Below are 57,671 nucleotides of genomic sequence, written 5' to 3'. Positions count from 1 at the left end.
ATCAGGAAAGAATTCAAAAAGAATATCTAAATATCCAACGTGAACTGGCGACTTCATGATCCATGGACGCCCTTTTTCACCGCCGTCTTGCCACTGCAAATACTGCATCATTTCGAACAATATTTTATAAGTCGGGCGCGGATCACATTTCACCGAAAACTCTCTAAAGGTAGGCGCTCTAGCCAACATGGCAGACACCGCAGACTCAAAAGACATTTCCATAATGAAAAGCTCTTCATCTGGTTCTTGCGCTTCCATTGGATGACGCGCCATCCAACCCGGAAATTGCGTTCGGAATGTATCTTCTACTATTTTGCCAAATTCAATACGCTCCGCAGGGTTGCCGGGCTCCTCACCAGGGAATGGCGCGGGATTTAAAAGCCGCCACACCTCTAGGCGCTGAACATCCGGATCGCCCGACATTACACGCTGGAGTTTAGACGTACCTGTTCTAGGCAACCCCACTACCACTATCGGCGCGACAATTTTTTCTTCACGTATTTCGGGGTGCCGCTTTACATCCTCGATATAACGCAGACGATTAACTAGCAAACGCAGTAGTTCTTGCCCTTGTCCTATCACACCACCTTCATGGAGGTTTGCTTCGTTCCGAAGGGAATTACATAAAATTTCCAATCCCGTGGTAAAGCCCATATCGCCAAAATCAGAAAGACCAGTGGCATTCTTAGCTGCAGCCAACATATCTTCAACATAAAATGGGATTGGCTCTGGCATAGCCGGAGCTTCGGCACTTACTGCTTGATTCGTCATTACATCACCTTAAGTTATTATTGATAATTTAGTTAAAACTCATCCGAGTTTCGCGACAAAACCTCGAGCTAGCCAATACCGAAACACAATTAAGCAAAAAATTATGAATACAAATAGAAGTACAAATTCTAAAACTATTTATAATTTTTAAAAAAATATAAGTGACGACCTAACGAAGCCCGAGTTATTTTTATTTCGAGAACCAATATAGCAACGTCAAGGAGAGCGGAACAAGGAAATGCAGGTCAGCTTTTAAGAATGCAAATAACCACCGCAAGCCATTGAATAATAATGACTTTATTTATATAGCCGGCAGTCATTTTGATTTAAGCGCAAATTTTAGGGCGCTTTCAAGCAATCGCAGCGTGCGAGCAACCCACAATATGTGGCTTTCATTTACAAATTTAGGTAAGTTATTTTTAAATTATTTAAGATAATAAATTTTATATGACGCACTTAAGGCTAATCTGCAAATATTGCATAACACATTTTAGCCAAGGTGTTACGAAACTCCGGATCGTCAATAAAATCAATATTATCGCTAATTAAAGAATAAACCATGAGCTGGACTGCGCGACCGAGAGCATGAACACGCAGCATATCGTTACTGGAAGGCTTAAAGTCGGAGCACGATTTTAACTGTTCATATATAAAGGACTCTGTGGAACTTTCAGGGGCAATATTTGCATCTAGCTCCTGCCAGGCATCCCAAAAGCCTTTGTGCTCCACGAGTAGGGTTTTATCTACCTCCAGTACTTTACGGTGAATTTCTATAGACCAGTCCAGCAACCAATAAATAAATGATAGTACGGTGTGGATTTTATCCCGCGGAAACTCTTGATAGCCCTTTAAATGCTGCTTGCGTATGACTAAGCGATACACCTCGAAAACGATGGTATCTAGATTAGGAAAATATTGATAAATGGACGATTTTGGCACACCCGAAACCACTTCCAGCGTTGTTGTAGATAAAGCGCCACGACCGTGTTCTAACAAAATGCTATGCGCTGCCTCGACAATGGCGTTAACGACCTTGATAGATCGATCTTGTTTCGGCTGGCGACGCATTGCGTCATTGGGGCGAATAAGCTGATACGTGTCTTTTTCCATTTTATTAGTCAACACCAGAGTCAGGAAATTTAAAACCCATTAACAGGACTGGAAATACTAACATGAAAACTTCAAACATCTCGCCGCGCATTGCAGTATATGGTCTCGGCTTTGTCGGTCAGCAACTTGCTGGCTTCGCCTTAGACAAAGGCTGGGAAATTGTCGGCGCTTACAATCGCGCCGGCGACAAGGTCGGCCGGGATCTCGGCACACTCATTGGCAGGGAGCCTATTGGTCTTTTGGTAGAAGATTGCGAGACAGCTGATTACTCACAACTAAATGCGGACTTAGCCTTTGTTGCGGTCTCTGATCGCCTAGAAGAAAACTTTCCCTCCTACGAACGCCTAATGTCAGCGGGTGCAAACATCCTTTGTCACGGTGCAGAATCCTGCAATCCGCGCCGCCTAAATCCTGCTATTGCAGAACGAATCCAATCGCTAGCCCTCAAGCACGGTGTTACTTTTACTGGCAGCGGCATATGGGATATGACGCGTATTTGGGCCGGCATTCTATCGGTAGGGCCAAATACAGAAATCGAATCTATGACCCACACCTCGTTTACCGACATCGCTCGCCAAGGCGTGCATTTACTTCGATTTTGCGGCGCCGGTTTGACGGTACAAGAGTTTGAAGAAAAAAGCGTGGCCGGAAACGGTGGCCTAGGTGGCATCGCCATCATCCCACCGCTTTGCGTAGCAGATGCCCTTGGGCTTGATGTCATCGACGTAAAAGAAAAGGTTGAACCCATCATTTGGGATGAAGACCACCAAAGCCACTGGCTTAATGAAACCATACCCGCCGGCCATGTGGTAGGCACCAGAATGCATGTAGATATTTCTACCCAAGAGGGAATCACTCTTCACAATTGCTTCGAATACAGGGACTTTAAACCCGATGAAGTAGAACAATTAATCTGGAAAGTGAAAGGCAAACCCAGCATGGAGGTGCGGATAGTGCGGGAGGCTTCGCATATGGCGTCTGCCAGCAGCTTATTTAATCGCGCTCCTGATGTACTGACAGCAGAACCTGGCATCCGCGAAATCTGGACTTATCATCCACTACGCTCCAGCGCGCTAAATTAAATCAAGAATAGGTATACAATAATGACGCTTTCCCAATCTGATATTTCCGCCGCTCTCGACCCCGACGCGTTGATAAATCAAGCAATCGAAATCAGCGGTCTACGTAGCTTTGGCGATATGGGCTTTATCGAGCCCATGAAAGTTTTGCTGAAATGCATCCCTTTGCATATCACGCTACACCAAGAGGGGCTTGAAAGTATTCAAGCAGATTTTGTGCGCTGCCTAGTCAATCGCCTGCGATTTCAACAAGACCTGAGTGCCCACCCAGACATTCTGCAAGAGCAGGTTGATGATCCCATCATTGTTTTAGGCCTAGGTCGCTCCGGCACGACTAAAATGCAAAAAATTCTGTCGGCACCGAACAATGTGCAAAAAATGGCGTTCTGGCGCTTATGGAATCCCGCCCCCTTTCCCGACGCAATCCCCGGTCAGCCAGATCCGCGCATTGCTCAAGCGGGCAGTGCCAATTTGGTAGCAACAGACAACTCTGCAGTTCACGCTGCCCATCATATGGAAGAGCAAGAAGTAGACGAAGACTGGCTACTGGGCATGTTTACCTTTGACGACTGGATTTGGAATCAAATGGTATTCTCTCCCAGCTATTTAGACTGGGTTATGGCCCGCTCCAGCGCTGTACCATTTGCCTACATGAAATCACTGGTGCAATACCTGCAATGGCAGGACGGCGGCAGAAAAGATCGGCCATGGGTGATGAAAGGTGTGGGTTATATCGCCCATATGGAATCGCTGCTTGCCAACTTCCCCAAGGCCACAATTTTGCACACCCATCGCGACCCACTGCAAACCATTCCCTCGTGGGCTAAATTTGTCAGCGCGATGTGGACACTACGATCGGCACCTGTCGATAAACATGAGATTGGCCGCGAAGTTATGCGCTACTGGGGTATGGCAATGGATCGCTATCTCGCCTCTCGGGACAAATTGGGCTTGGATCGCTGCATCGTCGATGCCCGCTACGGAGATGTGCGAGAAAATCCCATGAGTATTGTTGAACGAGTTTACAAGCGCGCTGGACGCAAAATAACTGAGCCCGCCTATCAATCAATGGCAGCTTGGCACAGCAATAATGAACAACACCGCTTTGGTAAACACGAATACTCCCTCGACGAATTTGGTCTGAGTGAAGCGATGATTAACGAGCGCTTCGGCGATTACATTAAACGATTTATTGAACGCTGATTCGGAATGATTCCTTGCCTGCTTGGCGTCATTTAACAACGGTAAGATCGCGCCGTTTTTATATGGCCAATATAAAAAAGGCCCGGAAAATCCGGGCCAAGCCTCACTGACAGGAAACTGTTACAAGACGCGGGTTTTGTTAAAACTTAGCCCGCGTGCTTGGCTTTGTATTCAATACGACGGCTATGCAACACCGGCTCGGTATAGCCGCTTGGCTGTTCGCAACCCTTAAGCACTAATTCCAACGCCGCTTGGAAGGCCACGCTGTCGTCAAAATTATCGGCCATTGGCGTGTAGTCAGCGTCACTCGCGTTTTGGCGATCAACCACCGCCGCCATACGCTTCAAGGTTTCTAGCACCTGTGCCTCAGTACAAACACCATGACGCAACCAGTTAGCGATGTGCTGGCTTGAAATCCGCAGTGTCGCGCGGTCTTCCATCAAACCAACATCGTTAATGTCTGGCACTTTTGAACAACCTACACCGTTATCAATCCAGCGCACCACATAACCCAACATGCCCTGAGCGTTGTTATCCAACTCTTGCTGAATTTCCTCTGCGCTCCAATTTGGATTTTGTGCCACAGGGATAGTCAAAATATCATCCAGTGCAGCGCGCTGACGGCTAGCCAATTGCTCTTGTACCGACAACACATTGACTTGGTGGTAATGCATTACGTGCAAGGTTGCCGCCGTTGGCGAAGGCACCCATGCGCAGTTAGCGCCAGCTTGCGGATGGCCAATTTTGGCATCCATCATTGCCGCCATTTCATCTGGCATGGCCCACATCCCTTTACCAATTTGCGCATGACCACTTAAACCACAGGTCAAACCAATATCGACGTTCCAATCTTCATAGGCTTTGATCCAAGCCTGCTGTTTCATATCGGCTTTGCGAACAAACGGACCCGCTTCCATGCTGGTGTGGATCTCATCACCAGTGCGATCAAGGAAGCCGGTGTTAATAAAAATAACTCGCTCAGGTACTGCCGCAATACAGGCCTTCAAGTTCACCGTGGTGCGGCGCTCTTCATCCATAATGCCAATTTTTAAGGTATTGCGTGCCAAACCGAACGCATCTTCAACCCGCGAGAACAGCTCCGCAGCAAAGGCCACTTCTTCAGGGCCATGCATTTTGGGTTTAACAATATATACGCTACCCGCGCGTGAATTGCGCAATGCACCGGTCTGCTTTAAATCGTGCATGGCGGCAAGCACGGTCACCATGGCATCCATGATGCCCTCTGGCACCTCAAAACCGTCGGCGTCGATGATTGCGCCGTTTGTCATCAAGTGACCAACATTGCGCACCAACAATAAACTGCGGCCGTGTAATACTGTTTCGCCACCGCCAGCGGCAGTGAATACGCGGTCAGCCGCGAGTGTGCGAACTAGCTCTTTACCGCCTTTTACAAAGGCTTCTTGAAGATCGCCCTTCATGAGGCCCAACCAATTGCGGTAAACCTCAACTTTGTCATCGGCGTCTACGGCAGCAACCGAATCTTCACAGTCTTGAATAGTCGTCAGCGCAGATTCCAACACCACGTCTTTAACACGGGCAGCATCGTCTTTACCAATAGGGTGCTGATCATCAATTTGGATATCGATATGCAGACCATTATTGATCAGTAAAATATTGGTCGGCGCAGCAGCGTCGCCCAAATAGCCCACAAATTGCGAGGGGTCTGCCAATCCCGTTTCGCTGCCATTCGCTAAAGTTACAGCCAATGCACCATCAACAACGCTGTACAAGGTCGCGTCGGCATGACTGCCATCGCTCAAGCTAGTGTGTTGATCAAGGAACTGACGAGCATAAGCAATAACCTTTGCACCGCGAACAGGGTTGTAGCCTTTGCCTTTGTCAGCGCCATCGGCCTCGGAAATAACATCGGTGCCGTAAAGCGCATCATACAAACTGCCCCAACGCGCATTAGCTGCGTTAAGTGCGTAGCGCGCGTTCATTACCGGTACAACCAACTGCGGGCCTGCCAAGGCCGCAATTTCTTCGTCGACATTTTCAGTAGCGACATTAAAATCTGCAGGTTCTGGCAGTAAATAGTTTATTTCTTGCAGAAACGCTTTGTAGGCAACCGCGTCGAACTTGCCCGCATTAGCGCGGTGCCAGTCGTCAATCTGCGCCTGAATAGTTTCGCGTTTTTGCAGCAATTCACGATTTTTAGGTGCTAAGTCCTTTAATATGTCTGCAAATGCAGCCCAAAAATCGTCAGGGCTAATGCCTGTACCAGGAGCGACTTCATCATTGACCAAACGATAAAGTACATCGGCAATTTGAAGTCCGCTGTGCTGTACTCTGGAAATGGCCGAAGACATAAACACTCCTTTTTGAAATCGAAATTTGGCAATAATTAGGGGACTATCCTAGCAGCTGAGGATAATTCTGCAAATTTATCCATATTATCACTGTTATTTTCAATATGAATAACGCGGCCGAAATTAAAGACTATACTAAGACGAACGAGTACTTCTATTCATCTGCAGCTAATGTCTTTGTAGCTATATAGATCCTTAGGGGCGAAGACGCAAACCACATTTTCAAAGTGAATACTCGAAATAATAAGTATAAATTAGAAAAATTAAAGCACCCCGCGTAAACTGGCCGCCATTACACCACCAAACCCGCAACAAAATAGGGACCACATATGTCAACTTTAGACTCAGACATTCAGGCAGTTGCCTCACTTAAAGAACAAGCTGGCAGCAGCTGGGACGCCATCAACCCAGAATCTGCAGCACGCATGCGTGCCCAGAACAAATTCAAAACTGGTCTAGACATCGCCAAATACACTGCCGACATCATGCGTGCAGACATGGCGGCCTTTGACAAAGACAAGACCAAATACACCCAGTCTTTGGGTTGCTGGCACGGCTTTATCGGCCAACAGAAGATGATTTCTATCAAGAAACACTTCAATGGCAAAACAGATCGCCGCTACTTGTACCTGTCTGGCTGGATGGTTGCAGCACTGCGCTCTGAGTTCGGTCCTCTGCCCGACCAGTCAATGCACGAAAAAACAGCGGTTGCTGACTTAGTACGTGAGCTTTACACCTTCCTTCGTCAAGCTGATGCCCGCGAACTGGGTGGCTTATTCCGCGCATTAGACGCCGCTCGTGAAGCTGGCGACGCTGCTGAAGAAGCTAAAATCCAAGACCAAATCGACAACCATGTTACTCACGTAGTACCTATTGTTGCCGATATCGACGCTGGTTTCGGTAATGCAGAAGCAACCTACCTGATGGCCAAGCAAATGATCGAAGCTGGCGCTTGCTGCTTGCAGATCGAAAACCAAGTTGCTGATGAAAAGCAGTGTGGCCACCAGGACGGCAAAGTAACCGTACCTCACGCTGACTTCCACACTAAATTGCGCGCATTGCGTTACGCTTTCTTGGAACTGGGCGTTGATAACGGCGTTATCGTTGCACGTACTGACTCTGAAGGTGCTGGCCTGACCAAAGAAATCGCCGTTGTTAAAGAGCCCGGCGATCAAGGTGACGTATACAACTCATTCCTAGACGTTGAAGAAATCGACGTAGCGGATATGGCTGAAGGCGATGTGTGCTTCAACCGTAACGGCAAACTGGTTCGTCCTAAGCGTCTGCCTTCTGGCTTGTACCAGTTCCGTGAAGGTACTGGCCATGAGCGTTGCGTATTCGACTGTATCGAAGCCATTAACGCAGGTGCCGACCTGTTGTGGATTGAAACCGCCGTTCCAACAGTTCATGAAATCAAAGGCATGATGGACGAAGTTCGTAAAGTTCACCCAGACGCGAAGTTGGTTTACAACAACTCGCCCTCTTTCAACTGGACACTGAACTTCCGTCAGCAAACCTACGACACGTGGGTAGAAGAAGGTAAAGACGTATCTGCCTACGATCGTTCAAACCTGATGTCTGCTGAATACGACGAGTCTGAATTGGCGGCAGTTGCTGATGCGCGCATCAAGACTTTCCAAGCAGATACCGCTCGTGAAGCAAACGTATTCCACCACCTGATCACTCTGCCGACTTACCACACTGCGGCGCTGTCTACTGACAACCTCGCAAAAGAGTACTTCGGTGAGCAAGGTATGCTGGGCTATGTTGCCGGCGTACAGCGCAAAGAAATCCGTCAGGGTATCGCCTGTGTTAAGCACCAAAACATGTCTGGTTCAGACATGGGTGACGACCACAAAGAATACTACGCTGGCGAGCTTGCACTGAAAGCAGGTGGCGCGAAAAACACGTCGAACCAGTTCAACTAAGTTCGACCTGTTAGTACCTTGCTGATTGCTCTGCAACATCAAGGTACAAGCTTCGCTAAAAATAAAAGGCGGCCCCTAATTGCAGGTGCCGCCTTTTTTATAGCTAAAATTTGCTTAACGCCCGTTAGCGCAGACCTTAGTAGCATCACAAAAGAATCAAACAGCGTTTTACGTTAGTATTCCAATGTCTGCTTTAATCTGATCAAACAAACAAGTGATTATCTATATGGCCAACACACCTGATTTTCTACAAGACGCAAAGAATTTATTGAGTGAACAAGGCTTTGCCTCAAGTAAAGTCTGGTATCACGGCACCTCATCAGCACTCGTGGACTCAATCAAAGCACAGGGCTTAAAGCGCTCTGGCGACAAAGCACTAAAAGAAGCCGCTAAAAAAACGATGGCAACAATCGGTAACGACTATACCGAGTCAGTGGAACCGGTGTTTTTAACACAAAGCAAGGAATTGGCATTTTACTGGGCAGAGCAAACCGTACGAAACCGCAGTGTTCGTATTGAAGGTAGCGAGCATCCCGTGGTGCTTGCCGTAGAGCTGCCAGAAGATCTAAACGCCAAAGTAAAACCTGACGTCGGCGCCGCAAGCTTGCTGCTGTTAAAAGAAGGCGAAGAGTTTATGGCCTACTTGGCCAACATTTATGAGCAAAATGGTTTAGGCGCGCCAGACATAGATTTAATGAAAGCTGAGCGCATGGAATATTTAAACAAACTCGGAATGGCGTATTACGATGCAGACATCGACAGCGCCTACCTAAGCCTGATTAACGCGTAGATTTAAGCGCACAACGAGAGACTAAAGAAAGCATGCTTAGCCTCATTATTCATCACCACTATTAGCAGGAGCCAGTATGAGTATTATTTCTACCCCAGACCTCTGTGACGAGCATGGCGACAAAGTACGAGTAATAGAAGGCGCTTTTCGTCACTACGGTGGAAGTCAAAATTTTAGCGGTCAAATTGCGACGATTAAATGCTTTGAAGACAATTCCAAAGTTGCCGAGCGCGTAAAAGAAGCAGGAAATGGCCGCGTACTCGTCGTTGATGGCGGCGGCTCACCACGACGCTCACTACTGGGCGACAATCTTGCAAAAGCCGCCGTCGACAACGGCTGGGCTGGCATAGTGATTTACGGCTACCTTCGCGACGTAGAAGAAATTGCCCCTATGCCCATCGGCATCATGGCCCTTGGCAGCGTGCCCCGCAAAACGGAAAAACTAGGTGATGGCCGCTGCGATGTGCAACTCGAATTTGGTGGCACCAGCATTAAGCCCGGCGAATACCTCTACGCAGATCTAAGCGGTATCATCGTATCTGCGGATGCCTTATAAGTCGGCAAATGAGCTATTCTGTCATCTTGAAACTCTAGCTTAACTAAAATAAAACCTAATGCGGGAGACGCATATGAAACTCGGACTATTACTCGGCTACTCTGGCGCAAAACTGTCGCTGCCAATGGACACCGTAAAACAAGCTGAATCGCTAGGCTTCGACTCAGTGTGGACAGCCGAAGCTTACGGCTCCGACGCCGTGACTCCCGCAGCTTGGATATTGGCGCAAACCAGCACGATCAAAGTCGGCACCGCCATAATGCAAATGCCAGCGCGGACCCCCGCGATGTGTGCAATGACCGCCATGAGTTTAGATCAACTCTCTGGCGGACGTTTTATCGTTGGCCTCGGCGCCTCCGGCCCTCAGGTGGTCGAAGGCTGGCACGGCGTTCCCTATGGCAAGCCCGTCACACGTACCCGCGAATATATTCAAATCATGAAAAAGATTTTTGAACGCGAAGGCCCTGTAGAGTTTGACGGCGGCATGTACCAAATGCCCTATAAAGGCCCCGGCGCAACCGGTCTTGGCAAACCCTTAAAATCAATTTTGCATGGCGACCCAAGCATCCCCATTTACACCGCCTCCATTACACCGGCGGGCGTGTCTGCCTCTGCAGAAGTTGCTGACGGTGTCTTCCCAGTATGGATGAGCCCAGAAAAATACTCCGTTCTTGAACCCAGCATTAGCAAAGGCCTAGAAAAATCTGGACGCAGCAAAGCAGACTTCGACGTTGCGCCCTTTGTCGGCGTAATCATGGACGACAATATCGACGGCTGCCGCTACTTCATCAAAGACTTTCTTGCGCTTTATATTGGCGGCATGGGCGCTAAGGGTAAAAACTTTTATACCGACTATGCTTCGCGTATGGGCTACGGCGACGCCGCAGAGCAGGTTCAGGACTTATATTTAGCCGGTAAAAAAGACGAGGCTCGCAATGCAGTACCCGATGCATTGGTAGATGAAATTGCCTTAGTCGGACCAGAAGCACGCATACGTGAACGCGCCGCCGACTGGAAAGCCGCATCAAAGCGTGGCGAAGTAAACTCTATGCTGCTTAACTGCGCACAAGCAGAAGCGATGGAAGTCATGGCGGATTGCTTCCTTTAAGGGGAGAAGCTTGACGGAAGTCGGAAGTCGGAAGTCGGAAGTCGGAAGTCGGAAGTCGGAAGTCGGAAGTCGGAAGTCGGAAGTCGGAAGTCGGAAGTCGGAAGTCGGAAGTCGGAAGTCGGAAGTCGGAAGTCGGAAGTCGGAAGTCGGAAGTCGGAAGTCGGAAGTCGGAAGTCGGAAGTCGGAAGTCGGAAGTCGGAAGTCGGAAAATGATTAATCACAAGGGTGATGAGAGCAAGCGATGCGCGCTTCTTTTTCGTCAGACATCCGACTTCAGACGTCAGACTGCCTAGCGCAATAAACTAACAGTAGCCTCAAGGACAACACAACAACGTGACCACTAATACTCGCCGGCTGGCCATGGCCATTTTAAATGGCTTTGATGCGTTTTTTGCGGAATACAAAAACATTACCCTAGGCGCCCAAGCTCGCTTTGAAGCGGCAGATTGGCACGGCGCGCAGAAGGCTATTCGCGACCGCTTGGCGCTGTGGAAACAAAAGCGTTCCATCGTTGCAGAAGCTGCTTACACCATCACCGGCGGTAGTGTAGAGAATCGCGACAACTGGGAAATCGCCAAGCAAGAATACGCCGAACTAATTCAAAATCACGACAACTATGAAATTGCGCAGTCGTTTTTTAATTCCATTTACTGCTATGTTTTTGACCACGAAAAAATCCGCGACATACACACCTTTGCATTAACATCGAACCAAGAACGGCCACCCATCGCCAGCGAATCCATATTAAAACGCTACCGCTTTGACGGTGAAAACGCAGCCGATATCGTTCGCTCAATGCTAGACGACTGTGAGTTCAACATTCCCTGGGAAGACCAACAACGCGATGTTGGCTTTATCATGGAAGTGGTTAATCGTGTTCTAATTCCAAAAATTCGCGATAAAGACAAAGAAGTTTATGTAGAAACACTGGAGTCATTATTCTTCCGAAACAAAGCCGCATATTTAGTAGGCCGCATTGTTAGCGGCGACTTCAATATGCCCTTTGTATTACCTATTTTACATAGCGAAAACAAATCTATTTTTGTCGACACCGTACTACACGATCCCGACGATATTTCTATATTATTTAGTTTTAGCCGCAGCTATTTCATGGTCGACACATCCATCCCATCGGAATATATCGCCTTCTTACACAGGCTAATGCCCCATAAGGAAATCTTCGAACTCTATAGTGCCATCGGCATGCCCAAACACGGCAAAACGGAGTTTTACCGTTTCGCCGTCGGCGACACCAGCAAAAGTGAAGAGCCTTATATTATCGCCCCGGGTATAAAGGGTATGGTGATGCTGGTGTTCACCCGCCCCGATTTTGGCTATGTATACAAAGTTATTAAAGACCGCTTCACACCACCCAAAGACATGAGCCAAGAACACGTTCGCCAATGCTATAGCTTAGTAAAGCGCTGGGATCGCGGTGGCCGCATGGCTGACACCCAAGAATTTAATAACTTAGCATTTGATCGCCGGCGCTTTTCTGACGAACTCATTGCCGAATTAGAAAAAGAAGCGCCCTCAAAAATTAGTGTTAGTGGTAATGCCCTGCTACTCAAACACGTTTATATCGAACGTAAAATGACGCCGCTAAACCTATACCTAAAAGACTGCAACGAACAGCAATTAGAAAGCGTGATGGGGGAATATGGCAACGCAATAAAGCAGCTCGCTGCGGGTAATATATTCCCTGGTGATATGCTACTGAAAAACTTTGGCGTTACCCGTCACGGCCGTGTGGTTTTCTACGACTATGACGAAATTTGCCCACTTACCGACTGCAACTTTCGCAAACTACCCGAGCCCAAAAATGACGAGCAGGCAATGGCAACCCAGCCCTGGTATGAGGTAAAACCCGAGGATGTTTTCCCAGAGGAATTTAGATTATTTTTCTCGGGAAATCAGCGCGCCAAAAAAGTCTTCGACGCTTTGCACAGCGATCTATACGACCCCGCATACTGGCAAGGATTACAGGAAACCATTCGCAACGGCTATGTCGCAGATGTATTCCCCTACCGGAAAAAGCAGCGCTTCCAACAGCGACCATCATTCTAAATTGCGGGCACAAAAAAAGGGCGCACAGCGCCCTTTTCATTTTTTAAACTTTAAAAATTAGAACTGCAAACGCGCATTAATACCCACTGAATCAGTATCGTAATCGCCTACAAAGCTGCGACTAATTTTACCGGCCACCGAAAACTGCGGAACAATATAAACCCGCAAACCCGCGCCTAATACTGCACCGGCATCAGAATCTCCATCAACATCTTGGTAAGCCAAGCCAGCACTCAAATTACCTTCAATATTATTGGTAAGCCAAGTACGTGACATTACGCCACCTGTTAAGGTGTCGATATCAATATCATCCAATGCGGAGTTGGTGCTTTCAGACTCAGCAAAACTGTAATCTAAAGATGCAACCAAGTCGGTACGATCAGACATCTTCATTGGATGGCCAACACCAATACTAACGGTGTCAAATTCTTGGTTTCGATTGAAATCAAGATTACCGAGTGATCCGCGAACAAAAATATTTCTATCTAAAGCTAAGGAACCGCCAGCATAAAATTCGTCGGCGTCGTTGTTGTCGACCTCAACATCTGCAAAGCCAGCTTCAACATAGGTATAACTAAAATCTTTCGCGAATAATGGTCCTGCTGACATTGCGCTGGCGAAGCCTGTGGCAAGTAATAGCATTTTTTTGTTTAACATAATTTTCGCTCTCCATAGTGTAGACAGCGATTTAGACTGCGTTTAAGCAAACAGTTCCTGAAAACTCTAGGACGGTGTATTAATACCAATGGTAAAAAAATAATGAACTATTTTAAAAATCCCACATCGTCACGCTTCTAATAAAAAGGTAACGGGGCCATCGTTTAACAAACTAATTTGCATATCTGCACCAAACTCTCCGCTGGCGACCACCGGATGTTTGCCACTCAAGTCAGCCAATGCAAACTCGTATAGCTGCCTTGCGCGAGCGGGTTCCGCTGCTGTAGAGAAGCCGGGACGCAGCCCCTTTTTAGTGTCGGCCGCCAAGGTGAATTGCGAGACTAGTAAAACGCCGCCGGCAATATCTGCAACCGACTTATTCATACGCCCCTGCTCATCGGCAAACACCCGATAAGCTAATATTCGCGAAATTAGTTTTGCTAGCGCCTCCTCGCCGTCTTCCTTTTCTAAACCCAAAAACACCAATAAACCTTGCTCAATTTCACCTACGCACTGCCCTTCTACCTCTACGCTTGCTCTGCGCACGCGTTGTAATAATGCCTTCATTCATCCTCTGCTTTTACTATTTCATACTTAAAAAATTAATAACTTAGCTCGCCGTCAGTCAGTAAATCGGCAATATCATCGCTCGCTTTCACTAGCGCATCGGCAATACTTGCCTCAAAGGCTGAGTGGCCTGCGTCGCGAATAATGTGCAGCTCAGAACTTGGCCAATGCTGATGAAGCTCCACCGCACTCTCTAATGGGCAGATCATGTCATAGCGGCCGTGCACAATAATTCCAGGGATATTCTCTATTGCCGCCATATTATTGAGCAGCTGATTTTCCTCCATAAACGCGTCATTAACAAAGTAATGGGTTTCTATATGCGACATCGCCACAGCCGTATGGGCATCCATTAAATGATCTTCTACGTCGTGATTTGGCCGCAATGTTGAACAACGGGCCTCCCATAGCGACCACGCCTTTGCCGCCGACATACGCGCCACTTCGTTCTCACCGTGTAATACACGATGATAAGCCTGAATGCGATTCTCGCCGTCTCGCGGCGCAACGCAATCACTAAAGTCCTGCCAGTAATCGGGGAAGACTCTGCTCGCACCACCCTCGGCATAAAACCAAGAAAGCTCTCTAGGACGGCATAAAAATATGCCGCGCAAAATCATGGCTTGAACGCGTTCAGCGTGGGCCTGCGCATAGGCGAGACTCAATGTAGAACCCCAGGAGCCGCCAAACAATACCCATTTATCTACATTCAGGTGCTGCCGAATATGTTCCATATCCGCGATAAGCGCGGGGGTTGAGTTATTGTCTAAGCAAGCGTGAGGCTCGGAGCGACCACAGCCGCGCTGATCAAATAAAATAATTCGATATCGCTCTGGATCAAAAAAGCAGCGCGCCCTTGGGCTGCAGCCAGCACCGGGGCCACCGTGAACAAAGAGCACAGGAATGCCATCGGGGTTTCCGGATTCTTCTACATAGAGTATATGGGGGGCTTGCACCGGCAAACGGTGGGTACTATAGGGCTTTATATCTGGATACAAAGTAAGCATAGCGATAACCAATAAGAGAATTGCGCCTATTCAGTGTAGCGCAGTCGCTGGCGTATCGGTATGTACTCAAATAGGGGGGGGGGATAAAAAACGGCTGTCATTGACAGCCGTTAGATTGAGTAAGATTACTTAGCGCGCTTGCGCTCGTTCTCTTTCAGCAGTTTTTTGCGTAAGCGAATGCTCTTTGGCGTTACCTCTACCAGCTCATCGTCTTCGATGAATTCAAGAGCCTGCTCCAGTGTGTGTTTAATGTGCGGTGACAAGGTCAGCGCGTCATCGGTACCAGACGCACGCACGTTGGTCAGCTGCTTAGCCTTGGTTGGGTTAACGACTAGGTCGTTGCTACGATTGTGAATACCGATAATCTGGCCTTCGTAAACCTCTGCAGCATGGCCCAAGAAAAGGCGGCCACGATCCTGCAAATTAAATAAGCCATAGCTCAGGGTTTTACCACCAACCATAGAAACCAAAACACCATTCTGACGGCCAGCCAATTCACCGCCCTTCACTTCACCGTAGTGATCGAAGACTGTGGTCATAATGCCGCTACCAGAGGTCATGGTCAGGAACTGGCCACGGAAACCGATCAAGCCGCGAGCTGGAGCGATAAACTCAAGTTTTACGCGACCTTTACCGTCTGGCTCCATATTGGTCATTTCGGCTTTGCGCAAGCCAAGCTCTTCCATGACCGAACCTTGGTGCTGTTCTTCTACGTCGATAACAACGTGTTCAAACGGTTCTTGAACCACGCCATCAACCACTTTTTGTACTACTTCAGGGCGAGATACACCCATTTCAAAACCTTCGCGACGCATGGTTTCGATCAGTACCGAAAGATGCAATTCACCACGGCCAGATACTTTAAATTTATCTGGGGTGTCGCCCGGCTCAACGCGCAGCGCAACATTGTGAATCAACTCTTGATCTAAGCGATCGCGAATATTACGCGAGGTAACAAACTTACCTTCTTTACCAGCAAACGGCGAATCGTTTACTTGGAAGGTCATGCTTACCGTTGGCTCATCTACGCTCAGTGGTGGCAGCGCTTCCGGGTGGCTCGGTGAACAAAGGGTGTCGGAGATATTTAGACCTTCAATACCCGTCACACAAACAATTTCACCCGCCTTACCTTCAGCCACTTCAACCCGCTCGAGGCCGTAATAACCCATCACAGATAGCAACTTACACTTGCGGCTTTTCCCGTCAGCACCAACCACAACCAACTGATCATTGGCTTTCATGGTGCCGCGAGTAATACGACCAACACCGATTACACCAACATAGCTGTTGTAGTCGAGGGCTGAAATTTGCATTTGCAGCGGGCCTTCGGCGTCAACTTCTGGCGTCGGCACCTTGTCTACAATCATTTGGAACAGCGGCGTCATGTCTTCCGCCATGTCGTCAGCGTCCAAACCAGCGATGCCGTTCAGTGCGGAGGCAAACATAATGGGGAAGTCTAACTGCTCGTCGGTCGCACCCAAACGGTCAAACAGATCAAAGACTTGATCAACAACCCAATCAGGGCGAGCACCGGGACGGTCTACTTTGTTTACCACAACAATAGGATTCAAGCCTTGCTCAAACGCCTTTTGGGTAACAAAGCGGGTTTGTGGCATGGGGCCATCAACCGCGTCAACCAGTAGTAAAACACTGTCTACCATCGACAGAACGCGCTCTACCTCACCACCGAAGTCGGCGTGACCTGGGGTATCTACAATATTGATACGGTAGCCGTTCCACTCGATCGCAGTGTTTTTTGCAAGAATGGTTATACCGCGCTCTTTCTCCTGATCGTTGGAGTCCATGATCCGCTCGGAATCTTGGTTGCGGCGGTCAAGGGTTCCCGACTGACTCAGCAGTTTATCCACCAATGTGGTTTTACCGTGGTCAACGTGGGCGATAATGGCGATATTACGCAGCGTATCAATCATGAAATGGAATTCGTCGTTGGATAAAATGGCCGCGCATTATACACCAGCCCTGTCCGTCAAAGCAGTAACTGATCAATTTATCTTCACCCGAAACAATTATTACCACAATAAAGCCCAAAAGTTTGCCGCTTGAGCATAATCACGATAGCCGTTACAATCAAATTACATTAATCAGAAACCGCAACGGATAAGCCATCACGATGAGCACCAATGTCACTTGGAAGAGCCGCTGGACCTTTATTCTTGCCGCCACCGGCTCCGCTGTCGGCCTAGGTAATATCTGGAAATTTCCGTATATCACCGGCGAATATGGCGGCGGTGCTTTTGTTTTGGTCTATTTGGGCTGCATATTATTGATCGGCGTTCCGGTCATGATTGCAGAAATCATGGTCGGCCGAGCGGGCCGTAGCGACCCCGTCCACAGCATGAGCAATCTGGGAAAAGCCGCCGGCAGAAGCGCCAACTGGGGCGCAGTGGGCGGCATTAGTATTTTGGCCGGCCTGATGAATATGATGTTCTACAGCGTGGTTGCCGGCTGGGCACTAGACTATGTTGCCCAAAGCCTCAGCGGCAATTACTTAAATTCGCCCACCGAGACAATCGAGCAAAACTTTTCGCAGCTGCTTGGCAATTCATCTGAGCAATTTCTCTGGCACAGTATTTTCTGTTTAATCACCGCATCGATAGTCGCCGGCGGCGTCACCAAGGGCATCGGTAAATCCGTCGATATTTTAATGCCCATCCTGTTTGGTTTTTTGCTTCTATTATTAGGCTATAGCTGGGTCAACGGTGACTTTAGCGCCGGCCTGCACTTTATGTTCGATACCGACTTTAGCAAACTCAGCAGCGACGCTATTCTGGTTGCAATGGGTCACGCCTTCTTTACCTTGAGCTTGGGTATGGGCGCAATTATGGCTTACGGGGCCTATTTTCCCGGCAAGGCCTCTATAGGAAAAACGGTTTTAACCATTGCCGCCCTCGACACGGTTATTGCCCTTGTCGCCGGCATGGCCATGTTCCCATTGGTATTTGCCAACGGCCTTACACCAAGCCAAGGCCCAGGCCTTATGTTTGTCACCCTGCCCATCGCCTTCTCAAATATGGCGGGCGGCCAGTTCTTTGGCACGATTTTCTTCGCCTTGGTCAGCATTGCCGCACTTAGCTCTTCAATATCACTGATCGAACCCGGGGTTGCTTGGCTAGAGAAATACGGCATCAAACGCAGCTTATCGACATTTGGCTTTACCGGCCTAGCCTGGCTCGGCGGTATAGCATGCATCTACTATGGCGAGGTCTTTGATGCCCTCGACTACCTCACCGCCAATATCATGCTGCCACTCGGGGGACTAATGATTGCGCTGTTTGTGGGTAGAATCTTACCCCGCGACACCTCCGTTCAAGAGTTAGGTATGGGGCAGGGTACACTCTTTAAATACTGGTGGTTTGCACTGCGCTACATCGCCCCCATCGGTATTATTCTTGTATTTTTAAACAGCCTTAAACTTATCTAAACGGGATTCACTCTGTGCGCAATATTACTCTAAATGTATTTGTTATCTCTGGCCTGCTCGGTTTTGGCGGACTTTATTACTATAGCGGCGAAGTGGAGGAGCACTACAAAACCAATGCAAATCGTTATTTAAAAGCGTCGCTGGAAAAAATCTCGAGCTGGGAAGTTGCCGACCTAAAATCCGAACTGGGAAAAGAAACACTGAGTGAAGTCAGCGATCAGCAACTTCAAGAATTAACGGCAAGTTATCGGCACCTAGGCGCCTTTACCGGCATGGATGAGCCGGTGTTCTCACGCCTGAGCGGCGCACTGTCTATTCTTAATCACCCGCCCAAACTCAGCTATAGCAGCAATGTGCGCTTTGAACACGGCAGCGCCATTATGACGGCGACACTCACGCTAGAAAATCAGCACTTTAAATACTACAACCTAAACCTAGGTGCACCAGCCAACAACTAAGCCACAGCGCTTTGTTGTAACAGAGTTCGCTCGGCGTCGGCTATTGGCGTTGGGCGGTGCTTGGCATCAATGCACACCAAGGTAATCTCTCCCTCGGCAACTAATTCACTGCCATCTTCCGAGTGCAAAGACTGCAATAAGCGGAAGCTACTATTGCCGATATGCACCGCCCAGGCCCTGACCCGCAGCGGTTTGTCATGATGCCACTCTTTGCGAAAATTAAGCCCCGCCGCAGCGACAATCATCCCAGATAACTCGCCACCGCCACCCATACCAAAGCCGGTATTTGCCATCCATTGCACGCGGGCTTCTTCAAGATAACGAAAATACTGCACATGATTTATGTGACCCATGCTGTCTTGATCAGCCCAGCGCGGCGAAACCATCACGTCGAATAATGGCGGGTTTGATTCGGTATTCATGATGGACGATACACCTTCACATTAGTAAAACCCTGCTCCACAAGGTGCGAAGCATGTAAGCGACTCATCACACCTTTTTCGCAGTAGAGCAGGTAATTCCGAGACTGATCAAGCTCGACAAAGCGACGATGCAACTCGTAAAAAGGCACCGCCTGCACCTCGGCATTATCGAGTTTCAGTGGTTTAGCATCCACCTCATCTGGGTGACGCACATCCAATATGACCGAGCCAGAAACTGGAATAGACAGCACCTCAACATCGACCACGGTTTTATCTTCGTCGGCAAGTTCGTCGATATTAATAAAATCGGCAGCGGCGATGGCGCGCTCCAATACGGCAAAATCAAAATTAGCCTCTTGGGCAGCAATCTTTTCCGGCTTGGCTCGAGTGGTCGGCTTAACCGATATCACTCCGCAGTACTCCGGCATATTAGCGGCAAACTCTTCGGTGCCGATTTGCGCCGCCACTTTGATAATATCGAGCTTATCCATTGTGATCAGCGGCCTAAGCACCAGAGTGTCGGTCACTTGATCGATAACGGATAGGTTTTGCAGAGTTTGGCTCGACACCTGTGCGACGGCCTCACCGGTCACTAGCGCAGGCACTTCTAACTGCGCGGCAACCTCCGACGCTGCCCGCAACATCATGCGCTTGAGGATAACCCCCATTTGCGAATTCTCGACATTTTTGAGGATTTCACCCACCACCTCCTCAAAAGGCACGCTCACAAACTTAACCCGATGGGACGCACCGTATTTGAGCCACAAATACAGCGCCACCTCTTTTACACCCACCTCGTGCTCCCGACCGCCGAGGTTAAAAAAGCAAAAATGTGTGCGCATACCGCGCTTCATGGTCATATAACTCGACACGGTGGAATCGAAACCGCCCGAGATAAGTGACATAACCGCGTCAACCGTACCCAGCGGAAATCCACCCAAGCCCTCTAAGCGACGCTTTACGATATATAAGTGCTGATTGCGCACCTCAATACGCACGGTGATATCCGGCTTGTGTAAATTTACCCCCGCCGACTCAACATGCTGATTCAGGCCGCCACCAACATAGCGCTCTACTTCGCTAGAGTTAAAATCATGCTGACCAACCCGCTTGCAACGCACCACAAAGGTTTTGCCCCGCAGGCTATCTCCAACTGTATCGCGGGTTTTTTCATAAATATCGTGCACATCAATCAAGGGGTATTCCACCACCTCAATCACATGGGCAATACCCGGCGTTTGACATAGCACCCTGACAAATCCCTTTAAAACCGACGGGTCCGTGCTGTGGGTTTCTAAGGTGATACGATCCCAATCACGCACTATCATCAGCTCTGGATCGAGGGGTAAAAGCAATTTACGGAGATTGTCCCTAAGCTGCTGGGTAAATTTCTTACGCACCGGCTTACTTTTGATGATGATCTCAGGGAACAGCTTGACGATAAATTTCATTAAGGGGCCGCATCAATAAATGGGCAGCCATTATAGCCGCACCCTGCCCCCAACGCAGCCCACAGAGCAAAATGCACTATTTATGAGCATAATTGGATTATATGCACCAAAATAACCCATTGTTTTATGATTTACGCACAATCATTTATCACGCCTCCCGCCAGAAAGTCTCTCGGCTAAGCACGCAAGCACAATTAAACGGCATAAATTTTGCTTTTCCGGTTCACAGATTGCGCCGCTATGCGGCACAATGCATTGCGAATATAATCATCATCAACTCGGCCTAGCCGAACTTTTAACAGACTCTCTATTCTGGAGGACGTACATAATGTCAGAGAACACTCTGAAGTTAATCGCCGATAACGACGTGAAATGGGCAGACATGCGCTTCACCGACACAAAAGGCAAAGAGCAGCACGTCACCATTCCGGCAAGCGACGTTGACGCCGGTTTCTTTGAAGACGGCAAAATGTTTGACGGTTCATCGATTGCAGGTTGGAAAGGCATTAACGAATCAGACATGATTCTTATGCCAGATGACTCAGCGTCTGTTTTAGACCCATTCACAGAAGAGTCTACCATTATCATCCGCTGCAACATCGTAGAACCCTCTACCATGTTGGGCTACAACCGCGACCCACGCTCTATCGCTCAGCGCGCTGAAGACTATATGCGCTCAAGCGGCATCGCGGATAACGCACTGTTTGGACCAGAGCCAGAGTTCTTCATTTTCGACGACGTTAAGTGGAAAGTGGCAATGGAAGGCGCTAGCTACGCAATTGCTTCTGACGAAGCGGCGTGGAAATCAGGCGACAACTTTGAAGAAGGCAACACCGGTCACCGCCCTGGCGTTAAAGGCGGCTACTTCCCCGTACCACCAGTCGATAGCCTACACGACCTGCGTGGCGCTATGTGTAATGCCATGACAGACATGGGCCTTACTGTTGAAGTTCATCACCACGAAGTAGGTACAGCTGGCCAGTGCGAAATCGGCGTTGGTCCAAACACCTGCGTTAAGAAAGCTGACGAAGTTCAGGTTCTTAAATACTGCGTACACAATGTTGCTCACGCCTACGGCAAAACCGCAACCTTCATGCCTAAGCCGATCGTTGGCGACAACGGCAGCGGCATGCACGTTCACATGTCACTTAGCAAAGACGGCACAAACCTATTTGCTGGCGACGTTTACGGCGGCCTATCTGAAACTGCCCTGTTCTACATCGGCGGTATCATCAAGCACGCTCGCGCCATCAACGCGTTCACCAACGCCTCTACCAACTCGTACAAGCGCTTGGTTCCTGGCTTTGAAGCACCCGTAATGCTGGCTTACTCAGCGCGTAACCGCTCTGCATCAATCCGCATTCCATTTGTACCAAACCCGAAAGCACGTCGCGTTGAAGTTCGCTTCCCAGATCCATCTGCCAACCCATACCTCGCGTTTGCGGTAATGCTGATGGCTGGTCTAGACGGTATCAAGAACAAGATTCACCCTGGCGACGCTGCTGATAAAGATCTTTACGATCTGCCAGCAGAAGAAGCAGCGGCAATCCCAACTGTTGCCTCTAGCCTAGATCAAGCTCTGCAAGCGCTTGACGCTGACCGCGCCTTCTTGACCGCTGGCGGTGTATTCGACGATGACACCATCGACGCTTACATTGCACTAAAAGCACAGGAAGTTGAGCGCCTAGCCATGACAACTCACCCAGTTGAGTTCGACATGTACTACAGCGTGTAATACTTGTTAGTGTTTTAAAAGAACCCGCCGCTGGCGGGTTTTTTTATGCTTGTCGCAACGGCCTTATAGCGACATCATTAGCGTGGTGACCGCCACAGTGGAAATAAATATGCGATATTTACTACTTTTAAGCAGCCTTCTAATTTTGAGCGCACACGCCCAAAACAAGGAGATCTATCGCTACACCGATAAAAACGGCAATACGGTATATTCTGACAAAGCCCCCAAGGGAAGCTCACCCATCACACTACCCGAGCTAAACACCACGCCAGCCGTCGATACAAGCGAGCCCAAGCGCAAGCACCCAAAAGCCATCAACCTTGATCTCAACAATATCCAAATAAACACCCCTCGCGACGGCGCCATCATTGCCAACGGCCTGCTCCCCACCACCGTGACGATGAGCACCGACCAAGCGCTTCGCAATGATCAGCAAATACACATCAGTCTCGACGGCCGCCTGATAAGCAAAACCACCTCAACAAGCGCATCCATTCCGGCCATGCCTCGCGGCCAACACCAAATCAGCGCCGCCATCATCGACAGCAAGGGGAAAACGCTGGCAGAAAGCAGCATTAGCGTTATGGTTTACCGCCCCAGCAATTAACTCCACCGCCGAACAATTTTAAGTGTTGGCTTGCACCGTATTGGCGCATACTGTGAGATATTCGTGATTTGCGCCCCAAAAAAATGCTCAGCACTCGGGTCAAAATAGGCCCCATAACAAGGCATTTAGGCTCGCCAGTCGCGGAAAATTGTTGATTCATCTATAAAATTCCGCAGCCATCGCTTGGCCTAAAAATTGCTTCAAGGCAAGCATAACGAACATATGGCGGCCCTATGCCTCTGAACAATATCTACCATCAAATTCTCGACAACTTGAAAACAGCCATCCTGTTGGTCGAGCCGAACCTGACCGTCAGCTATATCAATCCGGCGGCAGAGTCACTATTGGCGGTATCTGATCAGCGCATTCATGGCGAGGCCATCACCAAGCTTTTTCACGAGCAGGAAGACACCCTCGTTAAGCTCCTCGACGCCATCAATAACTGCGAGGCCTACACCAAGCGGGAAACCGTGCTAACCCTGCGCTCAGGCACAGAGATCACCGTCGATTACGCCGTAACGCCCGTAACCGAAAACCGCCGCACCTCGCTGATCATTGAGCTGCAACCGCTAGACCGCTTAATTCGAATCAGTCGCGAAGAAGGCCTGCTGTCCTCACAGCAAAACAGCCAAGCGCTGATTCGCGGCATCGCCCATGAAGTAAAAAACCCCTTAGGCGGCCTGCGCGGCGCTGCCCAGCTTTTGGCTCGCGAGCTAAACGACCCTAAGCTGCACGACTACACCAATATTATTATCGACGAAGCCGACCGGCTGCGGAATTTGGTCGACACCATGCTCGGCCCTCACCGCGCACCGGAAAAACAAAAGACCAATATCCACGAGGTCTTGGAGCGGGTAAGACAGCTGGTTGAGGCCGAAAGCGACGGCAGCATTCGTATTATTCGCGACTACGACCCCAGCATTCCGGATATCCTCGGCGACCGCGAACAACTGATTCAAGCGTTTCTTAATGTCATCCGCAACGCCCAACAAGCGCTGCGCCAAGACTCACCGAGCGACAGCGATCCGACCATCGTTCTCCGCACTCGCACCCTGCGCCAACTTACCATTGGCACACACCGACACCGCCTGGTCTGTAGCGTCGACATCGTCGACAACGGGCCCGGCATTCCCGCTGATCTACGCGCATCAATCTTTTTACCAATGGTTAGCGGGCGCGCCGAAGGCACCGGACTTGGGCTGTCTATCGCGCAATCAATACTCAACCAACATAACGGACTTATCGAATGTCGTAGCGAACCCGGCAATACCGTGTTCTCGCTGCACATTCCCCTGGAGCACGCCTCATGAGCCAAGCTAATTCCGTCTGGATAGCCGACGACGACCGATCGATACGCTGGGTACTAGAAAAAGCCCTCACCCAAGCCGGCATCATTACTCGCTGCTTTGAAAACGGCGACGAACTCCTCGGCCACCTAGAGGGTGACGTACCCGACGCCATCATCAGCGATATTCGCATGCCCGGTATTGATGGCCTGAAACTTCTTTCCCGAATTACCGCCGCCCACCCCGGCTTACCGGTAATTATTACAACCGCCCACTCAGACTTAGACAGCGCGGTAGCCTCATACCAAGGCGGCGCGTTTGAATATTTACCCAAACCTTTTGACGTAGACGAAGCCGTCGCCACCACCCAGCGCGCGCTGCAACACGCCAATAAAAATCGCAACTTACTGCCAGAACAAGCACCGCTGGAGCCAACTGAAATCATTGGCGAAGCACCCGCCATGCAGGAAGTCTTCCGCGCCATTGGTCGCCTGTCGCAGTCAAATATCACGGTACTGATTAACGGTGAATCTGGTACGGGTAAAGAGCTGGTCGCACAAGCACTTCACCGCCACAGCCCCCGCGCCACCAAACCGTTTATTGCTTTGAATATGGCCGCCATTCCCAAAGACTTAATGGAGTCTGAGCTGTTTGGCCACGAGAAAGGCGCATTTACCGGCGCCAGTGCACAGCGTCGCGGTCGCTTTGAGCAAGCCAACGGCGGCACCCTGTTTTTAGATGAAATTGGCGATATGCCCGCCGACACCCAAACCCGACTGCTGCGGGTATTGGCCGATGGCGAATTCTATCGGGTAGGCGGTCACACCCCTGTGAAGGTCGATGTTCGCATTATTGCCGCGACCCACCAAAACCTAGAAAAACTCGTAAAGAACAACACCTTTCGAGAAGACCTTTTCCACCGCCTCAACGTTATCCGCATGCACTTGCCGCGCCTCTCAGAGCGCCGCGAAGATATACCCAAGCTCATGCAACACTTCTTCACCCGCGCCGGCAATGAGCTAAACGTAGAGCCCAAACGCCTGCGGCCAGAAACCGAAGAGTATCTCTGCCAAATGGAATGGCAGGGCAACGTCCGCCAACTAGAAAACACCTGTCGCTGGCTAACCGTCATGGCAGCCGGCCGCGAAATACATATCGACGACCTACCGCCAGAATTGCTAGAAAGACCACAAGGCGAAGCTGCACCGGCATCCAACTGGCAGGACAACCTCAAACGCTGGGCTGATCAAGAATTAATGCTGGGCCGCGATAAATTACTCGACCGCGCTGTACCGCAGTTCGAACGCATCATGATTGAGTCGGCACTCAAGCACACCCACGGACGCCGCCGCGATGCTGCTAATTTACTGGGCTGGGGACGCAACACCCTGACGCGGAAGATTAAAGAGCTGGGCATGGGTGGTGATGATGACGATGATTAATTGCAAGAGGGTCTGATGTCTGATGTCTGAGGTCTGATGCAAAACATAAAAGCCCTGCACTTGCGCAGGGCTTTTTACGTCCGACGCCAGACTCCAGTCGCCTAGCTAGCTAGAACCCAGAAACCCCACCTGCCGCCACGCTTCATAACTAACTAGCGCCACGGTATTCGACAAATTCAAACTGCGGGAGCTGCCAATCATCGGGACTTTCAAGCAGTGTTCAACACCCAATTCATCGCGAATATTTTGCGGTAGGCCTGCGGTTTCAGAGCCAAATAGCAGCACGTCACCCGCCTTGAATTCAGCATCTGCGTAATTGCGACTGCCCTTGGTGGTAAGAGCAAAAATACGCCGGCCGGCCATTTCTTTTAGAAAGCTTTCATAATCGGCATGGCGAGTCACCCGCGCTAAATCCGCGTAATCCAAACCAGCACGGCGCAATTTCTTTTCTTCTAAATCAAAACCTAGTGGTTCTATTAAATGCAGATGACAGCCATTATTCGCGACCAAGCGAATAATATTACCGGTATTGGGGGCAATACGCGGTTCATGCAGGGCAATGTGAAACATAGGGAATCAGCGGCGCTGAACTTGTCGGTACGACAAGCCCAGCGCCGCCATCAACTCAGTGAGTTGTTGGTTCAGCAGCGGCTTGCTGCTCAGCCTGTTGCTGCGCCTGACGGTACAGGGCTTCAAAATTAACCGGCTGCAATGCCAACGCCGGGAAGCCACCCTTTACAACTAAAGAGTCAACCGCTTCACGCAGGTAGGGGAACAACATATTCGGGCAGGCTATGCCTAACAACTGACGCAACTGCTCGCCTTCTACGCCCTCAGCCAAGAACAAACCACCTTGGTGAATTTCTACCAAGAACGCAGTCTCGTCATCTTCTAACTTGGCGGTAATGGTGACCGTCAAAATAACTTCAAAATTATTGTCGGCCACTGGTGTGCTGCGAGTGTTCAAATCAACCTGAATTTTAGGCTTCCAGGTTTTGGTGAAAATCAGCGGCGCGCTTGGCGACTCAAAAGAAGCGTCTTTAACGTAGATACGCTGCAAAGCAAACTTAGGTTGAGCCGGGGCTTGTGCTTGTTCAGACATTATTTTCTATTCCTGATTCTGGGTATTAAAAAAACAAAATCACCTACATCTACTATGAGGCGAGCATGACATCTAACTGAGCTCGACGCTCAAGGTTCATCAACTCATCACAGCCGCCGACATGGGTATCACCTACCCAGATTTGCGGCACAGTGCGCTGGCCAGTGCGAGCTAATAAATCGCTGCGAAGATCATTGCGGCCATCTACCGGAATCTCTTCAAAGTCTACGCCCTTGCTACTGAGTAGCTGTTTGGCGCGGACACAATAAGGGCAGAATCGTGTTGTGTAGATCGTTACTTTCGCCATTATCACTCCTCCCCTTTTATACCATCACTGTCTACGATACCGACCGATTATTTTACCAAAGGCATCTGCATCGCTTGCCATTCGGCAATGCCGCCTTTTAAGCGGTGAACCTGGGTATAACCCTTGGTACCGAGCTTTTTACCCGCCGCACTGGCGTGCTGACCAAGCTTACACACCAACACCACAGGCTTGTCCTTGTCGGCAAAGTTCTCAATCTCTTTATCTAATTTGGCAAACGGCACATTCACTGAATCAAGAATATGGCCTTTCCCAAACTCGCCTTTGTCGCGCAAATCCACTACCACAGCGCCCTGCTGGTTCAACAGACTAACCATTTGCTGAGGTGTAATCGATTTACCCGCGCGCTTAGATTCGTGAAAACTCAATAACAACAGGCAAGAAATTAATGCCGAAATGAGTATCCACTGCTCAGCCACAAAAGGGATTAATTTTTCCATGAAAACTCTCTTTATACGTCGCGGTGAACACAATTCGCGAAAAAAGCGAGAGTATACACTGCCACTGTGCATTTCTCACCCTTCCCTGCATAGCCTCATTGTGCCGAAAAAGTTACAATGTCGAGCTAATTCCAGCCGATTTGAAGTGGTTCTACTATGGCCGACACGCAAACCAAAAAACCCGTTGTATTAATCATACTCGACGGCTTTGGCTACCGCGAAGACCCCAAAGACAATGCTATTTTCCATGCCCACACCCCTAACTGGGACGCGCTTTGGCAGGCCTCACCCCACACGCTCATTTCAGGTTCAGGACTCGACGTTGGCCTGCCAGACGGCCAAATGGGAAATTCTGAAGTTGGCCATATGAGCCTCGGCGCCGGCCGTATTGTGTATCAAAGTATTACCCGCATCGACAAAGACATTGCCGACGGTGATTTTTTCAGCAATCCGACCTACACCACTGCCGTCGATAAGGCCGCCCAAGCAGGTAAAGCCGTACATATTCTTGGCCTACTCTCCGCCGGCGGCGTGCACAGCCACGAAAATCATATATTGGCCATGATGGAGCTTGCCGCCAAGCGCGGCGCAGAACAGATTTACGTCCACGCCTTTTTAGACGGCCGCGACACACCGCCGCGCAGCGCGCTAAGCTCCTTAGAAAGAATAGACCAAAAATTCGCCGAACTCGGCCGTGGCCGTACCGCCTCGATTATTGGCCGCTACTATGCAATGGACAGAGACAATCGCTGGGATCGTGTTGAAAAGGCTTACAACTTACTTACCCAGTCTAGCGCAGACTATCGTTACGACACCGCCAGCGAAGCCCTCGCTGCCGCCTACGCCCGAGATGAAAATGACGAATTCGTAAACGCCTCTGTCATTCAAGCTGCTGGCCAAACCAATGGCAGCATCAAAGACGGCGACAGCGTCATCTTCATGAACTTCCGCGCCGACCGCGCCAGAGAAATCACCCGCGCCTTTGTCGACAAAGACTTCGACGGATTCCAACGCGCAACTGTGCCCGCACTCGCGGAGTTTGTCATGACCACTAAGTACGCTGACAATATTAAAACCGCTGTCGCCTACCCGCCGGAAAAAATGCACAACAGCCTAGGCGAAGTGCTGGAGAAAAACGGCAAGACCCAGTTGCGCATTGCCGAAACTGAAAAATATGCCCACGTTACCTTCTTCTTCAGCGGCGGTCGCGAAGCCCTGTATACCGGTGAAGACCGAGAACTTATTTCCTCGCCCGACGTAGCCACCTACGACCTGCAACCAGAAATGAGCGCCCCCGAAGTAACCGACAAATTAGTCGCCGCCATTCGCAGCGGCAAGTACGACGCGATTATATGTAACTACGCAAATGGCGATATGGTAGGCCACACCGGTGTGTTCTCCGCTGCGGTGAAAGCGGTCGAAGCCTTAGATGTTTGCATCAAACGCGTTACTGATGCCGTAACAGAAATGAACGGTCACTGCCTAATCACCGCCGATCACGGCAACTGTGAGCAAATGGTCGACTACGACGCCGGCCAAGCCCACACCCAACACACCACCGAGCTGGTGCCACTGGTCTACGTAGGCGACCGCCAAGGCATTCTGCAAGAATCCGGTGGCAAGCTGGCGGATATCGCCCCGACCATGTTAGCGCTGATGGCTGTTAAGCAACCCGCTGAGATGACCGGCGTCAATCTATTGCGCGAAGCCTGAGACGGTTACCAAGGTGCTGCTGTACGCTGCCAATTTTCGCAAACTATGTTGGGTCTTGCTGCTGCTAACAAGCACAGTGGCAAGTGCTAACAACGACAAAACCCAGCGCGAACTCAACGCCCTGAATGAAAAAATTGGCTCGCTAAAAAAATCAATTAGCAAACAGCAAAACGAACGCAGCAGTACCGCTAAAGCCCTGCGCAATATCGAAAAAGATATTGGCGAGCTAGCGGCAAAACTTCATCACACCAGCAACAAACGCGATGAACAGCAACGCAAACTTAGCGAACTCGAAAGCCGCCAACAGCAATTGCGCAAACAGCAGCTAAGTCAAAAGGCCCTTATTGCCGAACAGGTTCGCAACGCCTATACCCTTGGCAAAGAAAGCCAATTAAAAATGCTCTTGAATCAGGAACAGCCCGAAAAGCTCAGCCGCACCCTGACCTACTTTGACTACTTTAACCGCGCCCGCAGCGAAGAATTAAGCAAATACCGAGACACACTGGCGGAGCTAGATTCCATTAAACCCGCCATTGAAGCTGAGGCGCAGGCCCTAGCAGAAACCAATTCAGAACTTTTGCGCCAGCAGCAGGCACTGCTCCAACAAAAGCAGCAACGCGCCAACACCTTAGCGGGCATAGACCGCGATATTGTCACTAAAACCAGCTCACTAAACACCCTAGACAAGGAACGCAAAAATTTAGAAAGCGTCTTACAAGCGGTTGAGCGCGAAATTACCAATATTGCCATCCCAGCCAGTTACAAACCATTTAGTGCCATGCGCGGAAAAATGCCGTGGCCAGTGAAAGGCAAACTCCTCAATCGCTATGGCGCGCCGAGACAAGGCAGCGCAGTTACCTGGCAAGGTATTCAAATTGCAGGCCGCGAAGGCGACTCGGTATTATCCATTCACAACGGCCGCGTGGTGTTTTCAGACTGGCTGCGCGGTGCCGGCCTTCTTATTATTGTCGATCACGGCGGCGGCTATCTCAGCCTTTACGCTCACAACCAAAGCCTGCTGCGAACAGAGGGCGACTGGGTGAAAGGTGGCGAGGCAGTCGCCACCGTTGGGAACAGCGGCGGCCAGCGCCAAGCTGGACTTTATTTTGAAATTCGCCACAAAGGCCGCCCCACAGACCCCCGCAGATGGTGTCAGTAGGGGCGAAGTATTCGCCAATAAAGCAAGATACAATAGCTCTAATTTGAAGTTGCATCAGGAATTGACGTCATGCCAAATATGCTTCGCCACACTCTAACCGCCATTACGCTCGCCCTATTGGCTGCGCCCATAAGTCTGATGGCTGAAGATGATGTCGCGACGAAGGAAATCACCCCCGCCCCACAGGGCCAACTGCCATTGCAGGCGCTAAGAAATTTTGCCGACGTATTTAATCAAATCCGTCTTAGCTATGTAGAAGAAGTGGACGACAAAACCCTGCTTGAAAATGCCATTCGCGGCATGCTCAGCGGCCTCGACCCACACTCCGATTATCTCGATGCAAACTCCTTTGAAGACCTGCAAAATCATACAACAGGCGAGTTCGGCGGTCTGGGCATTGAAGTCGGCATGGAAAACGGCTTTATTAAAGTCGTGACGCCCATTGACGACACGCCTGCCGAGCGCGCTGGCATTCAAACCGGCGACCTTATTATTCAGATCGACAACAAACCAATAAAGGGACTCAACCTGCAGGAAGCCGTCGCCTTAATGCGTGGCCCCGCCGGCAGTAAAATTGTACTCACCATACTCCGCAGCGGCATCAGCGCACCCTTTGAAGTACCGCTAAAACGAGACGTTATTACTGTTGCCAGCGTGCGCAGTGAAGTGCTCGAACCCGGCTACGGCTATATTCGTATTTCGCAATTCCAAAGTCGCACCGGCCAAGATTTGAAAAAAGAACTCGCCAAACTCAAAGCGGGACGGGATGAATTAAGAGGCTTGGTTTTAGATTTACGCAGCAACCCTGGCGGTTTACTGCAGGCATCGGTGCAGGTCGTAAACGAGTTTATTGACGAAGGTCTTATTGTGTACACCGAGGGACGACTCCCAAACGCCTATAGCCGCTTTATGGCCAGCGCTAAAAAACCTGCCGATGACACGCCAATGGTCGTGTTAATTAACGGCGGCTCCGCGTCTGCCTCAGAAATCGTTGCCGGCGCGCTGCAGGATCACCGCCGCGCTGTCATTATGGGTACCCGCAGCTTTGGCAAGGGCTCTGTGCAAACCGTGCTGCCGCTATCAGAAGACAGCGCAATAAAACTAACCACCGCGCGTTACTTTACCCCAAGCGGCCGCTCCATTCAGGCCCAAGGTATAGAGCCAGACATTGTTGTAGAAAGAGCGCGCATTGAAGCGCTAACCGCGGGCATCGAAATTACTGAAGCAGACTTAGCGGGCCATTTAGGTCGCGGAGACGGTAAAGAAAGTACCAGCGTGAGTCGCAAAGCAGAAAAAGGTGGCCGTGAAGATTTCGCCGGCGGCGACAATCAATTGTACGAGGCCTTAAACCTACTTAAAGGCATGTACATTATGTCTAAACCCAAAACCGCGATTGTGGAAACAGAAACAAGTATTCAGTAATCGCCAGTCGAATATGTCAGATATAAAAAAGCGGGCAATCAAGGCCCGCTTTTTTATATCTGCTAAAACAAATTACAAACGCACTTCTATTCCTCGGGCAGCCATATAGGCTTTGGCTTCTGGCACGGTGTATTCGGCAAAATGAAAAATGCTCGCCGCCAATACCGCGTCCGCCAAGCCTTCTTTTATACCCGCCACCATGTGGTCGAGATTTCCCACACCGCCAGAGGCAATTACCGGCACCGGCACGGCTTCAGAAATGGCGCGGGTCAGCGCCAAGTCATAACCAGCCTTAGTGCCGTCACCGTCCATGCTGGTCAACAACACTTCACCAGCGCCGTTTTCAACCATTTTTATCGCCCACTCCACCGCGTTAATCCCTGTTGGCTTGCGGCCGCCGTGGGTGAATATTTCCCAGCGCGGACGTCCGTCAGCCTCATCAGCGACACGCTTAGCATCTATCGCGATAACAATGCACTGAGATCCAAAACGATCTGCGGCTTCTTTTACAAAGTCAGGACGATGGATCGCCGCTGAGTTAATGCCAACCTTGTCAGCACCCGCATTAAGCATGGTGCGAATATCTTTTATCTCACGAATGCCACCGCCAACCGTCAAGGGTATAAATACTTCCGCCGCAATTTGCTCAACGGTGTGAACCGTTGTTTCACGGCCTTCGTGGGTGGCGGTAATATCTAAAAAGGTGATCTCGTCGGCACCCTGCTCGTTATAGCGTTTGGCCACTTCTACGGGATCACCCGCGTCACGAATACCGACAAAATTAACACCTTTTACAACGCGCCCTTTATCCACGTCTAAGCAGGGAATAATGCGTTTAGCCAATGCCATATGATTTTTCGTCCTATTCGCTGTTAGCGATTGTCGTCGCAGTAACGCTGAGCTTCGGCTAAATCGAGTTCGCCTTCGTAAATTGCGCGTCCAGTAATTGCGCCCAATATACCAGCATCAGCCACTGCATTAAGCGCCCGAATATCATCCATATTTGTCACGCCGCCAGAGGCAATTACCGGCAAGCCAGACGCCTTGGCCATAGCCACGGTGGCGTCAACATTCACGCCCTGCATCATGCCGTCGCGGCTAATATCGGTATATACAATCGAGCTAACGCCGTCTTGCTCAAAACGCTTGGCCAGTTCGGTGGCCAATAGGGTTGAGACTTCCGCCCAGCCATCTGTGGCGACCAAACCGTCTTTGGCATCTAAGCCAACAATAACCGAACCGGGGAAAGCCTTGCAGGCCTCTGCCACAAATTTAGGCTCTTTAACGGCCTTGGTGCCGATAATGACGTAATTCACTCCGGCATCTAAATACTGCTCTATGGTATGCAGTGACCGGATGCCGCCGCCGATTTGAATTGGCAAATCTGGGTAGGCCTTCGCAATGGCCGTTACCGCTTCGCCGTTTACCGGCTTACCTTCAAAAGCGCCATTAAGATCGACTAGATGCAGACGACGCCCACCTGCGGCAACCCAGCGCGCCGCCATTTCAACGGGGTCATTACCGTATACCGTAGAGTCGCCCATTTCGCCCTGACGCAGGCGCACGCATTGGCCGTCTTTTAAATCTATTGCGGGGATAATCAACATAATAAAAACCTAAAAAATAAAATTCTGAAGACTAGATTAGTCAGATACGGGGAAAAAACTCGCCGTCGGACGATCCCAGTTCAAGAAATTGCGCAGTAAACGCAAGCCGGCTTCACCGCTTTTTTCTGGGTGAAATTGCACAGCGAATACGTTTTCGCAGGCGAGTGCAGCGTGAACCTGCACGCCATAATCTGCGGTGCCGGCCACAAAGTCTGGCGCGTCTACATAGTAGCTGTGCACAAAGTAAAACCGGCTGTTATTGGCGATGCCTTCCCACAGGGGATGCTCAATAGAGTGCGCCACATTATTCCAACCCATATGTGGCACTTTTAAGCGCGTACCGGCACTGTCGTGCAAATCATTGCCAAAAAACTTTACCGCACCGGGCAAAATATCCAGACACTCTACGCCGCCATTTTCTTCGCTATTTTCAAGCAGCGCCTGCATACCAAGACAAATACCGAGCATGGGCTTTTGCGCCGCCACCTCTTGAATGACTTCATCGAGGCCACGACTTTTTAACTCAGCCATGCAATCACGAATGGCACCCACGCCGGGGAAGATAACGCGGTCTGCGCTTAAAATGGTGTCGGGGCAGTCAGTAACGATGACTTTAACGCCGTCGCCGACCTTATCGAGGGCACTGGCCACCGAATGCAAATTACCCATGCCGTAATCAACGACGGCAACGGAAGAAGAACTCATACAGATAAATCCTAGAGACTGCCCTTAGTAGAAGGCGTAATACCCGCCATGCGCTCATCGGCCTGCAAGGCCATACGCAAGGCGCGGCCAAAGGCTTTAAACACAGTTTCAGCCTGGTGATGGGTGTTTTTGCCGCGTAAATTGTCAATGTGCAGAGTCACTTTGGCGTGATTCACAAAGCCGTGGAAAAACTCAGAGAATAAATCCACATCAAAACCACCCACGCTGCCACGGGTATAAGGCACGTGATATTCAAGACCGGCGCGGCCAGAGAAGTCGATTACCACCCGCGACAGGGCCTCATCCAGCGGCACATAGGCGTGGCCGTATCGAGTAATACCTTTCTTGTCGCCCACCGCTTCAGCAAATGCCTGGCCCATTGTGATGCCAATATCTTCTACGGTGTGATGCGCATCTATGTGTAAATCACCCTTGGCGTGCACCACCAAATCAATCAGGCCGTGACGGGCGATCTGATCCATCATATGATCTAGGAAGGGAACCCCAGTTTCAAAATGAGACGTGCCCGTGCCATCTAGATTCACTGTCACGGTAATTTGGGTTTCTAGGGTGTTACGGCTGATCGTAGCTTTGCGCTCGTTCATCGACGCCTCATCGGTTAATTGCTTACAATAGCGTATTATAAAAAATCCCAACCCGTATTACACCAAGCAGAAACGTCATAAATGCCTGTATACGCCGAAATTATCACCCAGCCCGACCCACAGGACGCTGCGGACCTCGAAATACTGTACCCAAACGACAGTGTAAAACTGCTCGCGTCTGCCAATGCTGGCAAGCTAATTATCTACGGCGGCCGTTTTAATGGTCGCATTCTGTCAGCCTTTACACTCACCCCCATCTACGGCGGCGACTACCAAATAGCGCAGCTATCGGTGCGTGAAGTGACCCGCCGCAGAGGAGTGGCGCGCCAGCTCATCATCCAAGCGATGAAGCAACTGCCTGACGACCTACAATCGATCTCCGCAGATTTACGAAGCGCTCCCGAGCTCATCAACCTGTTCGCAGAACTCGGTTTTACGGCCAATAATCGCCTATGGTGTTGGCAGCGCAATACTTAATGAAATCAAGTAATAAACCAAGCTTCAGCCAACAACTGCTGGCATGGTTCGACGTCGCTGGTCGCAAAGACTTGCCCTGGCAGCAAAACATCACTCCATATCGGGTGTGGGTTTCTGAGATTATGCTGCAGCAAACCCAAGTTGCCACCGTCATCGATTATTACCAACGCTTTATGGCACGGTTTCCGACCGTGCAGAGCCTTGCCGATGCGCCGAGTGACGACGTACTCGCCCTCTGGACAGGCCTTGGCTATTACGCCCGCGCCAGAAACCTTCATAAAGCCGCCAAAATGGTTTGCGATGAATTTGACGGCGAATTCCCCCACGACCACAACGCACTCCAGCAACTCCCCGGCGTAGGCCGCTCAACCGCCGCTGCAATATATTCCATCGCCTGCAAGGGCCGCGCGCCCATACTCGACGGGAATGTAAAACGGGTGCTCACCCGCTATGCCGCCATTGACGGCTGGCCGGCGTTAAAGCACGTCGAAAGCCAATTATGGGATTTAGCCGAAGAGCTAACTCCTGATAAGCGAGTCGCCGACTACACCCAAGCCATTATGGATCTCGGCGCCACACTCTGTACCCGCAGCAAACCACAGTGCCCAAGCTGCCCAGTACAAAATAACTGCCAGAGCTACGCGAACAACACCCAAACCGACTACCCCAGCAAAAAGCCCAAAAAACAAATACCCACTCGACAAGTTCATATGCTGATTATCGAAAATAATCAGGGCGAAATTTTGCTGGAACAGCGTCCCAATAGCGGTATATGGGGCGGCCTATGGAGCTTTCCAGAAGCGGCAAACGCAGACGAACTTGATCACTATATCGACCAAAACCTCGGCGCGAACTCCACCAAGCAGCACTGGCCACTAATGCGCCACACCTTCAGCCATTTCCATCTCGACATCACGCCGGTACACATCCGCCTGCACAGCGAAATCAACACAGTCATGGAAGCCAAGCAACAGCTTTGGTATAAGGGACACCCAGAACAACAAGTCGGCCTTGCCGCACCAGTTAAAAAACTGCTCGACGCTGTATTCAGCTCAGATCTATTAAGAGAAGCCCCACTATGACCCGCACCGTATTCTGCAAAAAATACCAGCAAGAACTCGACGGCCTAGACAAGCCACCCTACCCCGGCCCAAAAGGCCAGGACATCTTCGAAAACGTCTCTAAAAAAGCGTGGGAAGAATGGCACGCCCACCAAACCATGCTTATCAACGAAAAGCACCTGAGCATGATGGACCCCGCCTCTCGAAAATTCCTACAAGCAGAAATGGAAAAGTTCCTATCCGGCGAAGACTACGAAAAAGCTGAGGGCTACGTACCCCCCAGCGAATAACTCTCTTATTTCAGGGGCTTGACTCGCTGTTTCGGAACAGGTTTAATACGCGCCTTCTGAGAGGCAGCCAAAACCCTCAATATAAGCCCAGATAGCTCAGTCGGTAGAGCAGAGGATTGAAAATCCTCGTGTCGGCGGTTCGATTCCGTCTCTGGGCACCATTAATTTTTCGTTTAAAATCAACAGCTTACCAAAAGCCACCATTACCACCAACCACCATCCAATCCAATCGGCTTGATCCTATTCCAACGCCTTTCGATACGCACTTATTCCCGGTATTACGCTAACCAATAATGTGCTGACCAAAATCACAGCCATATAAATTACCAGCTGCGGTGTAAGTAGATTGCCATCAATAAACAAGCTGTAACGCTCGGCAAGGGTATTGCCCGCCACCGCAATACATAAAACGAGGAGTAGATTGGCTACGATGATGCCGCCAAGACTAATCAGCAGCGCCTCAGCCTGAATCAGCACAAAGACAAACAGAGGCGGCGCGCCAATAGCACGCATAACGGCTATCTCGCCCTGACGTTCTTTGATAGATGCCAGCAACATGGCGGCAAGACCCAACAAAGAGGCAAGCAGCACTAAGGCCGCTATCAAACGCAGGGTATTTTCCATCGCCGACATCATCTGCCAAAGCTGGGTTAGGGTCACACCGGGAAGAATGGCTTGCAAGGGTTCTCTGTCGTAGGTGTTAATTTGCCGCTGCAAACGAAAGGTGGCGAGCTTTGATTTAAGTCCTACCATAAACGCAGTTATGGACTCGGGTGTAAGCTCTTCCTCGTCATGCCCACGGGCTGAACCGGGCATTTTTACGCCGTTTTGCCAGCCGGCGTGAATGGCTTCAATCGCCTCTAGGCTAACATGCAAGGTCTGATCTACTGGCGTACCGGTAGCTTGAAGAATGCCCGCAACCCGAAAAGGCTTATCCTTGTGTTGACTGAAGCTGGTACTCCCCAAACCGTGTGCCAGCACCAGCTCGTCGCCAATCTGGTAACCCAGTGATCGAGCAACTTCGCTGCCAAGAACCAGCTCATAGAGCTGGGAAAAAGGCTTGCCCTCCGCCAGCACCAAGGGGCGGTTTTGACCAAAACGAAAGTGATTAAAATAATCCGCCGTCGTTCCCATAACGCGATAACCTTTGTGAGAGTCGCCAAGAGCAATGGGGATTGTCCACGCAACGTTTGGGTCTGCGGCAATGTGCTGATAACTTTGCCAAGAAATATTATTACTGGCGTGCCCCAAACGAAAAACCGAATACAGCAGTAAATTAATATCGCCGGTGCGCGCCCCAACAATCAAGTCAATGCCAGACACGGTATTGTTAAAACTGCTTTTAGCTTGTTGGCGAATTTGCTCTACACCCAGCAATACGAACACACTGACTGTAATAGCGAGAAACGTCAGCAATACTGAACCTTTGCGACTGCGCAGACTTGCCAGGGCTAAACGTAAAAACATTAGTTAACCCTCCCAGCCTGATTGATGTCCTGCAAAGACTCCACGCGACTTATGCCATTCGCCAAGCTAAGATCGTGGCTGACAAATATCAGTGCGGTATTATTTTCCGCTAATTGTTCACCCAGCAAGGCCATGAAGAGATCGCGATTTTTAGCATCGAGAGCGGAGGTTGGCTCATCGACGATGAGCAGCTCCGGTTGATTAATCAGTGCGCGGGCAATGGCCACCCGCTGCTGCTGCCCAATACTGAGTTCAGCCGCCGGCTTGCGATGTAATTTTTCGTCCAGCCCCAAGCTTGTCAATAAAGCCGTTGCAGCCGCATCGACATCACCCTTGCCGCCGAAGTGGGCGGCGAGACGAATATTATCTCGGCCACTCAAATAGGGAACTAAGTTGAACTGCTGAAAGACAAAGCCAATATGACGAGCCCGCCACTTGTCGCGTTGGCCACTGCGCAAAGCCTGCAACGGTTGCCCCAACATCGTAATACTGCCGCCGCTGGGAACAAGAAGACCGGCTAACAATTTAAGAAACGTAGACTTACCTGCACCAGAGGGACCGTGAAGAAAAACCTGTTCGCCCGCGCTCAAGCACCATTGCGGAATATCTAGCACCACCTTACTGTCGCCGGGGTAGTGAAAACGGAGGTCTTTAATGCTGAGCAGCACGTGCCGATTTCCTATTGATGTGGTTGTTGGCGATATAACGTATCATATTTAAAGTCGCGATGATTGTTTTCAAACCAATTGCGCGTTTCGTCAAGCTGACTTGGCAAACCAATTTTGTAAAAGGAGCCCATTTTGGCATTCGTTTCTTTACGCTCAATCACTACATATGCTCTGGTCGCACTACTGCTTGTAATGGCTAGCACGGCCTTCGCTCAGGATAATTACCAGACGGTAGAATGGACAGACCTTATACCCAAAGATGATCTGGAGGCTTTTTTAAATCCACCAGATTCTATCAATGAAATTGAAGATGGCTCAGACGCAGATAAGATTGCCAGCCAAATCAAAGCCGCACTGGATGAACCAGGCGACAGCCGCTATCAGCAAGCCTTAGTTTCCACCAAAGTTATTGCCGAGTTCGACGGCAAAGCCATTCGCATTCCCGGATTTATCGTCCCACTGGAGTTTGGTGTAGATCGGCACCATATCACCAAATTCTTTTTAGTTCCGTATTTTGGCGCCTGCATTCATGTACCACCGCCACCCCCGAATCAAATTGTGTATGCCGAGTTTAAAAAGGGCTTCAAACTATCATCACTGTACGACCCATTTTGGTTATACGGCACCATCAAAACCACAATAGTTGAGAACGACACTGCGACAGCGGCCTACTCCATCGAAGTAGACTCCATTAAGCCTTATACCGAGGAGTAAGGCTTACTGAGTACGCAATCAAATATGGCCTCTTCTAAGTGCGTAAGCACCTCTGGGTCTGTACTAATGCATTCGATTCGGCTGTCCAAACAATCGTCTAGCTCGAACTCCGTCAATACTCCATCGGCCTTGTTGTAGGCCGTAATGCCTTGCGCTGTCACAAAGACGCCTTTAATGCGCTCGGCATCGACACCCACTAACAAACCATACAGCTTAGCCGCATCAAAAATCCACTCAGGCGAGAAGACCCAACCGCGACTGAAGAATCCCTCGCCTTGGTTGTCGATACAAAGATAACCTTCCTCCGACAATTCAATGGGCGGGAAGTATTCCACAGCCAGTTGTTCACTTGAATGCGAATTATGATGGTGGTGATATTCCTGCTGGTGCTCACGGGCCGGTGCCGCCAGCCACTCAATATCAAGCTCGCCTTGGCTCACCTGAAAAACAGATTTACTACTCAAGCCCATCTGATTATGGCCAAAACGCGTCTCCAAAAAATCTAGCAGCGCAGGGAAATCCTCAACCTCATATTGATCCGCCTTGTTCGCCACAATCACATCGGCAATCGCCATTTGCTGATTATATATCGCGTGCTCAGTATAGCGCGGTATAGTAATTTTTCGGGCATCCACTAAGGTGATAGTCGCTTGTAAATCTAGCACCTCTTTATAGTGCTCAGCAGATAGCACCGCCAGCACCTCTTGAGGATGACCAAGACCAGTGGGCTCAATTAACAATCGATGTGGCTTGGCGTGAGTCAGTAAACGGTTCAATGCAATCTGCATGGGTAAACCGGCGGCGCAGCACATACACCCTCCCGGTACTTCTCTAATAAATACCCCAGAAGCTTCGCTTTCTTTACCGCTTATTAAACTGCCGTCAATACCCACCTCGCCAAACTCATTGACGAGTACCGCCCAACGTTCATGATCTGGCTTTTGCTTTAAAAGATGCAGGATGGCCGTCGACTTTCCAACACCAAGAAAGCCGGTGATAACATTGGTGGGAATAGCGCTCAGTGTCGACATTTACAAACATCCTTGGTGTGCATTGCAAAAAATAGTGGCTCGAATTTTATAAGGCTCGCCGCAACACGAAAGCAAGTCTCTAACATTGTCTCTTTGGCGCGGAGTGAGTGACTTTTACGCTGCGGGTGTTTGCATCCACCTGCAAGTAAAAACAGCTAGGTCTGCCGGTATGGCAGGCAGAACCGCGCTGGTCAACATCGCACAGTAAGGTATCGCCATCACAATCAACCCGCATGGTTTTCAGACGCTGATAATGGCCACTCGTTTCTCCTTTTCGCCACAACTGAGCGCGTGAGCGAGACCAATACGTCATATCGCCGCTGTGGAGCGTTTGCTCTAAGGCATCGCGATTCATCCACGCCAGCATAAGCACATCGCGACTGCGGTGATCCTGAGCAATGACCGGAACCAGCCCATTAGACGTAAAACACACATTATCCAATACCTCAGACAATGCTAACCGATCACCGCGCTGGCAATCTTCAAAGGCAAGAAAACCGGTATTGATCATAGTATTTCCGCTGTCGGCGCAGCTAGGCAATGAGCTTTTTTGCTATACCATGCACGTATCAGCCCAGACTGAAAGAATACCGTGGGAAATTCAAATCCGCCCAATTCAATAATGCGGCGAACATCTGCCTCAGGTAACACCGCTACGTCGTTGCGATATGCTGCGTGCATTTTTTCAATATCTTCCTGATTCAAGCCACCTGCTTTCATCACACGGAACCACACCTTCATAAGCGCCAAATCAGCGGGCGAATCCAAATCGGCAGACAGGTCTGAGCTCACCAAGAATCCGCCGGGTAAGAGCCGCTTCGCTATGCTCTCAAAAAATTGGATGCGAGCGGTTTTATCCAACAAAAACTGAGATACCAGCAAGGCCGTAGCCGCATTAAAAACACCGCCCGGTTCAAGCGACTCTAGATAACCACAATGAAGAGTGCAACGCTCAGCCAAACCCAACTCTTCAAGTCGCTGAGCACAAACTGCCAACATGGCTTCCGAAGGATCTACAGCAGTAAAAGTCCAAGACGGAAACATTTGCGCCAACTGAATCAATTCAGCCCCAGTGCCTGCACCTACACATAAAATATTGGCATTTTCAGGCAGCTCGACGAATATGGCCTCCATTAACAAATGGATGGTATCGCGGATGGGTGCCATTCTTTCCCACTGCTTATCGTATGTCGCTGCAGCTTTATTAAAGAGTGCTGCTATTTCATTATTTTGCATTTTGCTGCCCCTCACAGTCGCACTTTTGTTGTCGGCACAATGTATGGTTTTTAATATGACCAAAGGCAATCAGCGACGCACCTATAAGCGATACGATTTTCTCGCCGCGTTCATCAAACCACTCATGGCCGAATAGCGCCGCCACGGTGAGAATAGCCAGCCCGGGCAAACCCACCACCAAAACACTGATATTGCGATGGCGCCGACAGCCCATACTCAAGGCAATTAAACTGGTGGGTAATACCGCTATTAACATCCACAGGTGAAAGCGCTCATCTCCAAATGAACTGGCAGCCAGCGTTGGCAAGACCGCCAAAGCGACCGGAAGAAGTAGGCAATGCACTGCGCACAATAGAGACAGACCGATGGCGGCCTTGTCGATATGGGTAGATAAAGGTGTCACGTTTTCTCCTTATAGTCGCTGTCAGATGGCCAACTAGGCGCAGTCCTGACAAAGACAGTGCAGCTCTAGCTGCGGGCTTTTTAGTATGTAACCGGCGTCTTCGACGTTGCGGCTAAGCGTGTTAATCAACGCTGTTTTAACTCTCATTTCCTTCACACTGCTACATTTATCGCAGATCAAAAATTGCGGCACCTCATGGGTGTGGTCGCAATTAATGTGGGAACAGGCAAGGTATTTATTAGCCAGACGAAGTTTGTGAACCAAATTCTCACTGGCCAGAAAATCAAGCATGCAATACACCGTGGTAGGTGACAGCGACTCGCCAAACTCTTTCTGCATATAGCCAATCAATTCATAGGCAGACTGAGCTTTTTCTGACTTGAGTAAGCTAATCAGAATGCGCTTACGTTTTTCCGTTAGTCTGGCACCAGTAGCGCGACAACTGATTTCAGCTTGCTCGAGGGATCGCTCAATATTATTCATTACAGGGCTTACCTAAAGCTAACATCGCGACGACGAGCATCAATAACTGAAGCCCCCTGCCGGCCATTCACTATCCACTCCACCTGCAGCAATTCAACGCCGGGAAAGATGACAGGAATATCCGCTGTCAGTGAGTCGAGTTTGTCCGGCTGTTCGCAGCGATACTGGTAGTAAGCCTGAACATCGCTGTGCGCGGATTTTTCCTCAGCGACCAAGTCGCTATCGGCATGGCCTTCGTGATCGTCATCCACCTTCGCCAGGGCACCAAAATCAATACGCTGATCCAATAGACGACACCCTCCCGCACCGAGATAAAACAAAGCGCCCGCCTCAGTCAGCGCCACCTTTACCTTAGTCATCTGGGCTTGATGTTCAAGACTGTCGGTATAGTGCTCAAAACCCAATACGTTCACAGCCGGAGAGCGCAGCTCAATATCAAGTTGCTGCCCTTCGAGCACCACAAGCAATTCGGCCTTGCCGTGCATATGAGCTTGGTGCGAATGACCTTGATGATGCGCACCCTCAGCATGAATCAAACCAGCAGACACACCCAAAGCTAGCAGCAGGATTAAGCCGCGAAGACAATGCATCACCGTATGGTTCCTCTCATTTTTTTGCACTCAAATACTCATACCCCGTCCAAGATGGTCGCGGCTCATGCCACGTCAAAGGTAAGCAGTAAGCGATCTTCTGGCACAACTAAGGGCGAGCGGTGAACCAACCCGGCACCTTCATTCCCTTCCCACATTTCACCTTTTAGCAGCGCTACTTCGCCACTTGCCAAGGTTTGAATACAGTCCTCACCAGATATAATCCCGCTCACCGAGTCACTCATTCCATTGCTACCGGCACCCAGTTTGCTGCGGTCTACTTCATGATGGGGAAGCCACTCAGTCCCCCTTCCTACATACGTCGTGATTAATCGACAGGGCACGCGATCGACATGAAATTTAGGACACATACTGCCTTTTAATGGCGTCAGGCGCAGGCCGATGCGCTCAAGGCCAAACAGGGTGAGAAACATATCCGCCAACAACTGTATATCCCGCCTAAGATCGGGATACCGAAGCAACTCCGGCATCGCGTCATCTAAGCTATCGACCTTATCCGCCGTAAGCACTAAGCGGCAGCCGGTAAAGTATCGATCAGCTAGCAAGCTAAGACAGTTCTTTTTTACTGAGTTTGAAAGCTCGCGCTGCCACACCGCTAAATTAACGTCAGTCTGGTAAATATCTACCAAGCAATCTGCCGCCGAGCCAAAAACCGTGCGGCGTATTAATAAATCACTGTGCTCGCGCTCGATAGCGCTGCCATCACTTAATGCAACTGCGTTCATGCCTCAGCCTCCCAAGCCGGAAAAGGATCAGGCAGGGTCTTCCAATGCTCACGCCCCGCCAATAATTCATCATCGCTTAACAGGCAGTTATCTAATTCATCAACAAAGCGATCTCGATCAAGTTTCTGGCCAATGAACACCAGCTCCTGACGCATATCACCAAAGGGTTCCTGCCACGAACTTTTAATAGAGGCGAGATACTCCTCATCCTCAGGCCAGCGCTCCTGGGGAATAGCCTTCCAGAACATGCCGGCAAAACCATAGCGGGCCATACCGCCAGCCTGGCTCCACTGCCCAGCAAACTCAGGACGGCTGGCCAACCAAAAATAGCCTTTAGAGCGAATTAACTTACCTTGAATATCTCCGCTATGGAGAAAGTCGTAAAACTTTTGTGGGTGAAACGGCTTGCGAGCAGTATAGGTAAAGCTGACGATGCCATATTCCTCGGTCTCGGGCACATGCGTACCGCGCATCTCTTGCAACCAGCCCGGCGCCTGCTGCGCGCGCTCAAAACTAAACTTGCCGGTGCCGAGCACCTGATCGATATCCACCTGCCCGTTGCGAATAGGGACAATATCCGCGACGGTATTCAGTGTCTTCAGTACCGCAATCAAACGGTTTAGCGTGGACTCATCCACCAAGTCTGTTTTACTGATCAGCAGTACGTCGGCAAACTCCACCTGCTCCACCAATAAATCCGCCACACTGCGTTGGTCCTCTTCACCCAAGTGCTCATCCGTTTCCTGCAGAAATTTGGCTTCGTCATAGTCCTTTAAAAAATTAACCGCATCGACGACCGTAATCATGGTGTCCAAGCTCGCCACATCAGACAAGCTGACGCCATCCTCATCCGCAAAGGTAAAGGTTTCTGCAACCGGCAGCGGCTCAGAAATACCCGTAGATTCAATTAGCAGGTAATCAAAGCGACCCTCATCGGCCAGCCGACGCACCTCCAGCAGCAAGTCCTCCCGCAGGGTGCAGCAAATACAGCCATTGCTCATTTCGACTAGCTTTTCCTCGCTGCGATTGAGCTCAACCCCATTTTTCACCGCACTGGCGTCAATATTGATCTCGCTCATATCGTTAACGATCACCGCCACCCGCCGACCTTCTCGGTTGTTCAGGACATGACTTAACACCGTCGTTTTGCCCGCGCCAAGAAATCCCGAAAGTACAGAGACCGGCAGTTTTTTAGCGGCGTTTGCCATAGTGCTTTTCCTTCTCTTCCATTTGCGTTTTCACCTCCGCACAGTACTCAGCGGTAGGTCGAATCAATAAGCGGTCAATACCAATGGGCTCACCGCTTTCCAGGCAATAGCCATATTCTCCAGCGCGAATACGCGCCAAAGCGGCATCTATTTTGTGCAGCAACCTTGTCTCTCTATCGACAATGCGCATCGCCATACGAGACTGCTCCTCATACTGCGCCAAGTCCGCGTCGTCATTCAGCTCAAGACGCTCGCCAAGACGTTTTTGCGCCGCGTGAATATGGCCCAATGTTTCGCGTTTCAGCGTTATCAATCTGTCGGAGAAAAACGCCAGTTGCTGCGCATTCATATACGGTGTCACTGCAACATCTATCGCTAGATTCATGATGGCCCTATCGCCTTGTTAGCTGTATTTCGCACCTATCATCTCACATTTATAGTTATGATATAACATATCATAATTGGCACGCCAGATTCAGGCAAGTACCAAACGCCGACAAAAACACAGAAGAGGCATAGCAGAGCGAAAAACACAGCCAAACATCGCGTTGATATTTAAGTCAAAATTCCCATACGACCTTTACAGCGCCCAGCTTAGCAAGCAATATGGCGCCGCTTTTCAATGAAGTGAAATATCTAACGTAAGGTCCCATTACGTTTACACAAACAGTTAGGAAGTGAGACATTCAATAATGGATTATACAAAGACAGTTACCATATTTACCCTTTGTTTGGTTTTATTCGCCTGTGGCGGAGGAGGTGGCGGCGGCAGCTCAGCCCCCGACGTCAACATTGCCCCCAGTATTAGCGGCGCACCAGCAAACCATATAACCGTTGGCGAAAATTACCGCTTCGCTCCAACGTTCTCAGATCCTAACAGCGACACCTTAACGTTTTCTATCATCAACAAACCAAGCTGGGCTGAGTTTGATGTTACTACCGGAATCTTATCTGGCACCGCCGACCAACTTGGCATAACAGAAAACATAAGCATCTCTGTATCCGACGGCGAATTTGCCACCAGCCTGCCAGCTTTTTCCCTGAGGGTTCACGAGATAGAAAACAGCACCATCTCTATTCGTATCTCTGGCGCATCAGACCTGTACGACTTCGATGTTGTTTTAAATGAAGATGAGGCCAACGAACAGGTTTTAAGCATTCAAGGAAATGGCGATTACAGCTTTGAAGAGCAAGTAAGCTATAAGCAACCCTATGCGGTAGACATTAAACGCCACCCAGCTCGACAAGACTGCGAGGTAGCGGGTGGAAGCGGCATCGCCAGCGGCCCAGTTCCTATTATTAAAATAAATTGCGCCGACGATGAAAGCGCCGAGCTTTTTGATATTAATGTATTACACAAATATAGAATCACTATGACGGCCGACGAGTGGAATGCATTCGTACTAGATACAGAGCGAGCTCGATACGACAATAGAGATTCAGAAAATGACGTAAAAGACAATCTGTGGACGCATAGCGAGATTTACCGAAAAGTAGACGTCGAGCGCGTAGACGCCACTACCGGCGAAGTACTAGACCAATTCGACAATGTCGGATTTAAAATGCGCGGCAATAATAGCCGCCAATGGCCTGAGTATTGGGTTCGCTACAACTCAGATACCAAGCCCGACGAAGGACAGCCCAACCGTTTTCACTTTTCGCTAAAATTCTCCGAAAAATTTAACGACGACGAAGGTGTTTACGCCTGTATAGATGCCTCCGGCAACCCGGCTGCAGTTTCTGGCGCGCCTTGCTGGAAGCGTGTTTCTTTAGACCACCCAGAAATACCAGAAAATGACGATCGCACCCTTAAAGGCATCGAAAAGCTCAACTTTAAATTTAATAAAGATGACCCAACTTACGCGCGCGAACTGCTTAGCCACGACATCCTAACCCAGATTGGAGCCCCAACCTCCCGCATGGCGTATGCCGCTATCGAAATAGTCATCACCGGCGAAGCGGGCCAAAAACTATTTAACAAGCCGCTGCCACAAACCCACAAGATGGGTATCTACATGGTAGAAGAACCCATCGACAAGCTTTATTTACAGCGCTACTTTGGTAAAAACGGCTATCTCTTTAAAGTAGGCGGCGCCGACCTTACCGACACCGTAAACCCAAATTGCCTGCCGTATGAAAACGACGACAAAGCAAGCACCGGATATATTAACGAAAACTTTTGCCGCATCGGCATCGAAAAGTCAGACCCAAGTAGCCGCCAAGAATGGCTAGGCATAGACAATTACCTCAACCCTGACTTTGTTAACAGCGACATCAATGATGGCGGCGAAGTTTCACAATTTGCACCTTATAGACCGAACTATGATCTTAAAGAAAAGAAAGGCTCAATTATCGAGGCGCGTATTGCTTTACAAAACTTCATGCTCTTTCTGCAAAGCAATCCAACGGCTGATGAACTAAATGAACAATTCGACGTGCTCGGGTTTATCAAAGCCCAAGCGGCGGATATTGTGACTGGTGCGGTGGATCATTACACCCGCGTCGGCAACAACTACTATCTCTACTTAAATCCCTTAAACGATAAGTGGACCTATCTTGTTTACGATTACGACTTTAGCTTCCGCGACCGCCACCCAGATTATTGGGGTAACTCAACAAACTTCCAAAATATCGCGGATACAAGAATTTTTCCAAACGGTATTACACCGGCCTGGAATGAAGGAACCTCCAGCTGGATCGACCCCATTTTGTGGACAATCGTTTTCTCTAAAGAAGAAAACAAAACGATCTTGTACCAAGAAATTAAAAGCCTGCTAAACAACCAACTAAACTGGGAAGGCAACTTAAAGCACGTATTAAATACCCGCAATAACTTAATTAAAGATACCATTTTGGATGCAAGCATTAGCATAAAAGGAAAATGCGACACTGATTACAATGAAACCGCGCTAGGGCTAAGTGAGCACAGCCCCTGCGACAACGGGGACATATCCATCAAAGAATATGTTGAGTGGCGTCAGCGTGTACTCGGTGAAGAATTAGACGCTGCGGGGATCTAAGCCCAAGGCCTTATAAAAGGCTATTCAGGAATAGCCGAACCGTATAACTGCTTACCCCTAAGGCCGCAATGGCCACGGGTAGGCAGTTATCCGCCACATAGCACTAGAATCATAGCGGCTACACCCAGCGGGCTAATTCCCCCTCATTATTCTTATCACTTGATATCCTTATCTGTAAGTCAAATACTGTGGCTTGATTTTCAAAGCCTGTAGTTTGATCATCGAAAATAAATATTAACCAACACTAAAAAAGGGAAGATATACCGTGAAACCCGAAACTTTAGCATTGCACGCAGGTTACAAAAGCGACCCAACCACACGCGCTGCGGCCGTCCCTATCTATCAAACAACGTCTTACACCTTTGACGACACACAACATGGCGCCGACCTGTTTGACTTAAAAGTCGAGGGCAATATCTACAGCCGCATCATGAACCCGACCAATGCCATTCTAGAAGCGCGAATGACAGAGCTAGAAGGCGGAATCGGCAGCTTGGCCGTCGCCTCTGGTATGACAGCGATTACCTACGCACTGCAAACCATCTGCCGCGTTGGCGATAACTTTATTAGCACCAGCCAACTATACGGCGGCACGTACAACCTTTTTGCACACTCGCTACCCAATCAAGGCATAGAGTGCCGCATGGTCGCACACGATGACTTCGATGCCATCGCCGCCAATATCGACAGCAACACCCGTGCACTCTTTTGCGAATCAATCGGCAACCCCGCAGGCAATGTTGTCGATATTCAACGCTGGGCAGAAATCGCCCATGCCCACGGTATCCCGCTAATTGTCGACAATACCGTTGCAACGCCATTTTTATGTAGACCCTTTGAACACGGTGCAGATATTGTTGTGCACTCACTAACAAAGTACATAGGCGGTCATGGCACCACCATCGCCGGTGTTGTAGTCGATTCAGGGAAGTTTGACTGGAAGGCCAACGCAGATAAATTCCCCATGCTTAACCAGCCAGATCCGTCCTATCACGGCGTAGTCTATACCGAGGCGCTAGGCCCAGCCGCCTTCATTGGCAGATGTCGAGTTGTGCCACTGCGAAATACCGGTGCCGCCCTGTCCCCCTTCAATGCCTTCCTCATCATGCAGGGACTAGAAACCCTCGCCCTGCGCATGGAACGCCATTGCGAAAATGCCGAGCGGGTCAGCAGCTATTTGCAAAATCATCCCGCAGTGGAATGGGTAAATTACGCAGCACTTAGCGACAGCCCATACAAATCAGTGTGCGATAAAATTTGCGGCGGAAAAGCCTCAGGGATTGTTAGCTTTGGTATCAAAGGTGGCCGCGAAGCCGGAGCCAAATTTATTGATTCTCTGCAACTACTGCTTCGACTGGTAAACATCGGCGATGCCAAATCCTTGGCCTGCCATCCAGCAAGCACAACACACCGCCAGTTAAATGCAGAAGAGCTCAAGGCTGCGGGTGTGAGCGAAGACCTAGTTCGGATCTCGGTGGGTATTGAACATATCGACGACATTATTGCCGATCTCGATCAAGCGCTAAAAGTAGCTACTTCTTAAAAGCACTTGCTATAAAAACACCCCTCCCGTCGCTGCCACAGAAGCGTTGGGAGGGGTGCAAAAAATGACGCCGCGATCATCATCAAAAACGTATATAGATAATCGCTTTCTCCCAATCCAGCCCCACGTCACTAGCAAGAGCAAACCATTGTTCTTTATTGCTGCGCTTTTAATAATAAATCGTGACCGTTACGGTATCGCTATACGTTCCTTGCGGCGGTGTTATCTGTGGTGCCGTGCGCGCATAAACACTTTGCGCCTGCGCGCTACCGGTGCCGATATCAGCCAGTGTGTCGCTATTAAGGGTGTCGCCCCAGCGCTGGCTTCTCGCGGCATCGCGATACAGTTCATAACTAACATACTTGCCGGCTCCGTTATGCATCCGGCGGGTGTTGCCAGTTGCGTTCTGGCCATTATCTAAACCAATCTGATACGGCGTGGTATTCGTGCACTGCGGCGCAATAATAGCGGTGGTGTCTATATTGCTACTGAGAATGCCCTGGGTACCAAAACTGATATTTTGTACAGAAAAGCTAGGATTGCAGCTCGCCTCTACCGTCGCGCTTGCGGTAAATGGGAAACTAGCAATGCCGCTACTGGCTCCACCACTGGTACAGCTAGTCGGCCAAGACGGATAAAAAATAACTACCCCCGCATTGGCTCGGAACACCATAAAGGCATCTATGCCTGAAAAACTATTGCTGTAACTGCCCGGTATAGCCGTGTTTTGGCCAGAAATAATGTCACCGTAAACAGTAACACTACCACTTCCTGAGCCCCCCAATAGCGGCACCGAATATTCAAGATCAACCTCATATTTGTCTGTCCCTTCGACAACACGAGGCCATACCAAAGAATGGCCCGCATCTTGGTATAGATTAAACCGTAATTCATTAGCCCCGCTGGTCATACGCCTTGGCACAATCGTAGATCCTGAGCCCTGATCACCACTGCCAATGCCAAAACAAAGCTTAGCCCTCGCCGCTGCGAGCAGGGATAAGCCAGAGGTAGTACATTGGTAATTAATTGTGGCGGTCACGCCCGTCCAGCCAGTAAAAGGATCACTCCCCCCAAAGTTCACATTCGTCATGCTCGCACTGCAGGTCGTGGCGGCCTGAGCTGCTGTCGGTAAGGCAATAAATACTGCGAGCAATACCGCTTTTATATAATGTGCAGTCATGGTTGCTCTCGGCAAATCAGTGGCCCAATGGCAGATATACCATCCGTTTTCTCAGCCAAAACCACATCTACAACACAGCGGCCAGCCCCCGGTGGCGTCACAACGAGTGTACTGCGCTCAGGCAAGCCCTCCACATAAACTTGGCCATCGTGGCCCACAAATGCGATGGTATTCTCGCCTTGCAAAAGCTGGCTCCCCAAAGGAATAAATTTGCCCGCAGTATCCTGCAAAGTAAGCAAAACCGCACGCACGCGACGCAAGCCAAAATCAAGCCGCACCCCCGCGCGCTCGGTCGGCACCGCAAGCACGCCCTGCGTATCAAATTGAATACCACTCGGCAAAGACAAGGGATCAATTGACACGTGATTGCCTCGGTAAGCGCCCAAACCCGTCAGCAAATAATAGCCCTTTTTATTGGTGCGACCGATAGGCCGGTTTTCCAATTGCACCGGCACGTCGGCAATACCGTTGGTAGAAACCAAGGCGAAACTATCGCTCACCTCACGGGCAGGAAAAATAGCGTTCGGCGCGTCGGCCATCCAAATAAATGAACCACTCACATCAGCAAAAGCCGACTCACCACTGGGCAAAGAGCGCAGTCCCGCGCCAATTTGCGCATAATCACCCCGGTACAGAGCATCTGCCTGTAGGTAATCGACATTCTCAGAACGCTGCATTTGCAAACCCCAACCCGTACCACCGTCAGCCGATACCCCACGGCTAAGATACGCCGCCTGCTGACTGCTGCCGTCACGATCGCGGCTAGCAGAAACACCGCCGTTCACCCGGCCACCCAAGGACACCGACAGCCCCGCATACACACTATAACCATCGTCATTATCGAGCTCTCGAGAGGCGTTAACAAACAGCGTAATCCCGGCAAAAAGCCGCTTGCTATAACTTGCACCAACACTTTTGTACGGTGCCTCATCCAGTCGATTAAGACGGCTGTAATTTATAGACACGCGGCCGCTAGCACTAGAGCCAAAACCTAACAACAGGCGCTCGGTGCGCTGCGACGGCGGGCGACCATCCCTAGAGGCAATATCGCGATAATCCCCAAAACTGCGCTGCAAACTGTAATCAACTGTAAAACCAAGACGGCTCCAATTGTATCCCAGCGTTTGCTGCCTGCCGTCTGCGTCGCGCCCCTTGCTCTTGGCCACCGCGCCGCTAAACAAGCCAGCGCGACCTAGCGTAAATAAAGCACCTACGCCAGCCGCCGCTAGCTGCTCATCGCCTTCTGCATGACCCTCTAAGGTCACCGTATCGCTAAGGCCGTGACGTAAGCTCGCGCTAGCGGCAAGATGATCGCGATAGCTAAACGACTCCACACCGTAGCCTTGGCGAACACTGCCCGCCTCAAAGGAAAAATCACTCAAGCCCCGCTGCAATAAACGCGGAGAGCTGTAAAAAGAAAAATCTTGCACCGTCGTGCGCCCAAGCGCATCGGTTAACACCATTTGTGCCTGGCTCAAACCGCTAACCGTAGGGGCGCTATCAATACGATAAGCACCCGGTAAAACCTCACCGCTGTATTGCCGCAAACCCTCTACATAAAGCTCCACCTGCGAGGGCAAGGCCGCTTCACCATAAAACGCGGGCAAGGCTTGTGTCACCAACGCCGGTTGCAGCGCAAAATTACGCCTAAACTGAATCCCACCCAGCCGCGTTGCCCGGGTCCAAGACAAGCCACCGCTAATAAAATCCCCCGCCCTTACGGTAAGTAAATCGTCCTGAGAAGACCAAGTCCAATGCGTATCCAAGCGGGTATAGCTGTCTTGCTCACCACTGCTGGCGTTGCGCAGTAAGCCGGTGTTTTCTACTACATGATGATCAACAAAGGCGCGCATGGCTGTGCTCGCGGCAACATCGTATTCACCGAACTCATCTAAGGTTAGGTACAAATCGTAATTCAGCAAGGCTCCAAAACTAGCCTGCGCCTGCGGGCTGCGAGGGGTGTCGCGGCGATAAGACTGCAAACGCGCAGTGAGCAATTCCGGCGCCACTGTTAGATGCAATTTTTGCTGCGCCACGTCGTAGCTGTATTGAAGATCACTAATTGAATCTAAATCGAGATACGGCTGCTTAGGGAGATTATTTAAGGCAATACCCATTGCCGCCAGATGCTCAGACAAAACATAAAAGCGGCCATCGAGCGGCATCACCTGCAATAGATAATTTGTCGGCACCATATTAAGCACCACTTCAAGATAAAGTAGCTCTTGGCTGCCGGCCATTGCAGGCCCGTCGAGAAGCATAATGCCGCCCGTCGTTGTTGAGACGGGCGCAGAAGAAGAAAGCTCAGCGCTCACCCAAACCGGAGCCAGCGCGCAACTAATCAGTAACGTCAGCTGGCGCCAAAGGGTAGCGAGTGGGCTGACCATTGACCTGCATCCTTATTTCCGTCGCGGCCGCCGCGCTGCTTGGTAAACCAAAAGACCAACGCCGCACGTTCCCAGACAACACATAACCGGCAAGGCCTTTATGCTCATAAAGCACCTCGCCATCGCGGCTCATCAATTGCATATCGCTAATCTGGGCGCGACTATTTCCGGTATTGTCGGTGACTAATTGCAAACCCGTCTCGGTGTTTTGCAAACGCCAATGAAGCTCGGCATCGCTGGCATTCACGCCTGAGGCAATAAAAGCCGGAATAGAAAAACGTAATAAAAAAGTAAGACCCGGCTGTGCACCAGAGGGAGTATTCGCCCGAACATCTTCACGCGCTGAAGCGGGCAATTCATCCACTAAAATACGAAAACTGCGCTCACCATTAGCCGCGTCTGGCGCAGCACCACCGCGCTGAATAACCCGCACCATCTGACTGGCACCCGGCACAATCGTTAAAAATGGCGGACTAGCTAGCAGCGCAGTAGATGGCTCAAGTACATCTTTACCATCCCGCTGCTCCCAGGCAAACACCCTCACCTGCGCACGCAAAGTGGCAGTGCCGGTATTGCGCAAGGTCAAACCCTTGGCCACCTCGGCGGGAGAAAATTCAAGTAAAGTGGGAGAAACGCCTAAACCAGCTGCAAAGCTAGGAAGGATTGTTAGCGCAAGAAGCGGCCCCAAAAAATGCGGGAGCCGTAATGAAGACCAAAGGACAAACAATAAACGGCGCATAAATTAAGGGGCCACATAGAATACTTAGAACGTTACCGATACCGTCACTGTATCAGAGTACGCACCAGCAGGTGGGGTCGTGGCATTATCACCAGTTTCAACTCGGCCATACACGGTTATATCTTGCTCAATGCCAACACCTGTACCGGCATTCACGCTGCCGAATGTCGTGTCGTCACCCCACAAAGTGGTATAAGCTGCATCGCTATACAAACGGTAGCTAACGAAATTAGTACCGTCATCCGTCATCCGGCGTGTCGTCGCACTCGCATTCGCGCCGTCATCCAAAGCAAGATCGTAAGCTGCATCGGTAGTACAAGTAACAGATACCGTCGACGTTGCCGTGTAATTAGTATTCAACAACTGAACCGTACCAAAACCCATATCAGTCGCCGGTGTCGTCAGCTCACAACTGTCTTCAATCGTAATAGTAACGTCGAAGGTATCTGTTGTTTGAGCAAACAAAGAGTTTGACCAGACCAGCGTGGCAGCCATAAAACCAAATAGATAATTCCGGTGAATAGTCATGCTCAATATTCTCTTTACGTAACAATATATGAGAATTGAGTATATGCCTTCACCAAATTAGCTAAAGATAGTAATTGTACGGATCAACGGGTCGGTAGAGCGCAATTACACGCCCAACACCCCATCATACAAACAGTAAACAACCGCAAAACACCAGATCATCAAAAATCTAATCGGACGTAGTGCCAAAGCATCATTTGATGGAGTAAAACCTGGAAAATGAAGTGTTTTTACTTGGCGCATCGCCATGAAAGCGAGCCTAAATGAATTAAAAGTAGCAGGAAGGCAGCCGCCTTCTTGGCTGTGCCCTACCATCCCTTGCAAGTTCTCGTCCTGAGAATGCCTTCCATGCTATGAGCTCATCCTGAGCCTTCAGAAACTATAGATGCATTATTCAAATTTGAAAAGCCTAAATTTAGCATTTAAGGCCAAAACAACAAACATTAGAGGTCAGCGTGAAAACTTAAGCCTTGCTTTAAACAAAAAGTGCCGCAATAGCGGTGCAGATGGCGCCTTTTAACCCCCCTAAATATCAGCGTAACCATTGGGGTTTGTGCTTTGCCAGCGCCAGGTATCGGCCATCATTTTCTCTAAACTGCTACCGGCCTTCCAAGCGAGGTCACGCTTTGCTTTCTCGGCATTCGCCCAAAATGCGGGTAAATCACCTTGGCGGCGCGGCGCAATTTTGTAGGGCACAGGTTTACCCGTCACCGCTTCAAAAGCCTTTACCATCTCTAGCACCGAGACGCCTTTACCTGCACCCAAATTAAACGCGTGTAAGCCGGGTTTATCCAAAGCCATTAATGAACGACTGTGCCCCGCCGCTAAATCCACCACGTGCAAATAATCGCGTATGCAAGTTCCGTCTGGCGTGTCGTAATCGCCGCCAAATACCGACAGCTCCTCTAACTTACCCACCGCAACACGACTAATAAACGGCATTAAATTATTCGGAATACCCTGCGGATCTTCCCCTATCAAACCAGACTCATGCGCACCAATCGGATTAAAATAACGCAACGCCGCCACCGCCCATCTCGCGTCAGACGCGCATAAATCCGCCAACATCCGCTCGGTCATCGCCTTAGACGCACCATAAGGACTAGAAGGCTGACCCAATGGCATAGACTCCTCATACGGCACCGGCGCATCCGGCCCATACACCGTGGCAGAAGAACTAAACACCAACTTAAACACGCCCGCATTCGCCATTGCCTGACACAATACCATCGTGCCATTCACATTATTCTCGTAATACCGCAATGGCTGCTCAACGCTTTCGCCCACCGCCTTCAAACCGGCAAAATGAATAACCGCATCAATTTTATGGGAAGAAAAAACACCCGCCAACGCACCCGCATCGCGAACATCAGCCTCTATAAAAGCAGGCTCAACGCCGGTAATTTTTGCGATGCGTTTTAAAACAACAGGATTACTGTTCACCAAGTTATCGACAATAACCACATCGTGACCAGCAGCTTGAAGCTCAACAACCGTATGGCTGCCAATGTAACCAGCGCCGCCTGTAACAAGAATTTTAGTCATAAGAAAAACTCAACCAGATATTTTTTCTGTAGGAGGCCGCTGGCCCAGGCCACCCTCTCTTGCGATGAACCCGCAATTCACCTTGGCCGAGACCGATCGAATTACGCGCAACACCCCCAACCAAACACATCGCGGTCGGCCAAGGTGAATTGCACAGCAAGAGAGGGCAGCCTGGGCTGGCCCGCTGCTACACGTGATGGTGCGCTGCTTTTTTGTAGGAGCGGGCGCCGACCGCGATTGCTCGGGCTAAATCTAAGCGGAATTCACCTTAACTGACCGCGATGATACTTACGAAAGCATCTGAATCAATATGCCGTGCCAATGCTCCAGCTTGATTTGGCCCATTTTACTTTTAAGTCTTCTAGCATCTACTGTACGAAGTTGGTCTAGTAAAATACGGCTTTGCTTTCCTTTGAAAAGAACTTCTGGTCTACACCCTAAAGGTTGGCCCTTCGTGGTAATGGGCGCGATGATAACGCGGGGCAAAACAGCGTTCATATCATCGGGGGAAATAATCAAACAAGGCCGTGTTTTTTGGATTTCACTGCCGACAGTCGGATCTAACGCCACCCAATAAACATCACCACGCTTCACCATTCCCAGTCTTCCTGCTCAGACTCCAGCTCTTGCAGCTCAGACAGAGGTTCAATGTCTTTAGCGGGGTCATAACCTTCAAACCAGCCTTGCCTTAGAGGGGTAACGGGTTTTAAAAGTAATACCCCGTCCTCTAAAATCAGCTCCACCTCGTTTTCGATTTGAAGCTGCTCCAAAAAAGCGGACGGAATAATGAGTCCTCGTGAATTACCAATTTTTCTCAGCGTGGTTAGCATTTATTGCCCCGTCAAGTATCAACATTGTTATAACATTGTAAGTCTGACTTGCAAGTAATGCAATGCCCCACAAACCCTTAGGAGCGGGCCACCTTCTCTTGCGATGAATCCGCAATTCACCTTGCCCGAGACCGATTGAATTACGCACAACACCCAGCCAAACACATCGCGGTCAAGAGCCCGCTCCTACAAATGATAATACGCTGATTTTTGTAGGAGGCCGCGCCGAGGCCGATTGAATTACGCACCGACCCAGCCCGAGTTATCGCGGTCAGGAGCCCGCTCCTACACGTGATTTTTTTGTAGGAGGCCGCGCCGAGGCCGATCGAATTACGCACCGACCCAGCCCGAGGCATCACGGTCAGAGCCCGCTCCTACACATATTTTTTTGTAGGAGGCCGCTGGCCCAGGCCACCTTCTCTTGCGATGAA

57 protein-coding genes and 1 tRNA gene (1 of these 58 running past the window's edge) are annotated in these 57,671 nt (G+C 50.0%); 23 read left to right on the top strand and 35 right to left on the bottom strand.

The features are described 5' to 3' along the window. Window positions 1–771, bottom strand: the 5' portion of a protein-coding gene (locus C0068_RS07115) for a sulfotransferase family protein (protein ID WP_103683802.1). It extends 423 nt beyond the left edge of the window; only the first 771 of its 1,194 coding nucleotides appear in the window; it begins with the start codon at window positions 769–771; its stop codon lies off the left edge, out of view. 462 nt (window positions 772–1,233) lie between these two features. Further along, a complete protein-coding gene (locus tag C0068_RS07110) occupies window positions 1,234–1,881 on the bottom strand; it encodes a TetR/AcrR family transcriptional regulator (protein WP_103683801.1) in 648 nt (215 codons plus the stop codon). 62 nt (window positions 1,882–1,943) lie between these two features. On the opposite strand from C0068_RS07110, the gene C0068_RS07105 reads away from it, so the two are divergent. Both C0068_RS07105 and C0068_RS07100 read left to right on the top strand, forming a co-directional pair. Beyond that, on the top strand, window positions 1,944–2,963 hold the full coding sequence (locus tag C0068_RS07105) for an NAD(P)H-dependent amine dehydrogenase family protein (RefSeq protein WP_103683800.1): 1,020 nt from the start codon (window positions 1,944–1,946) through the stop codon (window positions 2,961–2,963). A gap of 21 nt (window positions 2,964–2,984) precedes the next feature. Next, entirely contained in the window at window positions 2,985–4,163 is a 1,179-nt protein-coding gene (locus C0068_RS07100) for a sulfotransferase family protein (protein ID WP_103683799.1), read from the top strand. Between the two features lie 146 nt (window positions 4,164–4,309). Here C0068_RS07100 and C0068_RS07095 read toward each other — a convergent pair whose 3' ends face one another. Next, window positions 4,310–6,493 carry a malate synthase G gene (locus C0068_RS07095; RefSeq protein WP_103683798.1) on the bottom strand — a complete coding sequence of 728 codons (2,184 nt, stop codon included), beginning with the start codon at window positions 6,491–6,493 and terminating at the stop codon, window positions 4,310–4,312. Window positions 6,494–6,822: 329 nt separating this feature from the next. Here C0068_RS07095 and C0068_RS07090 point away from each other — a divergent pair, with 329 nt between their 5' ends. From C0068_RS07090 to aceK, 5 genes are all read left to right on the top strand, one after another. Next, window positions 6,823–8,421 carry an isocitrate lyase gene (locus C0068_RS07090; RefSeq protein WP_103683797.1) on the top strand — a complete coding sequence of 533 codons (1,599 nt, stop codon included), beginning with the start codon at window positions 6,823–6,825 and terminating at the stop codon, window positions 8,419–8,421. A gap of 226 nt (window positions 8,422–8,647) precedes the next feature. Beyond that, on the top strand, window positions 8,648–9,211 hold the full coding sequence (locus tag C0068_RS07085) for a hypothetical protein (protein ID WP_103683796.1): 564 nt from the start codon (window positions 8,648–8,650) through the stop codon (window positions 9,209–9,211). A 76-nt stretch (window positions 9,212–9,287) separates the two neighbouring features. Beyond that, entirely contained in the window at window positions 9,288–9,767 is a 480-nt protein-coding gene (gene rraA, locus C0068_RS07080) for a ribonuclease E activity regulator RraA (RefSeq protein WP_103683795.1), read from the top strand. A 73-nt stretch (window positions 9,768–9,840) separates the two neighbouring features. Continuing rightward, on the top strand, window positions 9,841–10,875 hold the full coding sequence (locus C0068_RS07075; protein WP_103683794.1) for an LLM class F420-dependent oxidoreductase: 1,035 nt from the start codon (window positions 9,841–9,843) through the stop codon (window positions 10,873–10,875). A 333-nt stretch (window positions 10,876–11,208) separates the two neighbouring features. Then, window positions 11,209–12,942, top strand: coding sequence for a bifunctional isocitrate dehydrogenase kinase/phosphatase (aceK, locus tag C0068_RS07065; RefSeq protein ID WP_103683793.1), 1,734 nt, complete (start codon window positions 11,209–11,211; stop codon window positions 12,940–12,942). A gap of 57 nt (window positions 12,943–12,999) precedes the next feature. On the opposite strand, the gene C0068_RS07060 is transcribed toward aceK, so the two are convergent. The 4 genes from C0068_RS07060 to typA form a co-directional block, all read right to left on the bottom strand. Further along, entirely contained in the window at window positions 13,000–13,599 is a 600-nt protein-coding gene (locus C0068_RS07060; protein ID WP_103683792.1) for an outer membrane beta-barrel protein, read from the bottom strand. Between the two features lie 129 nt (window positions 13,600–13,728). Then, a complete protein-coding gene (gene dtd / locus C0068_RS07055; protein WP_103683791.1) occupies window positions 13,729–14,166 on the bottom strand; it encodes a D-aminoacyl-tRNA deacylase in 438 nt (145 codons plus the stop codon). 35 nt (window positions 14,167–14,201) lie between these two features. After that, window positions 14,202–15,173, bottom strand: coding sequence for a prolyl aminopeptidase (pip, locus tag C0068_RS07050; protein WP_103683790.1), 972 nt, complete (start codon window positions 15,171–15,173; stop codon window positions 14,202–14,204). Between the two features lie 125 nt (window positions 15,174–15,298). Further along, on the bottom strand, window positions 15,299–17,104 hold the full coding sequence (gene typA, locus C0068_RS07045) for a translational GTPase TypA (RefSeq protein ID WP_103683789.1): 1,806 nt from the start codon (window positions 17,102–17,104) through the stop codon (window positions 15,299–15,301). Between the two features lie 200 nt (window positions 17,105–17,304). On the opposite strand from typA, the gene C0068_RS07040 reads away from it, so the two are divergent. Next, window positions 17,305–18,615 (top strand): sodium-dependent transporter, encoded by a 1,311-nt coding sequence (locus C0068_RS07040; protein ID WP_103683788.1) that lies wholly within the window; start codon window positions 17,305–17,307, stop codon window positions 18,613–18,615. A gap of 14 nt (window positions 18,616–18,629) precedes the next feature. After that, on the top strand, window positions 18,630–19,073 hold the full coding sequence (locus C0068_RS07035; RefSeq protein WP_103683787.1) for a hypothetical protein: 444 nt from the start codon (window positions 18,630–18,632) through the stop codon (window positions 19,071–19,073). Here the strand turns inward: C0068_RS07035 and C0068_RS07030 are convergent. Continuing rightward, on the bottom strand, window positions 19,070–19,495 hold the full coding sequence (locus C0068_RS07030; protein ID WP_103683786.1) for an acyl-CoA thioesterase: 426 nt from the start codon (window positions 19,493–19,495) through the stop codon (window positions 19,070–19,072). The genes C0068_RS07035 and C0068_RS07030 overlap by 4 nt on opposite strands. Further along, window positions 19,492–20,946, bottom strand: coding sequence for a tRNA uracil 4-sulfurtransferase ThiI (thiI, locus tag C0068_RS07025; RefSeq protein WP_103683785.1), 1,455 nt, complete (start codon window positions 20,944–20,946; stop codon window positions 19,492–19,494). The genes C0068_RS07030 and thiI overlap by 4 nt, the downstream gene beginning before the upstream one ends. Before the next feature lie 328 nt (window positions 20,947–21,274). Here thiI and glnA point away from each other — a divergent pair, with 328 nt between their 5' ends. The 4 genes from glnA (at window position 21,275) to ntrC (ending at window position 26,016) form a co-directional block, all read left to right on the top strand. Next, a complete protein-coding gene (gene glnA, locus C0068_RS07015) occupies window positions 21,275–22,681 on the top strand; it encodes a glutamate--ammonia ligase (protein WP_103683783.1) in 1,407 nt (468 codons plus the stop codon). Between the two features lie 109 nt (window positions 22,682–22,790). Further along, window positions 22,791–23,288 carry a DUF4124 domain-containing protein gene (locus tag C0068_RS07010; protein WP_103683782.1) on the top strand — a complete coding sequence of 166 codons (498 nt, stop codon included), beginning with the start codon at window positions 22,791–22,793 and terminating at the stop codon, window positions 23,286–23,288. 233 nt (window positions 23,289–23,521) lie between these two features. Further along, window positions 23,522–24,598, top strand: coding sequence for a nitrogen regulation protein NR(II) (gene glnL, locus C0068_RS07005; protein WP_103683781.1), 1,077 nt, complete (start codon window positions 23,522–23,524; stop codon window positions 24,596–24,598). Next, window positions 24,595–26,016, top strand: coding sequence for a nitrogen regulation protein NR(I) (ntrC, locus tag C0068_RS07000; protein ID WP_103683780.1), 1,422 nt, complete (start codon window positions 24,595–24,597; stop codon window positions 26,014–26,016). The genes glnL and ntrC overlap by 4 nt, the downstream gene beginning before the upstream one ends. A 105-nt stretch (window positions 26,017–26,121) precedes the next feature. On the opposite strand, the gene C0068_RS06995 is transcribed toward ntrC, so the two are convergent. The 4 genes from C0068_RS06995 to C0068_RS06980 are packed head-to-tail and all read right to left on the bottom strand — an operon-like array spanning window position 26,122 to window position 27,883. Further along, window positions 26,122–26,586: a tRNA (cytidine(34)-2'-O)-methyltransferase gene (locus tag C0068_RS06995; protein WP_103683779.1), complete on the bottom strand. Its 465-nt coding sequence runs from the start codon at window positions 26,584–26,586 to the stop codon at window positions 26,122–26,124. 55 nt (window positions 26,587–26,641) lie between these two features. Next, window positions 26,642–27,118, bottom strand: a complete 477-nt coding sequence (gene secB, locus C0068_RS06990; RefSeq protein ID WP_103683778.1) for a protein-export chaperone SecB — start codon at window positions 27,116–27,118, stop codon at window positions 26,642–26,644. 52 nt (window positions 27,119–27,170) lie between these two features. Continuing rightward, window positions 27,171–27,425, bottom strand: coding sequence for a glutaredoxin 3 (gene grxC / locus C0068_RS06985; RefSeq protein ID WP_103683777.1), 255 nt, complete (start codon window positions 27,423–27,425; stop codon window positions 27,171–27,173). A gap of 47 nt (window positions 27,426–27,472) precedes the next feature. After that, the gene (locus C0068_RS06980; protein ID WP_103683776.1) at window positions 27,473–27,883 is read right to left on the bottom strand and encodes a rhodanese-like domain-containing protein; all 411 of its coding nucleotides are present in this window, start codon (window positions 27,881–27,883) and stop codon (window positions 27,473–27,475) included. A gap of 156 nt (window positions 27,884–28,039) precedes the next feature. On the opposite strand from C0068_RS06980, the gene gpmM reads away from it, so the two are divergent. From gpmM to C0068_RS06965, 3 genes are all read left to right on the top strand, one after another. After that, a complete protein-coding gene (gpmM, locus tag C0068_RS06975; protein ID WP_103683775.1) occupies window positions 28,040–29,596 on the top strand; it encodes a 2,3-bisphosphoglycerate-independent phosphoglycerate mutase in 1,557 nt (518 codons plus the stop codon). Window positions 29,597–29,609: 13 nt separating this feature from the next. Continuing rightward, window positions 29,610–30,755 (top strand): murein hydrolase activator EnvC family protein, encoded by a 1,146-nt coding sequence (locus C0068_RS06970; protein ID WP_103683774.1) that lies wholly within the window; start codon window positions 29,610–29,612, stop codon window positions 30,753–30,755. A gap of 69 nt (window positions 30,756–30,824) precedes the next feature. Next, window positions 30,825–32,177, top strand: a complete 1,353-nt coding sequence (locus C0068_RS06965; RefSeq protein WP_103683773.1) for a S41 family peptidase — start codon at window positions 30,825–30,827, stop codon at window positions 32,175–32,177. Window positions 32,178–32,249: 72 nt separating this feature from the next. Here the strand turns inward: C0068_RS06965 and hisF are convergent, their stop codons facing one another. Genes hisF through hisB form a run of 4 tightly spaced genes read right to left on the bottom strand, consistent with a single transcriptional unit; the run spans window position 32,250 to window position 35,094 of the window. After that, on the bottom strand, window positions 32,250–33,026 hold the full coding sequence (hisF, locus tag C0068_RS06960; protein WP_103683772.1) for an imidazole glycerol phosphate synthase subunit HisF: 777 nt from the start codon (window positions 33,024–33,026) through the stop codon (window positions 32,250–32,252). A gap of 23 nt (window positions 33,027–33,049) precedes the next feature. Next, window positions 33,050–33,784, bottom strand: a complete 735-nt coding sequence (hisA, locus tag C0068_RS06955) for a 1-(5-phosphoribosyl)-5-[(5-phosphoribosylamino)methylideneamino]imidazole-4-carboxamide isomerase (RefSeq protein WP_103683771.1) — start codon at window positions 33,782–33,784, stop codon at window positions 33,050–33,052. Window positions 33,785–33,820: 36 nt separating this feature from the next. Continuing rightward, the gene (gene hisH, locus C0068_RS06950; protein WP_103683770.1) at window positions 33,821–34,489 is read right to left on the bottom strand and encodes an imidazole glycerol phosphate synthase subunit HisH; all 669 of its coding nucleotides are present in this window, start codon (window positions 34,487–34,489) and stop codon (window positions 33,821–33,823) included. A gap of 11 nt (window positions 34,490–34,500) precedes the next feature. Beyond that, a complete protein-coding gene (hisB, locus tag C0068_RS06945) occupies window positions 34,501–35,094 on the bottom strand; it encodes an imidazoleglycerol-phosphate dehydratase HisB (RefSeq protein ID WP_103683769.1) in 594 nt (197 codons plus the stop codon). An 81-nt stretch (window positions 35,095–35,175) separates the two neighbouring features. Between hisB and C0068_RS06940 the strand changes: the two genes are divergently transcribed. From C0068_RS06940 to C0068_RS06925, 4 genes are all read left to right on the top strand, one after another. Beyond that, window positions 35,176–35,571 (top strand): acetyl-CoA sensor PanZ family protein, encoded by a 396-nt coding sequence (locus C0068_RS06940; RefSeq protein ID WP_103683768.1) that lies wholly within the window; start codon window positions 35,176–35,178, stop codon window positions 35,569–35,571. After that, window positions 35,571–36,653 carry an A/G-specific adenine glycosylase gene (gene mutY, locus C0068_RS06935; protein ID WP_103683767.1) on the top strand — a complete coding sequence of 361 codons (1,083 nt, stop codon included), beginning with the start codon at window positions 35,571–35,573 and terminating at the stop codon, window positions 36,651–36,653. Before C0068_RS06940 ends, mutY begins: the two co-directional genes overlap by 1 nt. Then, window positions 36,650–36,922, top strand: coding sequence for an oxidative damage protection protein (locus C0068_RS06930; RefSeq protein WP_103683766.1), 273 nt, complete (start codon window positions 36,650–36,652; stop codon window positions 36,920–36,922). Before mutY ends, C0068_RS06930 begins: the two co-directional genes overlap by 4 nt. 85 nt (window positions 36,923–37,007) lie before the next feature. Further along, window positions 37,008–37,083 (top strand) — tRNA-Phe (locus C0068_RS06925). A gap of 79 nt (window positions 37,084–37,162) precedes the next feature. On the opposite strand, the gene C0068_RS06920 is transcribed toward C0068_RS06925, so the two are convergent. Further along, window positions 37,163–38,389, bottom strand: coding sequence for an ABC transporter permease (locus C0068_RS06920; RefSeq protein ID WP_103683765.1), 1,227 nt, complete (start codon window positions 38,387–38,389; stop codon window positions 37,163–37,165). Further along, a complete protein-coding gene (locus C0068_RS06915; RefSeq protein ID WP_103683764.1) occupies window positions 38,389–39,057 on the bottom strand; it encodes an ABC transporter ATP-binding protein in 669 nt (222 codons plus the stop codon). The genes C0068_RS06920 and C0068_RS06915 overlap by 1 nt, the downstream gene beginning before the upstream one ends. A gap of 132 nt (window positions 39,058–39,189) precedes the next feature. On the opposite strand from C0068_RS06915, the gene C0068_RS06910 reads away from it, so the two are divergent. Further along, window positions 39,190–39,771 (top strand): DUF3299 domain-containing protein, encoded by a 582-nt coding sequence (locus C0068_RS06910; protein WP_233208765.1) that lies wholly within the window; start codon window positions 39,190–39,192, stop codon window positions 39,769–39,771. Here C0068_RS06910 and C0068_RS06905 read toward each other — a convergent pair. The 9 genes from C0068_RS06905 to C0068_RS06865 form a co-directional block, all read right to left on the bottom strand. Continuing rightward, window positions 39,756–40,802 (bottom strand): CobW family GTP-binding protein, encoded by a 1,047-nt coding sequence (locus C0068_RS06905; protein ID WP_103683762.1) that lies wholly within the window; start codon window positions 40,800–40,802, stop codon window positions 39,756–39,758. The two genes, C0068_RS06910 and C0068_RS06905, sit on opposite strands and share 16 nt — an antisense overlap. Before the next feature lie 79 nt (window positions 40,803–40,881). Beyond that, window positions 40,882–41,313: a phosphoribosyl-AMP cyclohydrolase gene (gene hisI / locus C0068_RS06900; RefSeq protein ID WP_103683761.1), complete on the bottom strand. Its 432-nt coding sequence runs from the start codon at window positions 41,311–41,313 to the stop codon at window positions 40,882–40,884. Further along, window positions 41,310–42,038 (bottom strand): class I SAM-dependent methyltransferase, encoded by a 729-nt coding sequence (locus C0068_RS06895; protein WP_103683760.1) that lies wholly within the window; start codon window positions 42,036–42,038, stop codon window positions 41,310–41,312. The genes hisI and C0068_RS06895 overlap by 4 nt, the downstream gene beginning before the upstream one ends. Continuing rightward, window positions 42,028–42,441 (bottom strand): MerC domain-containing protein, encoded by a 414-nt coding sequence (locus C0068_RS06890; RefSeq protein ID WP_103683759.1) that lies wholly within the window; start codon window positions 42,439–42,441, stop codon window positions 42,028–42,030. Before C0068_RS06890 ends, C0068_RS06895 begins: the two co-directional genes overlap by 11 nt. A 33-nt stretch (window positions 42,442–42,474) precedes the next feature. Next, a complete protein-coding gene (locus C0068_RS06885; RefSeq protein ID WP_103683758.1) occupies window positions 42,475–42,924 on the bottom strand; it encodes a Fur family transcriptional regulator in 450 nt (149 codons plus the stop codon). 8 nt (window positions 42,925–42,932) lie between these two features. Beyond that, on the bottom strand, window positions 42,933–43,514 hold the full coding sequence (locus tag C0068_RS06880; RefSeq protein WP_103683757.1) for a ZrgA family zinc uptake protein: 582 nt from the start codon (window positions 43,512–43,514) through the stop codon (window positions 42,933–42,935). A gap of 65 nt (window positions 43,515–43,579) precedes the next feature. Next, window positions 43,580–44,260 (bottom strand): DUF1826 domain-containing protein, encoded by a 681-nt coding sequence (locus tag C0068_RS06875; protein ID WP_103683756.1) that lies wholly within the window; start codon window positions 44,258–44,260, stop codon window positions 43,580–43,582. After that, window positions 44,257–45,468, bottom strand: a complete 1,212-nt coding sequence (zigA, locus tag C0068_RS06870; RefSeq protein WP_103683755.1) for a zinc metallochaperone GTPase ZigA — start codon at window positions 45,466–45,468, stop codon at window positions 44,257–44,259. The genes C0068_RS06875 and zigA overlap by 4 nt, the downstream gene beginning before the upstream one ends. After that, on the bottom strand, window positions 45,452–45,853 hold the full coding sequence (locus C0068_RS06865; protein WP_103683754.1) for a TraR/DksA family transcriptional regulator: 402 nt from the start codon (window positions 45,851–45,853) through the stop codon (window positions 45,452–45,454). Before C0068_RS06865 ends, zigA begins: the two co-directional genes overlap by 17 nt. Window positions 45,854–46,160: 307 nt before the next feature. Between C0068_RS06865 and C0068_RS06860 the strand changes: the two genes are divergently transcribed. Both C0068_RS06860 and C0068_RS06855 read left to right on the top strand, forming a co-directional pair. After that, complete coding sequence (locus tag C0068_RS06860; protein WP_103683753.1) at window positions 46,161–48,488, top strand: CotH kinase family protein; 2,328 nt, start codon at window positions 46,161–46,163, stop codon at window positions 48,486–48,488. A gap of 265 nt (window positions 48,489–48,753) precedes the next feature. After that, on the top strand, window positions 48,754–50,031 hold the full coding sequence (locus tag C0068_RS06855; protein ID WP_103683752.1) for an O-acetylhomoserine aminocarboxypropyltransferase/cysteine synthase family protein: 1,278 nt from the start codon (window positions 48,754–48,756) through the stop codon (window positions 50,029–50,031). Window positions 50,032–50,200: 169 nt separating this feature from the next. On the opposite strand, the gene C0068_RS06850 is transcribed toward C0068_RS06855, so the two are convergent. From C0068_RS06850 to C0068_RS06820, 7 genes are all read right to left on the bottom strand, one after another. Further along, window positions 50,201–51,211 (bottom strand): Csu type fimbrial protein, encoded by a 1,011-nt coding sequence (locus C0068_RS06850; protein ID WP_103683751.1) that lies wholly within the window; start codon window positions 51,209–51,211, stop codon window positions 50,201–50,203. Further along, entirely contained in the window at window positions 51,208–53,598 is a 2,391-nt protein-coding gene (locus tag C0068_RS06845) for a fimbria/pilus outer membrane usher protein (protein WP_103683750.1), read from the bottom strand. Before C0068_RS06845 ends, C0068_RS06850 begins: the two co-directional genes overlap by 4 nt. Then, complete coding sequence (locus C0068_RS06840; protein ID WP_158249934.1) at window positions 53,549–54,286, bottom strand: fimbrial biogenesis chaperone; 738 nt, start codon at window positions 54,284–54,286, stop codon at window positions 53,549–53,551. Before C0068_RS06840 ends, C0068_RS06845 begins: the two co-directional genes overlap by 50 nt. A 75-nt stretch (window positions 54,287–54,361) precedes the next feature. After that, window positions 54,362–54,865 (bottom strand): Csu type fimbrial protein, encoded by a 504-nt coding sequence (locus C0068_RS06835; protein WP_103683749.1) that lies wholly within the window; start codon window positions 54,863–54,865, stop codon window positions 54,362–54,364. Window positions 54,866–55,390: 525 nt separating this feature from the next. After that, window positions 55,391–56,410: a UDP-glucose 4-epimerase GalE gene (galE, locus tag C0068_RS06830; RefSeq protein WP_103683748.1), complete on the bottom strand. Its 1,020-nt coding sequence runs from the start codon at window positions 56,408–56,410 to the stop codon at window positions 55,391–55,393. Window positions 56,411–56,698: 288 nt separating this feature from the next. Next, the gene (locus tag C0068_RS06825) at window positions 56,699–57,007 is read right to left on the bottom strand and encodes a type II toxin-antitoxin system PemK/MazF family toxin (protein ID WP_103683747.1); all 309 of its coding nucleotides are present in this window, start codon (window positions 57,005–57,007) and stop codon (window positions 56,699–56,701) included. Further along, on the bottom strand, window positions 57,001–57,240 hold the full coding sequence (locus C0068_RS06820; RefSeq protein ID WP_103683746.1) for an AbrB/MazE/SpoVT family DNA-binding domain-containing protein: 240 nt from the start codon (window positions 57,238–57,240) through the stop codon (window positions 57,001–57,003). Before C0068_RS06820 ends, C0068_RS06825 begins: the two co-directional genes overlap by 7 nt. Window positions 57,241–57,671: the final 431 nt, after the last annotated feature.

Source organism: Zhongshania marina (assembly GCF_002915595.1).
GTDB lineage: Bacteria > Pseudomonadota > Gammaproteobacteria > Pseudomonadales > Spongiibacteraceae > Spongiibacter > Spongiibacter marinus_B.
This window is presented reverse-complemented; position numbering and strand designations above follow the sequence as displayed.

What these genes read in the sequence shown, in the direction of transcription:
- C0068_RS06845 (WP_103683750.1), bottom strand. Translation starts at nt 53,598, where the DNA reads ATGGTCAGCCCACTCGCTACCCTTTGGCGCCAGCTGACGTTACTGATT.
- C0068_RS07110 (WP_103683801.1), bottom strand. Translation starts at nt 1,881, where the DNA reads ATGGAAAAAGACACGTATCAGCTTATTCGCCCCAATGACGCAATGCGT.
- C0068_RS06875 (WP_103683756.1), bottom strand. Translation starts at nt 44,260, where the DNA reads ATGAACGCAGTTGCATTAAGTGATGGCAGCGCTATCGAGCGCGAGCAC.
- C0068_RS06860 (WP_103683753.1), top strand. Translation starts at nt 46,161, where the DNA reads ATGGATTATACAAAGACAGTTACCATATTTACCCTTTGTTTGGTTTTA.
- pip (WP_103683790.1), bottom strand. Translation starts at nt 15,173, where the DNA reads ATGCTTACTTTGTATCCAGATATAAAGCCCTATAGTACCCACCGTTTG.
- dtd (WP_103683791.1), bottom strand. Translation starts at nt 14,166, where the DNA reads ATGAAGGCATTATTACAACGCGTGCGCAGAGCAAGCGTAGAGGTAGAA.
- C0068_RS06905 (WP_103683762.1), bottom strand. Translation starts at nt 40,802, where the DNA reads ATGTCGACACTGAGCGCTATTCCCACCAATGTTATCACCGGCTTTCTT.
- C0068_RS07060 (WP_103683792.1), bottom strand. Translation starts at nt 13,599, where the DNA reads ATGTTAAACAAAAAAATGCTATTACTTGCCACAGGCTTCGCCAGCGCA.
- mutY (WP_103683767.1), top strand. Translation starts at nt 35,571, where the DNA reads ATGAAATCAAGTAATAAACCAAGCTTCAGCCAACAACTGCTGGCATGG.
- C0068_RS07095 (WP_103683798.1), bottom strand. Translation starts at nt 6,493, where the DNA reads ATGTCTTCGGCCATTTCCAGAGTACAGCACAGCGGACTTCAAATTGCC.
- C0068_RS06865 (WP_103683754.1), bottom strand. Translation starts at nt 45,853, where the DNA reads ATGAATCTAGCGATAGATGTTGCAGTGACACCGTATATGAATGCGCAG.
- secB (WP_103683778.1), bottom strand. Translation starts at nt 27,118, where the DNA reads ATGTCTGAACAAGCACAAGCCCCGGCTCAACCTAAGTTTGCTTTGCAG.
- galE (WP_103683748.1), bottom strand. Translation starts at nt 56,410, where the DNA reads ATGACTAAAATTCTTGTTACAGGCGGCGCTGGTTACATTGGCAGCCAT.
- hisH (WP_103683770.1), bottom strand. Translation starts at nt 34,489, where the DNA reads ATGAGTTCTTCTTCCGTTGCCGTCGTTGATTACGGCATGGGTAATTTG.
- gpmM (WP_103683775.1), top strand. Translation starts at nt 28,040, where the DNA reads ATGGCCGACACGCAAACCAAAAAACCCGTTGTATTAATCATACTCGAC.
- C0068_RS06880 (WP_103683757.1), bottom strand. Translation starts at nt 43,514, where the DNA reads ATGCATTGTCTTCGCGGCTTAATCCTGCTGCTAGCTTTGGGTGTGTCT.
- C0068_RS07090 (WP_103683797.1), top strand. Translation starts at nt 6,823, where the DNA reads ATGTCAACTTTAGACTCAGACATTCAGGCAGTTGCCTCACTTAAAGAA.
- C0068_RS06940 (WP_103683768.1), top strand. Translation starts at nt 35,176, where the DNA reads ATGCCTGTATACGCCGAAATTATCACCCAGCCCGACCCACAGGACGCT.
- hisF (WP_103683772.1), bottom strand. Translation starts at nt 33,026, where the DNA reads ATGGCATTGGCTAAACGCATTATTCCCTGCTTAGACGTGGATAAAGGG.
- C0068_RS06885 (WP_103683758.1), bottom strand. Translation starts at nt 42,924, where the DNA reads ATGAATAATATTGAGCGATCCCTCGAGCAAGCTGAAATCAGTTGTCGC.
- rraA (WP_103683795.1), top strand. Translation starts at nt 9,288, where the DNA reads ATGAGTATTATTTCTACCCCAGACCTCTGTGACGAGCATGGCGACAAA.
- hisI (WP_103683761.1), bottom strand. Translation starts at nt 41,313, where the DNA reads ATGATCAATACCGGTTTTCTTGCCTTTGAAGATTGCCAGCGCGGTGAT.
- C0068_RS06920 (WP_103683765.1), bottom strand. Translation starts at nt 38,389, where the DNA reads ATGTTTTTACGTTTAGCCCTGGCAAGTCTGCGCAGTCGCAAAGGTTCA.
- C0068_RS07040 (WP_103683788.1), top strand. Translation starts at nt 17,305, where the DNA reads ATGAGCACCAATGTCACTTGGAAGAGCCGCTGGACCTTTATTCTTGCC.
- C0068_RS07100 (WP_103683799.1), top strand. Translation starts at nt 2,985, where the DNA reads ATGACGCTTTCCCAATCTGATATTTCCGCCGCTCTCGACCCCGACGCG.
- C0068_RS06980 (WP_103683776.1), bottom strand. Translation starts at nt 27,883, where the DNA reads ATGGAAAAATTAATCCCTTTTGTGGCTGAGCAGTGGATACTCATTTCG.
- ntrC (WP_103683780.1), top strand. Translation starts at nt 24,595, where the DNA reads ATGAGCCAAGCTAATTCCGTCTGGATAGCCGACGACGACCGATCGATA.
- C0068_RS06835 (WP_103683749.1), bottom strand. Translation starts at nt 54,865, where the DNA reads ATGACTATTCACCGGAATTATCTATTTGGTTTTATGGCTGCCACGCTG.
- C0068_RS06995 (WP_103683779.1), bottom strand. Translation starts at nt 26,586, where the DNA reads ATGTTTCACATTGCCCTGCATGAACCGCGTATTGCCCCCAATACCGGT.
- C0068_RS07085 (WP_103683796.1), top strand. Translation starts at nt 8,648, where the DNA reads ATGGCCAACACACCTGATTTTCTACAAGACGCAAAGAATTTATTGAGT.
- typA (WP_103683789.1), bottom strand. Translation starts at nt 17,104, where the DNA reads ATGATTGATACGCTGCGTAATATCGCCATTATCGCCCACGTTGACCAC.
- C0068_RS06825 (WP_103683747.1), bottom strand. Translation starts at nt 57,007, where the DNA reads ATGGTGAAGCGTGGTGATGTTTATTGGGTGGCGTTAGATCCGACTGTC.
- C0068_RS06850 (WP_103683751.1), bottom strand. Translation starts at nt 51,211, where the DNA reads ATGACTGCACATTATATAAAAGCGGTATTGCTCGCAGTATTTATTGCC.
- grxC (WP_103683777.1), bottom strand. Translation starts at nt 27,425, where the DNA reads ATGGCGAAAGTAACGATCTACACAACACGATTCTGCCCTTATTGTGTC.
- C0068_RS06895 (WP_103683760.1), bottom strand. Translation starts at nt 42,038, where the DNA reads ATGCAAAATAATGAAATAGCAGCACTCTTTAATAAAGCTGCAGCGACA.
- C0068_RS07030 (WP_103683786.1), bottom strand. Translation starts at nt 19,495, where the DNA reads ATGAATACCGAATCAAACCCGCCATTATTCGACGTGATGGTTTCGCCG.
- C0068_RS07105 (WP_103683800.1), top strand. Translation starts at nt 1,944, where the DNA reads ATGAAAACTTCAAACATCTCGCCGCGCATTGCAGTATATGGTCTCGGC.
- hisA (WP_103683771.1), bottom strand. Translation starts at nt 33,784, where the DNA reads ATGTTGATTATCCCCGCAATAGATTTAAAAGACGGCCAATGCGTGCGC.
- hisB (WP_103683769.1), bottom strand. Translation starts at nt 35,094, where the DNA reads ATGAACGAGCGCAAAGCTACGATCAGCCGTAACACCCTAGAAACCCAA.
- glnL (WP_103683781.1), top strand. Translation starts at nt 23,522, where the DNA reads ATGCCTCTGAACAATATCTACCATCAAATTCTCGACAACTTGAAAACA.
- glnA (WP_103683783.1), top strand. Translation starts at nt 21,275, where the DNA reads ATGTCAGAGAACACTCTGAAGTTAATCGCCGATAACGACGTGAAATGG.
- C0068_RS07075 (WP_103683794.1), top strand. Translation starts at nt 9,841, where the DNA reads ATGAAACTCGGACTATTACTCGGCTACTCTGGCGCAAAACTGTCGCTG.
- zigA (WP_103683755.1), bottom strand. Translation starts at nt 45,468, where the DNA reads ATGGCAAACGCCGCTAAAAAACTGCCGGTCTCTGTACTTTCGGGATTT.
- C0068_RS06965 (WP_103683773.1), top strand. Translation starts at nt 30,825, where the DNA reads ATGCCAAATATGCTTCGCCACACTCTAACCGCCATTACGCTCGCCCTA.
- C0068_RS06820 (WP_103683746.1), bottom strand. Translation starts at nt 57,240, where the DNA reads ATGCTAACCACGCTGAGAAAAATTGGTAATTCACGAGGACTCATTATT.
- C0068_RS06930 (WP_103683766.1), top strand. Translation starts at nt 36,650, where the DNA reads ATGACCCGCACCGTATTCTGCAAAAAATACCAGCAAGAACTCGACGGC.
- thiI (WP_103683785.1), bottom strand. Translation starts at nt 20,946, where the DNA reads ATGAAATTTATCGTCAAGCTGTTCCCTGAGATCATCATCAAAAGTAAG.
- C0068_RS07010 (WP_103683782.1), top strand. Translation starts at nt 22,791, where the DNA reads ATGCGATATTTACTACTTTTAAGCAGCCTTCTAATTTTGAGCGCACAC.